General features: G+C 72.1%; 57 protein-coding genes, 1 tRNA gene, 1 pseudogene and 1 riboswitch (1 of these 60 cut by a window edge). Of the genes and pseudogenes, 43 read left to right on the plus strand and 16 right to left on the minus strand.

The annotated features are described in order from the left end of the window. Positions 1 to 465: 465 nt before the first annotated feature. Entirely contained in the window at positions 466 to 1014 is a 549-nt protein-coding gene (locus ACFY30_RS21955; protein WP_390846854.1) for a MarR family winged helix-turn-helix transcriptional regulator, read from the minus strand. Positions 1015 to 1148: 134 nt separating this feature from the next. On the opposite strand from ACFY30_RS21955, the pseudogene ACFY30_RS21960 reads away from it, so the two are divergent. Continuing rightward, positions 1149 to 2405 (plus strand): annotated as a pseudogene (locus tag ACFY30_RS21960) (MFS transporter); the annotation flags it as partial. Positions 2406 to 2489: 84 nt separating this feature from the next. Here the strand turns inward: ACFY30_RS21960 and ACFY30_RS21965 are convergent. From ACFY30_RS21965 to ACFY30_RS21975, 3 genes are all read right to left on the minus strand, one after another. After that, positions 2490 to 3296: a class I SAM-dependent methyltransferase gene (locus tag ACFY30_RS21965; RefSeq protein ID WP_390846855.1), complete on the minus strand. Its 807-nt coding sequence runs from the start codon at positions 3294 to 3296 to the stop codon at positions 2490 to 2492. Between the two features lie 92 nt (positions 3297 to 3388). Then, the gene (locus tag ACFY30_RS21970; RefSeq protein ID WP_390662332.1) at positions 3389 to 5041 is read right to left on the minus strand and encodes a SpoIIE family protein phosphatase; all 1653 of its coding nucleotides are present in this window, start codon (positions 5039 to 5041) and stop codon (positions 3389 to 3391) included. Positions 5042 to 5313: 272 nt separating this feature from the next. Then, positions 5314 to 6693, minus strand: a complete 1380-nt coding sequence (locus tag ACFY30_RS21975; RefSeq protein WP_390846856.1) for an NAD(P)/FAD-dependent oxidoreductase — start codon at positions 6691 to 6693, stop codon at positions 5314 to 5316. A gap of 379 nt (positions 6694 to 7072) precedes the next feature. Here ACFY30_RS21975 and ACFY30_RS21980 point away from each other — a divergent pair, with 379 nt between their 5' ends. After that, positions 7073 to 7876: a TetR/AcrR family transcriptional regulator gene (locus ACFY30_RS21980; protein WP_390846857.1), complete on the plus strand. Its 804-nt coding sequence runs from the start codon at positions 7073 to 7075 to the stop codon at positions 7874 to 7876. A 290-nt stretch (positions 7877 to 8166) separates the two neighbouring features. Then, the gene (locus ACFY30_RS21985) at positions 8167 to 9987 is read left to right on the plus strand and encodes a sigma-70 family RNA polymerase sigma factor (protein WP_390846858.1); all 1821 of its coding nucleotides are present in this window, start codon (positions 8167 to 8169) and stop codon (positions 9985 to 9987) included. Here the strand turns inward: ACFY30_RS21985 and ACFY30_RS21990 are convergent. Then, positions 9974 to 13351, minus strand: a complete 3378-nt coding sequence (locus ACFY30_RS21990; protein ID WP_390846859.1) for a BTAD domain-containing putative transcriptional regulator — start codon at positions 13349 to 13351, stop codon at positions 9974 to 9976. The genes ACFY30_RS21985 and ACFY30_RS21990 overlap by 14 nt on opposite strands. A 202-nt stretch (positions 13352 to 13553) precedes the next feature. Further along, on the minus strand, positions 13554 to 15680 hold the full coding sequence (locus tag ACFY30_RS21995) for an asparagine synthase-related protein (RefSeq protein ID WP_390846860.1): 2127 nt from the start codon (positions 15678 to 15680) through the stop codon (positions 13554 to 13556). A 706-nt stretch (positions 15681 to 16386) separates the two neighbouring features. On the opposite strand from ACFY30_RS21995, the gene ACFY30_RS22000 reads away from it, so the two are divergent. From ACFY30_RS22000 to ACFY30_RS22015, 4 genes are all read left to right on the plus strand, one after another. Then, positions 16387 to 17811 (plus strand): MFS transporter, encoded by a 1425-nt coding sequence (locus ACFY30_RS22000; RefSeq protein ID WP_390846861.1) that lies wholly within the window; start codon positions 16387 to 16389, stop codon positions 17809 to 17811. 87 nt (positions 17812 to 17898) lie between these two features. Further along, the gene (gene lhgO, locus ACFY30_RS22005; RefSeq protein WP_390846862.1) at positions 17899 to 19098 is read left to right on the plus strand and encodes an L-2-hydroxyglutarate oxidase; all 1200 of its coding nucleotides are present in this window, start codon (positions 17899 to 17901) and stop codon (positions 19096 to 19098) included. Between the two features lie 41 nt (positions 19099 to 19139). Further along, on the plus strand, positions 19140 to 19970 hold the full coding sequence (trmB, locus tag ACFY30_RS22010) for a tRNA (guanosine(46)-N7)-methyltransferase TrmB (RefSeq protein ID WP_390846863.1): 831 nt from the start codon (positions 19140 to 19142) through the stop codon (positions 19968 to 19970). A gap of 108 nt (positions 19971 to 20078) precedes the next feature. Further along, on the plus strand, positions 20079 to 21497 hold the full coding sequence (locus tag ACFY30_RS22015) for a PrsW family intramembrane metalloprotease (RefSeq protein WP_390846864.1): 1419 nt from the start codon (positions 20079 to 20081) through the stop codon (positions 21495 to 21497). 25 nt (positions 21498 to 21522) lie between these two features. Here ACFY30_RS22015 and ACFY30_RS22020 read toward each other — a convergent pair whose 3' ends face one another. From ACFY30_RS22020 to ACFY30_RS22035, 4 genes are all read right to left on the minus strand, one after another. Continuing rightward, positions 21523 to 22467, minus strand: coding sequence for an aldo/keto reductase (locus ACFY30_RS22020; RefSeq protein WP_390846865.1), 945 nt, complete (start codon positions 22465 to 22467; stop codon positions 21523 to 21525). Positions 22468 to 22572: 105 nt separating this feature from the next. Then, entirely contained in the window at positions 22573 to 23607 is a 1035-nt protein-coding gene (locus ACFY30_RS22025; protein WP_390846866.1) for a M23 family metallopeptidase, read from the minus strand. Between the two features lie 7 nt (positions 23608 to 23614). Further along, positions 23615 to 23782: riboswitch (cyclic di-AMP (ydaO/yuaA leader) on the minus strand. A gap of 246 nt (positions 23783 to 24028) precedes the next feature. Next, positions 24029 to 24102, minus strand: a tRNA-Met gene (locus ACFY30_RS22030). A 62-nt stretch (positions 24103 to 24164) separates the two neighbouring features. After that, positions 24165 to 25292, minus strand: a complete 1128-nt coding sequence (locus ACFY30_RS22035; RefSeq protein WP_390846867.1) for a dihydrofolate reductase family protein — start codon at positions 25290 to 25292, stop codon at positions 24165 to 24167. A gap of 79 nt (positions 25293 to 25371) precedes the next feature. Here ACFY30_RS22035 and ACFY30_RS22040 point away from each other — a divergent pair, with 79 nt between their 5' ends. Beyond that, the gene (locus tag ACFY30_RS22040) at positions 25372 to 25893 is read left to right on the plus strand and encodes a MarR family winged helix-turn-helix transcriptional regulator (RefSeq protein ID WP_390846868.1); all 522 of its coding nucleotides are present in this window, start codon (positions 25372 to 25374) and stop codon (positions 25891 to 25893) included. 131 nt (positions 25894 to 26024) lie between these two features. Beyond that, on the plus strand, positions 26025 to 26651 hold the full coding sequence (gene ribA, locus ACFY30_RS22045) for a GTP cyclohydrolase II (RefSeq protein ID WP_390846870.1): 627 nt from the start codon (positions 26025 to 26027) through the stop codon (positions 26649 to 26651). 99 nt (positions 26652 to 26750) lie between these two features. On the opposite strand, the gene ACFY30_RS22050 is transcribed toward ribA, so the two are convergent. Then, the gene (locus tag ACFY30_RS22050) at positions 26751 to 27602 is read right to left on the minus strand and encodes a serine hydrolase domain-containing protein (RefSeq protein WP_390846871.1); all 852 of its coding nucleotides are present in this window, start codon (positions 27600 to 27602) and stop codon (positions 26751 to 26753) included. Positions 27603 to 27766: 164 nt separating this feature from the next. On the opposite strand from ACFY30_RS22050, the gene ACFY30_RS22055 reads away from it, so the two are divergent. Next, positions 27767 to 28096: a hypothetical protein gene (locus ACFY30_RS22055; protein ID WP_390846872.1), complete on the plus strand. Its 330-nt coding sequence runs from the start codon at positions 27767 to 27769 to the stop codon at positions 28094 to 28096. A 161-nt stretch (positions 28097 to 28257) separates the two neighbouring features. Here ACFY30_RS22055 and ACFY30_RS22060 read toward each other — a convergent pair whose 3' ends face one another. The 4 genes from ACFY30_RS22060 to ACFY30_RS22075 all read right to left on the minus strand — a co-directional run bounded on the left by ACFY30_RS22060 (position 28258) and on the right by ACFY30_RS22075 (position 31411). After that, positions 28258 to 28464, minus strand: a complete 207-nt coding sequence (locus ACFY30_RS22060; RefSeq protein WP_390846873.1) for a hypothetical protein — start codon at positions 28462 to 28464, stop codon at positions 28258 to 28260. Between the two features lie 491 nt (positions 28465 to 28955). After that, on the minus strand, positions 28956 to 30638 hold the full coding sequence (gene xerC, locus ACFY30_RS22065) for a tyrosine recombinase XerC (protein ID WP_390846874.1): 1683 nt from the start codon (positions 30636 to 30638) through the stop codon (positions 28956 to 28958). Positions 30639 to 30642: 4 nt separating this feature from the next. Further along, on the minus strand, positions 30643 to 30882 hold the full coding sequence (locus ACFY30_RS22070; protein WP_390846875.1) for a hypothetical protein: 240 nt from the start codon (positions 30880 to 30882) through the stop codon (positions 30643 to 30645). A 157-nt stretch (positions 30883 to 31039) separates the two neighbouring features. After that, complete coding sequence (locus tag ACFY30_RS22075; protein WP_390846876.1) at positions 31040 to 31411, minus strand: hypothetical protein; 372 nt, start codon at positions 31409 to 31411, stop codon at positions 31040 to 31042. A 339-nt stretch (positions 31412 to 31750) separates the two neighbouring features. Between ACFY30_RS22075 and ACFY30_RS22080 the strand changes: the two genes are divergently transcribed. The 23 genes from ACFY30_RS22080 (at position 31751) to ACFY30_RS22190 (ending at position 46313) form a co-directional block, all read left to right on the plus strand. Then, positions 31751 to 32050, plus strand: a complete 300-nt coding sequence (locus ACFY30_RS22080; RefSeq protein ID WP_390846877.1) for a helix-turn-helix domain-containing protein — start codon at positions 31751 to 31753, stop codon at positions 32048 to 32050. Continuing rightward, positions 32047 to 32367, plus strand: a complete 321-nt coding sequence (locus tag ACFY30_RS22085) for a hypothetical protein (protein WP_390846878.1) — start codon at positions 32047 to 32049, stop codon at positions 32365 to 32367. Before ACFY30_RS22080 ends, ACFY30_RS22085 begins: the two co-directional genes overlap by 4 nt. Before the next feature lie 16 nt (positions 32368 to 32383). Beyond that, positions 32384 to 32863, plus strand: coding sequence for a hypothetical protein (locus tag ACFY30_RS22090; RefSeq protein WP_390846879.1), 480 nt, complete (start codon positions 32384 to 32386; stop codon positions 32861 to 32863). Continuing rightward, complete coding sequence (locus ACFY30_RS22095) at positions 32860 to 33090, plus strand: hypothetical protein (RefSeq protein WP_390846880.1); 231 nt, start codon at positions 32860 to 32862, stop codon at positions 33088 to 33090. Before ACFY30_RS22090 ends, ACFY30_RS22095 begins: the two co-directional genes overlap by 4 nt. Further along, complete coding sequence (locus tag ACFY30_RS22100; protein ID WP_390846881.1) at positions 33087 to 35741, plus strand: bifunctional DNA primase/polymerase; 2655 nt, start codon at positions 33087 to 33089, stop codon at positions 35739 to 35741. The genes ACFY30_RS22095 and ACFY30_RS22100 overlap by 4 nt, the downstream gene beginning before the upstream one ends. 363 nt (positions 35742 to 36104) lie before the next feature. After that, on the plus strand, positions 36105 to 37718 hold the full coding sequence (locus ACFY30_RS22105; protein WP_390846882.1) for a DEAD/DEAH box helicase: 1614 nt from the start codon (positions 36105 to 36107) through the stop codon (positions 37716 to 37718). A gap of 62 nt (positions 37719 to 37780) precedes the next feature. After that, positions 37781 to 38203, plus strand: a complete 423-nt coding sequence (locus ACFY30_RS22110) for a hypothetical protein (protein ID WP_390846883.1) — start codon at positions 37781 to 37783, stop codon at positions 38201 to 38203. Between the two features lies 1 nt (position 38204). Further along, positions 38205 to 38942: a WhiB family transcriptional regulator gene (locus tag ACFY30_RS22115; protein WP_390846884.1), complete on the plus strand. Its 738-nt coding sequence runs from the start codon at positions 38205 to 38207 to the stop codon at positions 38940 to 38942. Continuing rightward, positions 38939 to 39265, plus strand: a complete 327-nt coding sequence (locus ACFY30_RS22120) for a hypothetical protein (protein WP_390846885.1) — start codon at positions 38939 to 38941, stop codon at positions 39263 to 39265. Before ACFY30_RS22115 ends, ACFY30_RS22120 begins: the two co-directional genes overlap by 4 nt. 68 nt (positions 39266 to 39333) lie before the next feature. Then, positions 39334 to 39555: a hypothetical protein gene (locus tag ACFY30_RS22125; RefSeq protein WP_390846886.1), complete on the plus strand. Its 222-nt coding sequence runs from the start codon at positions 39334 to 39336 to the stop codon at positions 39553 to 39555. Further along, on the plus strand, positions 39555 to 39755 hold the full coding sequence (locus ACFY30_RS22130) for a hypothetical protein (RefSeq protein ID WP_390846887.1): 201 nt from the start codon (positions 39555 to 39557) through the stop codon (positions 39753 to 39755). Before ACFY30_RS22125 ends, ACFY30_RS22130 begins: the two co-directional genes overlap by 1 nt. Next, positions 39752 to 40423 carry a hypothetical protein gene (locus tag ACFY30_RS22135; RefSeq protein ID WP_390846888.1) on the plus strand — a complete coding sequence of 224 codons (672 nt, stop codon included), beginning with the start codon at positions 39752 to 39754 and terminating at the stop codon, positions 40421 to 40423. Before ACFY30_RS22130 ends, ACFY30_RS22135 begins: the two co-directional genes overlap by 4 nt. Then, a complete protein-coding gene (locus ACFY30_RS22140; RefSeq protein ID WP_390846889.1) occupies positions 40420 to 41043 on the plus strand; it encodes a hypothetical protein in 624 nt (207 codons plus the stop codon). Before ACFY30_RS22135 ends, ACFY30_RS22140 begins: the two co-directional genes overlap by 4 nt. A 306-nt stretch (positions 41044 to 41349) precedes the next feature. Beyond that, positions 41350 to 41676: a helix-turn-helix transcriptional regulator gene (locus tag ACFY30_RS22145; RefSeq protein ID WP_390846890.1), complete on the plus strand. Its 327-nt coding sequence runs from the start codon at positions 41350 to 41352 to the stop codon at positions 41674 to 41676. Positions 41677 to 41757: 81 nt separating this feature from the next. Then, a complete protein-coding gene (locus tag ACFY30_RS22150; protein WP_390846891.1) occupies positions 41758 to 42141 on the plus strand; it encodes a hypothetical protein in 384 nt (127 codons plus the stop codon). Further along, a complete protein-coding gene (locus tag ACFY30_RS22155) occupies positions 42138 to 42422 on the plus strand; it encodes a hypothetical protein (RefSeq protein ID WP_390846892.1) in 285 nt (94 codons plus the stop codon). The genes ACFY30_RS22150 and ACFY30_RS22155 overlap by 4 nt, the downstream gene beginning before the upstream one ends. Next, entirely contained in the window at positions 42419 to 43210 is a 792-nt protein-coding gene (locus ACFY30_RS22160; protein ID WP_390846893.1) for a hypothetical protein, read from the plus strand. Before ACFY30_RS22155 ends, ACFY30_RS22160 begins: the two co-directional genes overlap by 4 nt. Further along, positions 43207 to 43350 carry a hypothetical protein gene (locus ACFY30_RS22165; protein WP_390846894.1) on the plus strand — a complete coding sequence of 48 codons (144 nt, stop codon included), beginning with the start codon at positions 43207 to 43209 and terminating at the stop codon, positions 43348 to 43350. The genes ACFY30_RS22160 and ACFY30_RS22165 overlap by 4 nt, the downstream gene beginning before the upstream one ends. An 8-nt stretch (positions 43351 to 43358) precedes the next feature. After that, positions 43359 to 43871 carry a hypothetical protein gene (locus ACFY30_RS22170; RefSeq protein WP_390846895.1) on the plus strand — a complete coding sequence of 171 codons (513 nt, stop codon included), beginning with the start codon at positions 43359 to 43361 and terminating at the stop codon, positions 43869 to 43871. Further along, complete coding sequence (locus tag ACFY30_RS22175; RefSeq protein ID WP_390846896.1) at positions 43871 to 44239, plus strand: hypothetical protein; 369 nt, start codon at positions 43871 to 43873, stop codon at positions 44237 to 44239. The genes ACFY30_RS22170 and ACFY30_RS22175 overlap by 1 nt, the downstream gene beginning before the upstream one ends. An 86-nt stretch (positions 44240 to 44325) precedes the next feature. Beyond that, positions 44326 to 44469: a hypothetical protein gene (locus ACFY30_RS22180; protein ID WP_390846897.1), complete on the plus strand. Its 144-nt coding sequence runs from the start codon at positions 44326 to 44328 to the stop codon at positions 44467 to 44469. A 59-nt stretch (positions 44470 to 44528) separates the two neighbouring features. Further along, a complete protein-coding gene (locus ACFY30_RS22185) occupies positions 44529 to 44729 on the plus strand; it encodes a hypothetical protein (protein ID WP_390846898.1) in 201 nt (66 codons plus the stop codon). Positions 44730 to 44936: 207 nt separating this feature from the next. Continuing rightward, positions 44937 to 46313: a hypothetical protein gene (locus ACFY30_RS22190; protein ID WP_390846899.1), complete on the plus strand. Its 1377-nt coding sequence runs from the start codon at positions 44937 to 44939 to the stop codon at positions 46311 to 46313. Positions 46314 to 46319: 6 nt separating this feature from the next. On the opposite strand, the gene ACFY30_RS22195 is transcribed toward ACFY30_RS22190, so the two are convergent. After that, entirely contained in the window at positions 46320 to 46547 is a 228-nt protein-coding gene (locus tag ACFY30_RS22195) for a hypothetical protein (protein ID WP_390846900.1), read from the minus strand. Between the two features lie 43 nt (positions 46548 to 46590). Between ACFY30_RS22195 and ACFY30_RS22200 the strand changes: the two genes are divergently transcribed. From ACFY30_RS22200 to ACFY30_RS22245, 10 genes are all read left to right on the plus strand, one after another. Beyond that, a complete protein-coding gene (locus ACFY30_RS22200; protein ID WP_390846901.1) occupies positions 46591 to 46974 on the plus strand; it encodes a holin in 384 nt (127 codons plus the stop codon). Next, the gene (locus ACFY30_RS22205; RefSeq protein WP_390846902.1) at positions 46971 to 47468 is read left to right on the plus strand and encodes a hypothetical protein; all 498 of its coding nucleotides are present in this window, start codon (positions 46971 to 46973) and stop codon (positions 47466 to 47468) included. Before ACFY30_RS22200 ends, ACFY30_RS22205 begins: the two co-directional genes overlap by 4 nt. A 191-nt stretch (positions 47469 to 47659) precedes the next feature. Further along, positions 47660 to 48262, plus strand: a complete 603-nt coding sequence (locus ACFY30_RS22210; protein WP_390846903.1) for a hypothetical protein — start codon at positions 47660 to 47662, stop codon at positions 48260 to 48262. Positions 48263 to 48265: 3 nt separating this feature from the next. Next, positions 48266 to 49915 carry a terminase gene (locus ACFY30_RS22215; RefSeq protein ID WP_390846904.1) on the plus strand — a complete coding sequence of 550 codons (1650 nt, stop codon included), beginning with the start codon at positions 48266 to 48268 and terminating at the stop codon, positions 49913 to 49915. A 13-nt stretch (positions 49916 to 49928) separates the two neighbouring features. Then, entirely contained in the window at positions 49929 to 51353 is a 1425-nt protein-coding gene (locus ACFY30_RS22220) for a phage portal protein (protein ID WP_390846905.1), read from the plus strand. A gap of 3 nt (positions 51354 to 51356) precedes the next feature. Beyond that, positions 51357 to 52439 (plus strand): hypothetical protein, encoded by a 1083-nt coding sequence (locus tag ACFY30_RS22225; protein WP_390846906.1) that lies wholly within the window; start codon positions 51357 to 51359, stop codon positions 52437 to 52439. Positions 52440 to 52486: 47 nt separating this feature from the next. After that, the gene (locus ACFY30_RS22230; protein ID WP_390846907.1) at positions 52487 to 53167 is read left to right on the plus strand and encodes a hypothetical protein; all 681 of its coding nucleotides are present in this window, start codon (positions 52487 to 52489) and stop codon (positions 53165 to 53167) included. 47 nt (positions 53168 to 53214) lie between these two features. Further along, positions 53215 to 54408: a DUF5309 family protein gene (locus ACFY30_RS22235; RefSeq protein ID WP_390846908.1), complete on the plus strand. Its 1194-nt coding sequence runs from the start codon at positions 53215 to 53217 to the stop codon at positions 54406 to 54408. A gap of 15 nt (positions 54409 to 54423) precedes the next feature. Beyond that, complete coding sequence (locus ACFY30_RS22240; protein ID WP_390846909.1) at positions 54424 to 54783, plus strand: hypothetical protein; 360 nt, start codon at positions 54424 to 54426, stop codon at positions 54781 to 54783. After that, positions 54780 to 55042 carry the 5' portion of a DUF6093 family protein gene (locus ACFY30_RS22245; protein ID WP_390846911.1) on the plus strand. 148 nt of this gene lie beyond the right edge of the window, so only the first 263 of its 411 coding nucleotides appear in the window; it begins with the start codon at positions 54780 to 54782; its stop codon lies off the right edge, out of view. The genes ACFY30_RS22240 and ACFY30_RS22245 overlap by 4 nt, the downstream gene beginning before the upstream one ends.

Below are 55042 nucleotides of genomic sequence, written 5' to 3' on the forward strand. Positions count from 1 at the left end.
CTTTGTACTCACCCTCTCGGGCTTTCCTCCGGGCGCTTCCCTTCGGTCTTGCGTTTCCGACTCTATCAGATCTTTTCTCGATCCGATTTCCTCGGCGCTTTCCAGGTTTCCGCTCTCGCGTTTCCCTTTCCGGCGTTTCCGACTCTATCAGATCCTTTCGGTGTCTGATTCCCCGTCAGAGGGGGTTGCCTTCCCGGCCCTCGGGCCGTTCCGACGTCTCAAACCTTAGCGGATCCGCCGGGCAGTTCCTAATCGGGCTGTCGGCCCCGAATCGAATTGAATTCGGGCATGCCTGAATTCAACCCCGTCGGGAGATCGTACTGTGATGTGAGGTGCCGCTTGAGCGGCGGGAGTGTCGTCGAAGAACCGTTCCGGCTCCCCGACAACCCGAAGAACTCTACGCACCCCCCAAGGGGCTGTCAAGCACCCCCTGTCAAGATCTTTTAGGGAGCGCTCGTCGCGGCCTCAGTCCAGGTCGCTGAGCCGCCCGCCGGCGTCCGGCTGCGCGTGCTCCACTCGGCGCAGGAGCCTGGTCAGGACCTCGCCGAGGGTGGTGCGCTCCCCCGGGGAGAGATCCTGGAGCAGGTCCTCCTCGAAGACCGTGGCCAGGCGCATCGCCTCCAGCCACTTCTCCCTCCCCTCCGGCGTCAGCTCCACGATGACGCGCACGCGGTTGGACTCGTCCCGTTCCCGGGTCACCAGTCCCTCGCCGACCATGCGGTCGATCCGGTGGGTCATCGCGGCCGGCGTCAGCCCGAGGCGCTTGGCCAGATCGCCGGGGCCCAGGCGATAAGGGGCACCGGAGAGGACGAGGGCCTTGAGGACCTCCCACTCGGCGTTGCTGATGCCCAGCTCGGCGGTCTGGCGGCCGTAGGCGACGTTCATCCGGCGGTTGAGGCGGGAGAGCGCCGAGACGATCTTCTCGACCTGGGGGTCGAGGTCCCGGAACTCGCGCTGGTAGGCGGCGATCTGCTCTTCGAGGGTCGGCTCAGTGGCGCCGGAGGGCTCGGCCATGGCCGCAGTATCGCACGGAGCCACTTTGCCTTGAAGTCCTTCGATGTGTACTCTTTAGCTTCGAACTTTAGCTTTGAAGTCTTCACTCCTAACTAGTGAGAGAGGTGAACGTGACCAGGGCGAAGGGCGCAGCGATGCGCCGGATCCACGTGGGCAACGCACTCAGCGCTTTCGGGCTCGGCTTCACGGTTCCCTACCTGTACGTCTATGTGGCGCAGGTGCGGGGGCTGGGGGCCATGACGGCGGGACTCGTGCTCGCCGTCTTCGCCGTGGCCGCGCTGATCGTGCTGCCGTTCGCCGGACGGGCGATCGTGCGGCGAGGTCCACTGCCGGTCCTGCTCGCCGCTCTGGTCACCGCCGCTGTCGGCGCGCTGGGTCTGGGGCTGGCAGGCAATGCCACCGCCGTCCTGTCCGCGGTGGCCGCGCTCGGGGCCGGACAGGCCGTGATGCAGCCGGCGCTGGCGACGATGATCGTGGACTGCTCGACGACGGAGACCCGGTCGCGGGCGTTCGCCACGCAGTTCTTCCTGCAGAACCTCGGGCTGGGCGTGGGCGGGCTCATCGGCGGTCACCTCGTCGACACCACGCGTGTCTCCTCCTTCACGCTGCTCTTCGCGATCGAGGCGGCGATGTTCCTGCTGCTGGTCGTGGTGATGGCGACGGTGCGGGTGCCGTCCGCCCCGCGGGTCGGGGACACGCCCCGGCGCTCCGGCCGGGGGAGCTGGCGTCAGCTGCTCGGCAACCGGGCCATGGTGCAGCTGTGCGTCCTGGGCTTCGTGTTGTTCTTCGCCTGCTACGGGCAGTTCGAGTCGGGGCTGAGCGCGTACGGGGTGGAGGCCGCCGGGATCTCGACCTCCGCGCTGGGGACCGCGCTGGCCGCCAACACCGCCATGATCGTCGTCGCGCAGTTCGCCGTGCTGAAGTTCGTCGAGCGGCAGAAGCGGTCGCGGGTGATCGCGGCCGTGGGGCTGATCTGGGCCGTGGCATGGGTCGTGGCCGGGTACGCGGGGCTCGGGCACGGCAGCCGGGAGATGGCGACGGCGGCGTTCGTCTCGACGTACGCGCTGTTCGGGCTGGGTGAGGCGATGCTGTCGCCGACGGTCGCGCCGCTGGTCGCCGATCTGGCGCCGAGCGGGATGGCCGGGCAGTACAACTCGGTGTTCGCCCTGGTGAAGCAGCTCGCGCTGGCCGTCGGTCCCGCGGTGGGCGGGCCGATGGCGGCCTCGCTGCACGCGCCGTACATCGTGACGTTCCTGCTGTTCTCGCTGGGGATCACCTTCCTCGCCCTTCGGCTGGGGCGGCAGCTGACCCCCGTGCAGGACCAGCCGTGGCTGGTGCGGAACCGGGTCGTGGCCAAGGGTGGGACCGTGGTGGAGCCCGTGGCCGCGGAGGCCTCAGGCTGCTCGAAGCCGGAGGGGCGGCCGTCGTTCTCGGAAACGACGGCCGCCCCTTCGTGTGTCGTCGGTTCGGTGGGATCAGCGCGGTCGGCGGGCCGCTGTCACCAGGGTGGCGCTGAAGGGGAAGGTGGTCGTGCCGGCCGGGAGAGCGGTGCGGATCGTGTCGGCCGCCTGGGTGAGAACGTGCTCGCCCGCCGATTCGGTGATCGTCTGGCCCCAGGGGATCGCGGAGAGGTGGCCGGGGATGTAGTCCTCCAGCGGCGGGAGGGTGATCGCGAAGGTCAGTTCGCGGTCGGCGACGTCGTGGAATCCCGAGCGGGCCAGGGTGGCCGTCAGGCGGCCCGCCGCGGTGAAGGCCGTCCTGAAGAACTCCGCCGCCTCGGGGGTGCCGTACCGCTCGACGGCCCGGAGCTGGGCGACGAAGTACGGGGAGTCGTCCAGGTGGGACCAGACCGTGGCGGCGAAGCGGCCTCCGGGGCGGGTGACGCGGGCCGTCTCGCGCAGGGCCGCGTCGAGGTCGGGGAAGAACTGGGCGCCCTGCTGGCAGAGGACGGCGTCGAAGGTCGCGTCGGGGTAGGGGAGGTCGTCGGCGGGGGCGGCGGTGAACTCGATGTCCGGGTAGAGGCGGGGGTGGCGCGCCACGGCGACCTTGAGCATGCCCTCGTTGAGGTCCGCGCCGGCGACCCGGCCGGTCGGGCCCGCCTGGGCGGCCGCGGCACGGGCCGCGAAGCCGGTGCCGCAGGCGAGGTCGAGGACGGTGGCGCCGGGGTAGAGGTCCACGGCGTCCACGAGTGCGGTGACGAAGGGCGCCATGAGGGGCGCGACATAGTGTTCGTAGCGCTCGGGGGCGCTTCCTTTGAGGTCGAATCCCGTTGCGTCTGCCATGGGGAGCTCCTAGCACCGAGGGACGTGTTCGCCTAGGTGTCACGCGCGGGGGAACGCATGTTCGAGGCTCTTCTCGGTCGGGTGGCGTCGGGTCAGTCGGCCGGTCTCGGGAGGACGAACTCGCACCACACCGCCTTTCCGCCGCCCGGAGTGCGCCGGCTGCCCCAGTGGGAGGCGATCGTGGCGACGATCGCGATGCCCCGGCCGGACTCGTCGCCCGGTTCGGCGCGGCGGCGGCGTGGCAGGTGGTCGTCGCCGTCGGTGACCTCGATGATCAGGCGGCGGTCGGTGCGGCGCAGGCGCAGCCGCATGGGCGGGGTGCCGTGCTGGAGGGAGTTGGCGACGAGTTCGCTGGTGGCGAGGACGCCGAGGTCGTGCAGGTCGGCGGGGAAGCGCCAGCTGGTGAGGACGCCGGAGGCGAAGGCACGCGCGCGGGGGGCCGCTTCGACACCGCCGAGGAGTTCCAGGGCGGCGTTGCGGAAGAGTTCGCTGTCGGCGCCGGTGCGGGCCGGGTGCTGGAGGACCAGGACGGCCACGTCGTCGTCGTGGTCGGCGGTGACGCCGGCCGAGCGGACCAGTCGGTCGCAGACGACCTGGGGGGTGCCGGTGGCTCCGGCCAGGGCGCGTTCGAGGGAGGCGATGCCTTCGTCGAGGTCCTCGTCGCGGCGCTCGACCAGGCCGTCCGTGTAGAGGACGGCGGTGGAGCCGGGGCCGAGGGCGATGGAGCCGGAGGCGTGGATCCAGCCGCCGGTGCCGAGGGGCGGGCCGGTGGGTTCGTCGGCGCGCTGGACATGGCCGCTGTCGTCGCGGACCAGGATGGGGAGGTGGCCCGCGGAGGCGTACACCAGCCGGCCCTCGTTCGGGTCGTGGACCGCGTACACGCAGGTGGCGATCTGGTTGGCGTCGATCTCGGTGGCGAGGCCGTCGAGGAGCTGGAGGACCTCGTGCGGGGGGAGGTCGAGGCGGGCGTAGGCGCGCACGGCCGTGCGGAGCTGGCCCATGACGGCGGCGGCGCGGACGCCGCGGCCCATGACGTCGCCGATGACGAGGGCGGTGCGGCCGCCGCCGAGGGTGATGACGTCGTACCAGTCGCCGCCGACGGCGGCCTCGGTGCCGCCGGGCTGGTAGGTGGCGGCGATCCGCAGGTCGTCCGGTTGTTCGAGTTCCTGGGGCAGGAGGGAGCGCTGGAGGGTGACGGCGGTTTCCCGCTGGCGGCGCTCGCTGGCTCTGAGGCGTTCGGCGGCCTCGGCGTGGTCGGTGACGTCGGTGGCGAAGATCAGGACCGCGCCGTCGCCGTTGTCCTCGGCGGCCGGGGTGCAGGTGAAGGTGTAGTGGCGGCCGTCGGGGGCCTTGCGGGACTTGAGGGTGCGGGGCTTGCCGCTGCGCAGGGCCTGGTCGAGGAGGGGCATGAGGCCGAGGTCGCGGAGTTCGGGCAGGGCGTCGGCGGCGGGTTCGCCGCAGGGGCGGACGCCGAAGGCCGCCGTGTAGGCGTCGTTGACGTAGGCGAGGCGGTGGTCGGTGCCGTGGACGAGGGCGACGAGGGCCGGGACGCGGTCGAGGACCTCACGGACCGGGAGTTCGTCCACGGCGGGCACGGGAGGCGGCCCGTCGGTCAGTTGTTCGGCGCGGGCCGCGGGTACGGAGCCGTCGCTCCGCCGGTCCGTGGTGGTGACCGTGTGCTCGGCCCGCGCTGCGGCGCGGCGCTGAGTTCCGGGGAGCCGGGCGCTCCAGCGCGTGAAGTTCACGAATCCTTGCCTCGTGTAGTCGTCGTCGGCCGGCTCCGGGCCCGGCCTGGGCTCCGGGGGCCGCGCGGCGGTGGCCCCGCATTGTTACAGCACCCGGGGAGTGGAGCACGTGGGAACAGCCTCGTGGGTCTCGCGGAGCGGGCGGTGGCCCGCCCCGGGCTCGGAAGGGGGCTCGGGAGGAGCTGTGAGCAGCAAGCAGTCTGGCAGTGTGGCCGCGGTCCGGGCCGACATTCGTCAGACGTGGGTGCGGCCGGGGGAGTTCCTGGATCGGGTCAGGACGACCCCTTCGAGTCGTCCGAAGACTCGCCAGAAGGCTTTCCACCGGCAGCGAGTTCGAACTCCGCACGGGGATGTTCGAGGGACCCCAGGGAGACGATCTCCCGTTTGAAGAGTCCGGAGAGCGTCCATTCGGCGAGCACGCGCGCCTTGCGGTTGAAGGTGGGCACGCGGCTGAGGTGGTAGGCGCGGTGCATGAACCAGGCGGGGTAGCCCTTGAGCTTGCGTCCGTAGATGTGGGCGACACCCTTGTGCAGGCCGAGTGAGGCGACCGAGCCGACGTACTTGTGGGAGTACGTGCGCAGCGGTTCGCCGCGCAGCGAGCGCACGATGTTGTCGCCGAGGAGCCTGGCCTGGCGCACGGCGTGCTGGGCGTTGGGGGCGGTCTCCTTGCCGGGTTCGCCGGCGGTCACGTCGGGGACGGACGCCGCGTCTCCGGCCGCCCACGCGTGCGTGACGCCGTCGATCGAGAGTTCGGGGGTGCATTTCAGCCGACCCCGTTCGGTGCGGGGGAGGTCGGTGGCGTCGAGGACGGGGTGGGGTTTGACGCCGGCGGTCCACACGACCGTGCGGGTCGGGAAGCGGGCGCCGTCGCTGAGCACGGCGACGCGGTCCGCGCAGGACTCCAGGCGGGTGTGCAGCCGCACGTCGATGTTGCGGCGGCGCAGTTCGCTGACGGTGTAGCGGCCCATGTCCTCGCCGACCTCCGGCAGGATCCGGTCGGAGGCCTCCACGAGGATCCACTTCATGTCCTCGGGCTCGACGTTGTGGTAGTAGCGCGTGGTGTAGCGGGCCATGTCCTCCAGTTCCGCGAGTGCCTCCACGCCCGCGTACCCGCCGCCGACGAAGACGAAGGTGAGGGCGGCGTCGCGGATGGCGGGATCGCGGGTGGAGGAGGCGATGTCCATCTGTTCGATGACGTGGTTGCGCAGGCCGATGGCCTCCTCGACCGTCTTGAAGCCGATGGCGTGGTCCGCGAGGCCGGGGATCGGAAGCGCGCGGGAGACGGAGCCGGGAGCGAGGACGAGCTCGTCGTACGTCAGCTGCCGGGGGCCGGCGCCCTCCTCGTCGGTGGCGAGGGTGGTGAGGGTGGCGGTGCGCTTGGCGTGGTCGATCGCGGTGACCTCGCCGACGACGACCCGGCAGTGCGGCAGGACGCGGCGCAGGGGGACGACCACGTGCCGGGGGGAGACCGCGCCGGCGGCCGCCTCGGGGAGGAACGGCTGGTAGGTCATGTACGAGTCGGGTGTGACGACCGTGATCTCGACCTCGCCCCGGTCGAGTTCCGGTTTCAGCCTCCGCTGGAGCCGCAGTGCCGTGTACATCCCGACGTAGCCACCACCGACAACGAGAATGCGCGCACGTTCCTTCACCATCCCATGACGCACCCGACGCCGGTGTTTGTCCACAGCCCCGACAACTTGTGTGACCGCGAGCCGGGCGTGCGCGGGGTTGGCCGAAACACCGGCGTGGGGGGCAGATGCGCAGGTCAGTGGGTGTGCGCCGGGGGGCAGGAAGGGGCGCAATCGGGACGTAACCGACCCGTACTCCGATCGGGGGGCGCTCCGTGCGGAACCTGCCCCTTCTGAATTGACTGCCTCTCAACTATGTTCTTGTCGACGGGGTGTCAGGGGGAAGCGCGCTCCGCGGGTCCGCGACGGGCGGGCCCTGGAAGCGCTCCCCTGTTCCACGCGCCCCGGCTTTCGATGGCGGGGAGAGTCTCCGGGGGGAGACGTCATTACCGGGGGATCATTCATGCACATTCAGGACACGCATTGGTCGTCCGCTTCCGCGCTTGCGCACGGTGGCGGTGCGAGCGCGGTGGGCAACGGACGCGGGGACGGCCCGCGGACCGCCCCGCTGCGCGTGGACGCACAGCGCAATCTGGAGCACGTCCTGCGGGCGGCGCGCGAGGTGTTCGGCGAGCTGGGCTACGGCGCGCCGATGGAGGACGTCGCGCGGCGCGCGCGGGTGGGCGTGGGGACCGTGTACCGGCGGTTCCCGAGCAAGGACGTCCTGGTCCGGCGGATAGCCGAGGAGGAGACGTCCCGGCTGACCGACCAGGCGCGGGCGGCTCTCGGCCAGGAGGACGAGCCCTGGTCGGCACTGTCGCGCTTCCTGCGGACCTCGGTGGCGTCTGGTGCCGGGCGGCTGCTGCCGCCGCAGGTGCTGCGCGTCGGGGCCTTCGCCGAGGACGGCTCCGAGGCTCCGGCGGCCGACGAGGCCCGGGTGCCGCAGCAGCGGACCCAGCCGGGCGGCGGTGAGCTGCGGCTGGTCACCGAGGGCGGTACGGCCACGGGTGCCTCCGTGGGCGGCCCGGGGTCCGTGGGATCCGTGGGCGACGACACCGGGGCGGCCGCGCTGCTCGACGTCGTGGGCCAGCTCGTGGAGCGGGCGCGGGCGGCGGGCGAACTGCGGGCGGACGTGTCGGTGTCGGACGTGCTCCTCGTGATCGCCACGGCGGCGCCCTCGCTGCCGGACCCGGCCCAGCAGGCGGCGGCGTCGGCACGGCTGCTGGACATCCTGCTGGAGGGTCTGCGCTCGCGGCCGGCTTCCTGAGCGGCGGGGCCCGGGGTCACTCGTGAGGGTGACCGGGGTGCGGGGCGCGCCGACGCCCCCGCCCCGGTCCGCCCTGCCCGGACCTGTGCCGCATGCCCCTCTTACGCTGCAACTACTGCTCACAGCAAGGCAGTTGAACCGCACGCGCAGGGGTGGGAGTCGGTACGGGACTCCCCGGCAGGTACGCCCGGGCAGGTGCGGGGCTGTCCAGCCGGATCCCGCCCCGAAGCCCGTCTGGCACGCTGACCCGATGTCGGGACGGGCTGGGCAGGCGGCGGGGGCATTCCGCGATGAGCGTTGACGGGCGGGACGAACAGGTACCGAGCCAGGGCAGGCGCGTGAACTCGCCGCTCCGGGACCTGCCGGCTGCCGACGCCGAGCTGATCGGGCGGATGCGCGCGGGCGACGACACGGCGTACGAGGAGCTGTACCGGCGCCACGCCGACGCCGTGCGCCGGTACGCGCGCACGTGCTGCCGGGACGCCCACACCGCCGACGACCTCACCGCCGAGGTCTTCGCCCGCATGCTCCAGGCGGTACGCGGCGGCTCGGGACCCGAGTTCGCCGTCCGCGCCTATCTCCTCACCTCCGTCCGGCGCGTCGCCGCGGGCTGGACGCGGTCGGCGAAGCGGGAACAGCTCGTCGACGACTTCGCGGTGTTCGCCGCGCACGCCTCCCGCCCCTCACGGGCACGGGACGACACGGCGGCCGCCGGTGATTTCGGGGCGGGACACGACATGGGCGCCGATGTGCGGGCCCTGCACGAGGCCGAGCAGTCCATGGCCATGCGGGCCTTCCGCTCCCTGCCCGAGCGCTGGCAGGCCGTGCTGTGGCACACCGAGGTCGAGGACGAGTCGCCGAGCGAGGTCGCCCTGCTCTTCGGCCTCGACGCCAACGGCACGCGCGTGCTCGCCGGCCGCGCCCGCGAGGGCCTCAAGCAGGCCTATCTCCAGGCCCATGTCAGCACCACCCTCACCAGCGACGTGGACTGCGCCCGGTACGCCGACCGGCTCGGCACCTACGCCCGCCGCCGGCTGCGCACCCGCGCAGAACGCGGGCTGCGCCGGCACCTGGAGGAGTGCGCACGATGCCGGCTGGCCGCCCTCCAGATCGAGGAAGTGGCCGGTGGCATCCCCGCCGTGGTGCCGGTCGCGGTCATCGGCTGGTTCGGCGCCGCCGGGTACGCCAAGGCGCTCGAACTCATCGCCGGCGGTGCCGGAGCGGGCGCGGCGGCAGCGGGCGCGGCGGGTGCCGCGGGGGCGGCCGTCGCGGCGGGCGGCGGCTCCTCCGGCGGGGCCGGTGGGGGTGGGGCGGTGCCGGAGGGGCTGGGCGGGCCCGTGAAGGCCGGGATCGCCGCCGGTGTGGTCGCGGTGGCGGTCGCCGCGGTGGTGCTCGCCCTCGCCGGCGACGACAGCCCCGCCGGGCGGCCCGAGGCCGCGCCTGAAGCCTCCGCGCCGGTGGCCGGGCCGCGGGAGCCGGCACCCACGCCCGCACGGACGGCGAAGTCACCCGAGCCGGACCCGCCGACGGTCGTCCCGGCGGCGGCCCCGCCCCCGAAACCCACCGCCGCCACGCCGCGAACACCCCAGCCGCCGCAAGTCCCGACGCCCAGGCCGGTCCCCACGCCGCCGCGGCCCGCCCCGGCCCCGACGTCCCCGCCCACGCCCCCGTCCGCCCCGACCGTCCGTCCGCCGAGCGAGCTGTCCTTCGAGGTCCCCGGCGACGGCGCCGGCCCCGGGATCCGGCTGGGCGGCCGCGGCCGGGTGTGGCAGCGCGAGGTGCTGTCGATCGCCGGCCGGACATACGCGCGCGGGGTGACCGTGCACGGCGAGTCCGCCGTCACCGTCGGCCTCCACCGCGCGTGCGCCTCCTACGCCGCTCTGGCCGGCGTCGACGACCTGACACCGACGCTCGGCAAGGTGTCCCTCTCCGTCCACGCCGACGGGGTCCGGCTGCGGACGTCCGGGACGGTCGAGGGCGGCGACGCGGCCGTGTCCGTCCGGGTGGACCTCGGCGGCCGTGCGACCGTCCGGCTGGTGGTCGAACCGCACGGCCCCGTCGACGGGGCCGCCCCGGCGGACCGGGCGCGGGCGGAGTTCACCTGTGCGTAGGGGGCGTGTCCAGCGCCGGGTGGGCGCGGACCGCGTCGGCGAGTTCCTGTAGGACGCCGGCCGCCGTGAGGGCCGTGCCGCGGGCACGCTCGGCCTCATGACACCCGGCACCCAGCGCCTCACGGGCCGCACCGTCCGCATGCTCGGCACGCGCACGGTGCGGGGCGGGGCGGGCGTGCCCTCCGCGCAGGGTGTCGGCTGCCGCCAGCAGTCTCACCGTGCGCGGGAAGTCCCCGAGCCGGGCCAGCAGGTCCGCCGCGCCGTCCACGACCGTCGACGTGATCGCCTCGGCGCAGCGGTCGGCCAGGGCCCGGCGCAGCGTGTCGAGGTACATCGGCAGGCCGTGCTCGGGGCCGGACTCCGCGGCGACGACGTCGGCGTGGAGCATGTTCAGCGCCGCCGTGAACTGCGGGGGCGGGGTGCCCCGCCGGATCTCCGCGAGGGTCGCGTCGCACAGCTCGCGCGCGCGGGCGACGTCACCCTGCTGCAGCGTGATGTGGGCGCGCAGCAGCACCACGAACGCCCGGGCGTCCGCCGCTCCGTAGCGGTCGGCGGCGGCGTTCGCCTCGTCCAGCGCCTTCATGGCGCCGACGAGGTCGCCCGAGCGGTAGCCGATCTCCGCGAGGCGGGCCATCAGGAACGGCGTCTCGGTGTACGCGCCGACCTCGTAGGCGAGCCGCAGCGCCTCCCGGTACTCCCGCTCCGCCTCCGCGAACCGGCCGCGGGCCATCTCCGCCTCGGCGGCCGCGCTGCACACCTGGGCGCGCATCCAGCGGTCGCCGACCCGACGGCTGATCGCGCGCAGCTCCGCCAGGTCGTCGTCCACGCCCTCGAGGCCGCCGGGCGAGTCGACGGTCATGTGCGTACGGAACATCAGGGTGCAGCCCAGTTCCCAGTCGCCGCCGTACTCGCGGCAGTTGGCGACGGACACGTCCAGGGTGCGGCGGACGTCGACCGTGTCCCGCATCTGGAACGCGGTCAGCGGCCACAGCATCCCCGGCATCCGGGCCGCCTCCGGGCCGCCCGGCTCGAAGCGGGACTGAAGGCGCAGAAGGTAGGCCCGGTAACGGGGGGTGCCCTCCACCTTTCGGGGCTCGGACTCCGAGAGCAGGAACAGATGCAGCATCCGCAGGTTCGTCCGCCGCGCGTATCTCGGATCCCCGCGGTTCTCCGCCTCCCCGCCGGCCGGCTCGTCGAGGGCGGCGTCGACCGGGTCCACGGCGGCCATGCGCGCGGCGAGGTCGGCGGGGTCGGGGCGGCACGCGCGGCCGGGGGTGGGTGAGGTGTCCGCCGGGGGGACGGGGAGGGAATCCAGGGCCGTGCCGAGGCGCAGGGTGCGGTCGGCCCAGGCGGCGCCCTCGTGACGGTAGTTGCGCAGCCACCAGAACCAGCCCATGGCGAGACAGAGGGCGGCGGCCTCCTCCTCGTCGGCCGCGGCGATCGCGCGCTGGATCGCCACCCGGACGTTGTCGAGCTCGGTCTCCAGGCGGGAGATCCAGGGGAGTTGCTCGGCGGAGCGGAGCAACGGGTCGGCCTTCTCGACGAACGCGCGCGCCCACGCGCGGTGCCGGCGCTCGGCCGCCTCGCGCGCGTGCGGGTCCTCGGCGGCGCGCTCGACGGCGTACTCGTGGATCGTCTCCAGCATGCGGTAACGCATGCCGCCACCACCGTCGCCCTCGTACGGGGCCGCCACGACCAGGGACTTGTCGACGAGCGCTCCGACGAGGTCCGCGACCGGACCGGTGCACACGGCCTCGGCGGCCTCCAGGTCCCAGCCGCCCGCGAAGACGGACAGCTCGCGCAGCAGGGTCCGCTCCGGTTCGTCGAGGAGGTCCCACGACCAGTCGACGACGGCGCGCAGGGTCTGCTGGCGGGGCAGGGCCGTGCGGCTGCCGGAGGTGAGGAGGCGGAAGCGGTCGTCGAGACGGTCGGCGATCTGCCGGGGGGTGAGCAGCCGGAGCCGGGCGGCGGCCAGCTCGATGGCCAGGGGCAGACCGTCGAGCCGCCGGCAGATCTCCGCGACCGCCTCCTCGTCCCGGCCCTGCGGGGAGGCGTCCGCGGTGGGGCGTACGGCGGCGGCGCGCTCCCGGAAGAGGCGGTGCGCCTGGTCGGGGAGGAGGGGTTCGACCGGGCGGACCGACTCGCCGGGGACGCCCAGGGGTTCACGGCTGGTGGCGAGGATGGTGAGCCCCGGGCAGCGGGTGAGGAGGGTCTCGGCGAGGGTGGCGGCCGCGTCGATCACATGCTCGCAGTTGTCAAGGATCAGGAGCAGGCCGCGCGGGGCGCAGTACTCGACGAGCAGGGCGACCGGGTCGTCCTGCGGGGTCGCCAGGTCGGTGGCCATCAGCACGGTCTCGCGCAGACCGAGGGCGCTGACCACCGCGCCAGGTACCGCCTCCGGCCGGTCGAGGGGTGCCAGCTCGACCAGCCACGCCTGCGGGAGCCCGGCGGCGGCTTCCTCGGCGAGACGGGTCTTTCCGGAGCCGCCCGGTCCGGTGAGGGTGACGAGGCGGGCCCCGCGCACTTCGGAACGGATGGCGTCGAGCTCGGGTTCCCGGCCCACGAAAGAGGTGAGGCGCGGACGGAGGTTGCCGGTGCGTTCCGGGGCCCTGGGCGGGGTGAGGGGGGTGCCGCGCCGGTGCTGGGGGCGGTTCAGGAGCTCGGTGTGCAGGGCGCGCAGGCCGGGGCCCGGGTCGGTGCCGAGGCCGTCGGCGAGGGTGCGGCGGGCGGTCTCGTACGCGGCGAGGGCGTCGGCCTCGCGGCCCGAGTCGCGCAGGGCGCGGATGAGGAGGGCGTGCAGCGGTTCGTCGTACGGGTGGGCGGCGGTGAGTTCCCGGAGGCGGGGTACGGCTTCGTGGGCGCGGCCGAGGCGGAGGTCGGCCTCGGCGCGGGCGCGGGTGGCTTCGAGGTGCAGGGCCTCGGGGCGGGCGGCGGGGGTGCGGTCGGGGAGGTCGGCCAGCGCGGGGCCGCGCCAGAGGGCGAGGGCGTCGTCCAGGGTGCGGGCGGCGGCTGCCGCGTCGCCGCCGTGCTGCAGGTCGGTGGTGGCCTGGCGTACGAGGCGTTCGAACACGTGGAGGTCGACGTCGTCCTCGGTGGCGGTGAGGCGGTAGCCGCCGGGGGTGGAGGTGACGGTGTCCTTGCCGAGGGTGCGGCGGAGGCGGCCGATGAGGGCCTGGAGGGCGGCGGGGGCGTCCTGGGGCGGGGCGTCGGGCCAGACCTCGTCGATGAGGGTTTCCGGGGAGGTGGGGTGGCCCGGGCGCAGGGCCAGGGCGGTGAGGAGGGCCCGGAGGCGGGGGCCGGGGACGGGTATGAGGGTGCCCTGGTCGTCCTCGGTCTGGGTGACGCCCAGGATGTTGAACCGCACGGGGTCATTGTCGCCGGGGGTGGGGCCGGGGGCCGCGTCTTTTCGCGTTGCCGGTGTCGGTGCGGCGGGGCGGGGCCGCAGGCCGCCGGTTTCGGGGGCGGGGGTGGGGACGCGAGCCCGCGCTCACGGGGTGCCGCTGCGCCCACCCGTGCCGCCCCCGCGGCACGACCGCACGCGGCTGGGCCGGCACGACCGCCCGCGGCTATGCGGGGCCCGGAGAGACCGCTCGTCGTTGGGGAGCGATGCCGGCCGGTACCGCGCGGGTGCGGGCCGGGGTTCCCGTCCAGCAGGTGCCCCGGCGGGACAGCAGGCGGCGGAGCCACAGTTCCAGGGAGATCAGGTCGGCCAGGCCGTCCAGCGGAAGGGGCTCGCCGGAGGCTGCCGCCCGGACCGCCTTGCGGACCACCCTGGCCTCGATCAGGCCCGCTTCGGCGAGGAGGGGGGCGTCGAAGAGGGTGAGGAGGGGGTCGGTGGCCATGCGGAGCCCGGCGCGGGCCGCCGTCGTGGTGCCGTGGCCGGGGGCGCCCCAGCCCGGCGGGAGGTCGGTGATGCCGGCGCCCTTCAGGACGGTCCGCAGGATGGACGCGCGCGCCCCGGGCTGCACCCGCAGGGTCTCGGGCAGCAGCCGGCAGGCCCGTACGACCTGGTTGTCCAGGAAGGGGGCGTGCAGGCGCTGGGAGCGGATCTCGGCGGCCTGTTCGAGAATGCGCAGGTCGGCCGCGTGGCGGGTGAGGGCGGCACGCGCGCGGTAGTCGCCCGGGCGCTGGCCGGGACCGATGCCGGCGCGGTGGGCCGAACTGTGCAGCAGAACCGATACTTCAGCCAGTGCCTCGCCCGTCAGCCAGCGCGCCGCGGGGCCGGGCCCGGCCCACGTCAGGGCCGCCAGCGAGGCCCCGACCGCGCCTCCCGGGTCGTCGCCGAAGCTGCGGTGCAGCAGGCGGTCGGCGAGGTTCTCCACGCCGGCCCGGTACGGCGTACGGGCGAGTCTTCGGGCCGCTCCGTACACGCGCGCGGGGACCAGGACGGAGCCGTCGGCCTTCGTCAGCGCCGCGACGGGGCGGACGAGATGACGACGCTTGCGGTCCATCAGAAGGTCCGCGAGACGGGCGGGGTGGGCGTCCAGGACCTGGCGGGCGCCGTAGCCGGTGAAGTGGTCGGCGCTGCCCGCCGCGAGACGCGCGCGATGGCGGGCGGCGGCGACCAGGCTGGGCCCGGGTTCGTCGGTCAGCGGACCGTCCAGGTCGGCGTACGGCAGGGTCTCCTCGCCGCCGGCCACGACGACGTGGTGCAGGCGCGGGTTGGCGGCCAGCGCGCCGGCCCGTTGCAGTTCCTCCTCGCGGCCGCGCGTCGTCAGGTCGTTGAAGGTGACCGCCAGCAGTCGCTCCCCCGCGCCCGTGCCGTGGCCCAGGACCGTGCCCGGCCTGCCGGGCAGGCCCGCCGCCAGCAGGGCCAGCGTGCCGGAGGCGAGGCCGCCGGAGAGGTCCGCGCCGATGCCCGGCACCGGCATCCCGCGCGCGGCACGCCGTTCGGCAGGGCCCATTCCGGGCACCGGACCGGGATCGATGTCGGGCACGTGTCGAGGCGCCGACAGACGCGCGCGTACCGCGTCTACGAGCGCGTCGCGTACCGCGTCGACCGCGCTGTCCGGGTCGGCGGGCGGTGCCGCCACGGCGAGGGAGGCGACCGGGTCGTACCCGGCGATCTCGCGCGCCCCGGCGCGCAGGATCAGCGCATGCCCCGGCGGAACCCGCCGCACGCCGTCGTACGGCGTGGAGTCGTGCAGGGCGGCCGGGACGTCGGGGGCGGCCAGCAGCGCCGCCAGGTGGCCGAAGTCGAGGTTGGCCTCGATGAGGTCGGCGAGCGGCAGCGCGGCCGTCGCGTAGGCGGTTCCGCCTGCCCAGGGGGTGTGGAACACCGGCCGGGCACCCGCGAGGTCGCCGCAGACGGTGATGCGCCGGCCGACCTGGACGACCGCGGTGTAGCTGCCCGGCCAGGCCGTCAGATGGCGGAGTGCGCCCCCTCGCGCGGCGAACAGTCCGACGCGCAGCTGCTCGTCGCTCGCCCCGCAGATGCCGAGCACCGCGATCCGGGTCCGGGCGTCGGCCCTCACCACCCGGACCTCGTCGGGGCGCCAGTCACCGACCGCCCACAGCGGATCGGGGTCACCCCACAGGAGTTGGGAGCCGACGGGCTGCAAGCTCTCCCCGTCGTAGCCGATGTGGCCGCCGTAGGTGTCGCCGTCGTAACGGCCGTCGTCGCGAGGACCGGTGCCGACGGCTCCGCCCAGCGCACCCGCGGCGGTGCTGCTCCATCCCACCAACCACCGCATCGACGCCTCCACGGGCCGTGGACAACCGAGTGCACCGTACGAACGGTTCACCATGCTGCCACGAAGAACGCGCCACAGCGGGAGGCGGCGCCGCTTGTGATCCGTGGAGTGCGCCCGCGTGAGCGCGTCGGCGCGGGTCGGGGCACCCGAGCGCACCCCGGTGTCTGCGACACGAATGCGCCCCCGGTACGCTCCCCCAAAACGCCCTGCGCGCCCTCGATTTCCATGGTCGGAGGCGTTGTCACCCATGGAACGCGGGGTCGATTTTCGGCCAAATCCGGCGCGGACGAAGCGAGTTGCGCGTCCCGCGCGCAGGCTTCGCACACGCTCCGTACACACGCGCGTGCCCTTCACGAGCCGCGCCGGCCCGGGAGGCGGAGTACGCCCCCCGGACCGCTCCGCCGCCCGCGGGGATGAAGGCGGCGGTGTCCCCCAGCCCACTGGATCCAGTACAGCGGGCCGACCCACGCACCACCCATGGAACCGCTCCCCCCTTGGCCGGAGAAGAGCGCACACACGGGCGCACGGCCACACAGCGGGAGCACGCGGCGACGGACCGTGCCGGAGCCCGCACTGCAGTACGGACCACAATCCCGCCAACCGGCAGAATGCCCCTTAACGCTTGGGATGCGGCGAACTACGCTGGGTTTACGAATGCCGCGTGGTTATGCCAGCGCGGCAGCCGTCTGTGTCGAGGGGTGGCGCAATGTCCAGGGAGCAACGCGGGCCGAACGAAAAACTCGGCGCCGTTCTCGCCCTCGCGGGAATCAGCAACGCAGGACTCGCACGACGCGTCAACGACCTTGGCGCTCAACGCGGGTTGACTCTTCGCTACGACAAGACGTCCGTGGCGCGCTGGGTGTCGAAGGGCATGGTGCCGCAGGGCGCCGCGCCGCACCTCATCGCGGCCGCCATCGGACAGAAGCTCGGCCGCCCGGTGCCGCTCCACGAGATCGGCCTGGCGGACGCGGACCCCGCGCCCGAAGTGGGCCTCGCCTTCCCCAGAGACGTCGGCCAGGCCGTGCGCTCGGCCACCGAGCTGTACCGCCTCGACCTCGCCGGCCGCCGGGCCGGCTCGGGGGGCATCTGGCAGTCCCTGGCCGGATCATTCGCAGTAAGCGCGTACGCGACCCCCGCCTCGCGGTGGCTGATAACCCCGGCCGACAGTTCGGTGGCGCGTGAGGCCCATCCCCTGGAGGGGTCCGGCGCACCGCTCAAAGTCGGCCACAGCGATGTGCAGAAACTGCGGGAGGCCGCCGAGGACGCCAGGCGCTGGGACTCCAAGTACGGGGGCGGCGACTGGCGTTCGTCGATGGTGCCGGAGTGCCTGCGGGTCGAGGCGGCGCCGCTGCTGCTCGGCTCGTACTCCGACGAAGTCGGGCGCGCCCTGTTCGGGGCGAGCGCCGAACTGACCCGGCTCGCGGGGTGGATGGCCTTCGACACCGGCCAGCAGGAGGCCGCTCAGCGGTACTACATCCAGGCGCTGCGCCTCGCGCGCGCGGCGGCGGACGTGCCGCTCGGCGGATACGTGCTGGCATCGATGTCGCTGCAGGCGACGTACCGGGGCTTCGGCGACGAGGGCGTCGACCTCGCCCAGGCCGCCCTGGAGCGCAACCGGGGGCTGGCCACGGCCCGCACGATGAGCTTCTTCCGTCTCGTCGAGGCACGCGCACATGCCCGCGCGGGGGACGCGCAGGCCGCCGGGGCGGCCCTCAAGGCCGCCGAGAGCTGGCTGGAGCGGGCCCGCGACGGCGATCAGGACCCGTCGTGGCTGGGTTTCTACTCCTACGACCGGTTCGCCGCCGACGCGGCCGAGTGCTACCGCGACCTGAAGGCGCCGCGGCAGGTGCGGCGCTTCACCGAGCAGGCCCTTTCCCAGCCGACGGAGGAGTTCGTGCGCTCGCACGGGCTGCGGCTCGTCGTGTCCGCGGTGGCCGAGCTGGAGTCGGGGAACCTCGACGCGGCGTGCGAGCAGGGGGTGCGGGCCGTGGAGGTGGCCGGGCGCATCTCCTCCGCCCGGACCACGGAGTACGTGAAGGACCTTCTGCACCGGCTGGAGCCGTACGGCGACGAGCCGCGGGTGGTGGAGCTGCGGGAGCGGGCCCGGCCGCTGCTGATGGCCCCCGCCTGACCAGGCCGGAGAGCACACCCCGGCGCTCGCGTTTGAAGTGACTGTCAGTGGCGCAGTGCACTATCGGAGGCGGAGGTGGTTCAGGTGGTGGCGTACGACTGTGACGTGCTCGTCGTCGGTGGAGGCATCGTCGGGTTGTCCACCGCGTACGCGATCACTCGCGCCGCGCCGGGCACCCGGGTGACCGTGCTGGAGAAGGAGCCGGGTCCGGCCCGGCACCAGACGGGGCGCAACAGCGGGGTCATCCACAGCGGGGTCTACTACCGGCCCGGGTCGCTGAAGGCGCGGTACGCGGTGCGGGGCGCCGCCGAGATGACGAAGTTCTGCGCGGAGTACGGAATCGCGCACGCCGTCACCGGAAAACTGATCGTCGCAACGGAGCGGGACGAGCTGCCGCGCCTGCACGCACTCGTACAGCGCGGCCGGGAGAACGGCATACCGGTGCGGGAGCTCGGCGCCGCCCAGATCGCGGAGTACGAGCCGGAGGTGCGGGGCCTCGCGGCGATCCATGTCGGGACGACGGGGATCTGTGACTTCACGGCGGTCGCCCGGCTGCTCGGCGAGGCGTCCGGCGCCGAGATCCGCTACGGCGCCGAGGTGGCCCGGATCGACCGGCGGGCCGGCCTCGGCGTGGCCGTGCTCACCACGCGCGGCGAGGTCGTACGGGGCCGGGTGCTGGTGAACTGCGCCGGGCTGTACTGCGACGAGATCGCGCGGCTGACGGGGGACGAGCCCGGGGTGCGGATCGTGCCGTTCCGGGGCGAGTACTACGAGCTGGCGCGGCCGGAGCTGGTGCGGGGGCTGGTGTATCCGGTGCCCGACCCGGCGTTCCCGTTCCTCGGGGTGCATCTGACCAGGGGAATCGACTCAGGGGTGCACGTGGGGCCCAATGCCGTGCCGGCTCTGGCCCGGGAGGGGTACGGATGGGGTGTCGTACGGCCGCGGGAGGCGCTGGCGACGGCGGCGTGGCCCGGTGTGTGGCGCATGGGGCGCCGGCACTGGCGGTACGGGGCCGGGGAGCTGCGGCGGTCGGTGTCCAGGAAGGCGTTCGTGAAGGCGGTGCGGCGGTTGCTGCCCGCGGTGGAGGAGGGGGACCTGGTGCGCGCGGCGGCCGGGGTGCGGGCGCAGGCCGTGCTGCGGGACGGGACGCTGGTGGACGACTTCCTGATACGGGAGGGGGCGTGCGCGGTGCATGTGCTGAACGCGCCCTCACCGGCGGCGACGGCCTCGCTGCCGATCGGCCGCGAGGTGGCCCGCAGGGCCCTGGAGGTGCTGGGCACCCGGTGAGCCCGGTGCGCCCGGTGAGCGGCAGTAAAATCGACCCCACTGTGTCTGATTCCGTGAACACCCCCGAAGTCCCCCGGCCCGCCCCCGGCGGCGAGCACCACCCGGGCGAGTCCGTCCGGCACACCCGGGCCAAGGGCGAGCCGCGCTTCCCCGACGGGCCCAAGGCCGACCCGGCCGGTTCGCACTTCGAGCGGCGAATCAGGAGCTTCCAGCCCCGGCGCAGCCGGGTGACGGCCGGACAGGCCGACGCCCTGCAGCGGCTGTGGCCGAAGTGGGGGCTCGACATCGACGGGCACGCCGTCGATCTCGTCGAGCTGTTCGGGAACGCCAGACCCGTCGTCCTGGAGATCGGCTTCGGGATGGGCGAGGCCACCGCGCGGATGGCCGCCGCCGACCCGGACACCAACATCCTCGCCGTGGACGTGCACACGCCCGGCCAGGGCAATCTGCTCAACCTGGCGGACCGAAGCGGACTGGACAACGTCCGGGTCGCCAACGGCGACGCGATCATCCTGCTGCGGGAGATGCTGGCGCCCGACTCACTGGACGGGCTGCGCGTCTACTTCCCCGACCCCTGGCCCAAGAAGCGCCACCACAAGCGGCGCCTCATCCAGCCGGAGTTCCTGAGCCTGGCCGCGACGCGGCTGAAGCCGGGGGCGGTCGTCCACTGCGCGACCGACTGGGAGCCGTACGCGGAACAGATGCTGGACGTCCTCACCGCGCACCCCGACTTCGAGAACACGCGGGCCGACGGCGGATTCGCGCCCCGGCCCGCGTTCCGGCCGCTGACCCGTTTCGAGGGTCAGGGGCTGGACAAGGGTCATGTGGTGAACGACCTGCTCTTCCGTCGCGTACAGCACGGCGATCGCTGACCGACGGCGCGGCACCTCCGGATCACAGCCGTCCCCCACCGACCCGTCCCCCACCCCCGCGCACACCGCCCGTCCACCACAGTCCCCTCCCTCGTTAGGGTCGATGCCGTGGCCATCAGTCCCCCGTTTCCGCCGTACCCACCCCACCCGGGCGGCCCAGCCGAGGGCGCCGGGCTCCGGCACGCGCACTGGTGGCAGCACAGAGGCGTGCGCTACGGGGCGCTCAGCACCCTGCTCGCACTGTCGGGCCTGGTGATCCTCGCGCTGGTGCGGGAGCAGACCGGCACCGAGGGGTTCCTGGTCGGGCTGGGGCTCGCGGTGCTGCCGGTGCCCCTGCTCATAGCCGCCTTCCGGTGGCTGGACCGGGTGGAACCGGGCCCGTGGCGGAACCTGGTCTTCGCCTTCGCCTGGGGTGCGTGCGCGGCCGCGCTGATCGCGATCGTCGCCAACAGCTTCGCCACCCGGTGGATAGCCACGGCGACCGCCGACCCGTCCAGCGCGGACACCCTCGGGGCGACGGTCATAGCGCCCGTCGTCGAGGAGTCCGCGAAAGCCGCCGCGATCCTGCTCGTCTTCCTCTTCCGCAGGCGGGACTTCACCGGGATCGTCGACGGGGTGGTCATAGCCGGTGTCACCGCGACCGGCTTCGCGTTCACCGAGAACATCCTCTATCTCGGCACCGCGTTCGGCACCGACCAGCTCACCGGTGACAGCGGCATCGCCTCGGTCACCGCCGCGACCTTCTTCGTGCGCGTCATCATGTCGCCGTTCGCGCACCCCCTGTTCACCGTGCTGACCGGCCTCGGCTTCGGCTTCGCCGCGCTCTCCGGCGACCGGCAGCACGTACGCCGTGTCCTGCTCCCGCTGTGCGGATTGCTGCTCGCGATGGGCATGCACGCCCTGTGGAACGGCTCCTCGACCTTCGGCGAGCTCGGCTTCTTCGCGGTGTACGCGGCCTTCATGGTGCCCGCGTTCGGGCTGCTGACCTGGCTGGTGATATGGACCCGCCAGCGGGAGCTGCGCACGGTCCGCGAGGAACTGCCCGCCTACACGGCCGCCGGCTGGCTCACCCCGGCCGAGCCGTACGCGCTCGGCTCGATGCGGGCGCGCCGGCTGGCCCGCGAGTACGCCAGGCGGCATCTGGGCCGGCCGGCCGCGCGGGCGGTGGCGGAGTACGAGGCCTACGCGACCTCCCTGGCGTTCCTGCGGCACCGGGGGCGCAGCGGTCGGGCCGACGCCGACTTCGTCGTACGGGAGCGGGAACTGCTGAACGAGCTGTGGCGGCGCAAGGACGTCGCCCGGCCCGCCCTGGACCACGCGGCCCGGATGACGGCCCCTCCCGTACGGGTGGTGATGCCCACGGCTCCCTGGCCGGTCCACGGGGGTCACGGATACGGGCACGGATACGGGCAGGGGTACGGCCCGGGTCACGTCGCCGGGTACGGCTGTCCGCCGGGGCAGGCGTACGGGTACGGCTACGGGTATCCCGCGGGGCCGTACCCCGCCGCCAACCCCTATCAGCGCTAGAGCGGGAGCAGGAGCGGGCCGGGGATCAGGCCGAAGCCCGGGTCAGTGTCCCGGTCTCCTCCTCCGTCAGCTCCAGTCCGGCCACCGCCAGCAGCGCCGGCAGCTGCTCGGCCGTCCGCGCGGACGCGATCGGGGCGGCCACCGTCGGCTGGGCGGCCAGCCAGGCCAGGGCGACCGTGGCGACCTCGGCGCCCCGGGCCCCGGCGACCTCGTCGAGGGCGGCGAGGACCCGCCGGCCCCGCTCGGAGTCGAGGTGCCTGGCGGCGCCCGCCGACCGCCGGCTCTCCACGGTCGTACCGGGCCGGTACTTGCCGGTGAGGAAGCCGGAGGCGAGGGCGAAGTAGGGGACGGCCGCGAGGCCGGAGCGGGCGGCGAGGTCCTGGAGGGCGCCCTCGTAGGTGTCACGGGAGACCAGGTTGTAGTGCGGCTGGAGGGCCACGTACCGGGCGAGGCCCTCGCGGTCGGAGAACTCCAGCGACTCCTGGAGCCTCTCGGGCGTGATGTTGGAGGCGGCGATGTGCCGCACCTTGCCCGCCTTCACCAGCTCGTCGAGCGCGCCGATGATCTCCTCGACCGGCACCTCGGGCTTGTCGAAGTGGGTGTAGTAGAGGTCGATGTGATCGGTGCCGAGGCGGCGCAGGGAGGCGTCGGCGGCGGCCTTGATGTTCGCGGCGGTCAGGCCGGGGTACTCGGGGTGCTGGCTGACCTTGGTGGCGACGACGATGTCGTCACGGTTGCCGCGGGACGTGAGCCAGTTGCCGATGATCGTCTCGGACTCGCCTCCGCTGTTGCCCTCGGCCCACGAGGAGTAGGAGTCGGCGGTGTCGACGAAGTTGCCGCCGGCGGCGGTGTAGGCGTCGAGGACGGCGAAGGAGGCCGCCTCGTCGGCGGTCCAGCCGAAGACGTTGCCGCCGAGGGAGAGGGGAAAGACCTCGAGGTCGGAGGAGCCGAGCTTGCGCAGAGAAGTCATGTTCTACGTCAACAGCGGGCTCGGAGCGGGCCATTCCGGCATCGTGCGGACAACGTGTGAACGCCGTCCGCCCCGCAGGCCCGCCGCACGGTCCGGCGGGCCGGCTCAGGGGTTGAGGCCCTTGCTGCGCAGCCAGGCCATCGGGTCGATGCCGTCGGCACTGCCGTTCGCGTGGACCTCCAGGTGGAGGTGGGCGCCGGTCACGTTGCCGGTGGCACCCACGCGGCCGATCACGTCACCGGTGGCGACCTTCTGGCCGACGCTGACGCTGATCGACGACTGGTGGCAGAACCACAGCTCGGTGCCGTCGTCCAGGGTGAGGATGGTGCGGTAGCCGTAGGCGCCGGCCCAGCCCGCCTCGGTGATGGTGCCGCTGTGTACGGCCTTGATGAGCGTGCCGGTGGGAGCGGCGAAGTCCAGGCCGGTGTGGTAGCCGGAGGACCAGAGGGAGCCGGCCTGACCGAAGGTCGAGGTGATGGTGTACGAGGAGGTCGGCAGCGTGTACTGCTTGGCCAGTTCGGCCAGGCGCGCGGCCTCGGCCTTCTCCCTGGCGGCCTCCTCGGCCTTCTCCTTCGCGGCGGCGGCCTCGGCCTCCGCCTCCTTCTCGGCCTTGGCGACGGCGGCCGCCTCCGCCTTGGCCGCGGCGGCCTCGGCGACGGCCTGGGCCTTGGAGGCGACCTGGGTCTGCTGCGACTCGGCCTGCGCCATGATCCGGCTGCGCAGCGCCTCACCGGCGTCGGCGGCGGTCCGGCTGCTGTCGGTGGCGGTCTCGGAGCCGAAGCTCGCGAGCGCCGGGGCGGCGTCCTCGGCGGGGTCGTCGTCGGAGATGAGGGAGCCCACGCCGGGCAGGTCCGGCATGGAGATGGAGACCGGGGCCTTGCCGGTGTTGGCGCTGGCCATGCCGCCGGCGCTGACGGCGGCTATGACGCCGACGCCGAGAACGGTGGAGCTGCGGGCGAACCCGCCGCCGCGCTGCTTGGCGACCCGGTGCTTGCCCCGGACCGGGCGAATGGACTCCGCGGTGGGGTTCCATTCCTCCCAGGGGCCCTCGTCGGTGCGGTAGCCGCCGTAGCCGTAGGTCTCGGCGGACCGCTGGCTCGGCACGAACGGGGCTTCTGGGGCAGGCCGGTTGGACGCCACGCGGGCGCACTCCTTTCCTTCCGTCGCCTACCGGGTTAGCTGACGGGTTCGGAGCGGGAAGGTCTCCTACGCGCGTATACCGTTCGTGACTCTGCGAGTTCACGGCGGCTTCCGCGTGATTCACCCCAAGGTGGTGGTTCCCCGGTTCCCTTGCGGGATTCGGCGCGTGCGCACGGAGCCGCCTCTTGTGACGGCTGGGACGACCGCGCTGCGTTATCGAACGTTAATAGACCCGGGCACGGGTTTCCAAGCTCTTCGGCTTGATCAACTACATTTTTGGCCTGGACCTTTCAGGCCATGACCGTTGAAAAACGGGCGAGTTGACCGGAAAGCACAGCGAACGCACAGCCGTCGACCGGGAGATCCCGGAAACACACCGAGGGCCGGAACCCTGAAAAGGATTCCGGCCCTCAGCCTTCAGTAGCGGGGACAGGATTTGAACCTGCGACCTCTGGGTTATGAGCCCAGCGAGCTACCGAGCTGCTCCACCCCGCGTCGGTATGACACCAGTGTACGTCATCTACGGAGCTGATTGTTCATGGCCGGTGCGACCCCCGTCACACCAGGTGCCGGTTGGGCTCCTTCGCCCGCTCGGCGTACTCCGGGAGGACGACGACGTCGGCCCCCTCCGCACCCAGGAGGCCGATGCCGTCGGCGGCCGTCACGAAGGTGTCCGGCTCCTGCCAGGCGGTGACCACCCGGCGCACGCCCGCGTCGAGGATGAGACGGGCGCAGGGCAGCGGGCGGGAGGAGCGGCGGGCGCAGGGTTCCAGGCTGCTGTAGACGGTGGCCGTGGCCAGGCGGGGGTCGGCGGGGTCGAGTTTCGCCAGGGCGGCCTCCTCGGCGTGGACGACCGGGTCACCGGCCTCGCGGGAGTGGCCGCGCGCCAGTTCCGTCCCGTCGGCGGCGACGATCACCGCGCCGACGCTGAACGCGGTCCGCGAGGGCGGGCACAGGGCGGCGAGTTCACAGGCGAGGGCCAGCCAGCGGCGGTCGGCGGCGGAGGGGAGCCGGCCGGTGCCGGGGGCGGTGGGCTCGTAGCGCATGAGCACCACGTCCTCGATCCGCCGGGTCTCGGCCAGGCGCAGCCGGCCGCCCTGGTAGGCGCCGGGACCGAAGAGCCGGGGTGCCTCCGGGTCGCCCACGAACAGCGGGGCGAGGACGAGTTGGAGTTCGTCGGCGAGGCCCTGCTGGAGAAGCTGGGTGTGGATGGTGCCGCCGCCCTCGACCATGAGCCGCCGTACGCCGCGCGCGTCGTGGAGGTGCTGGAGGAGCCGGCGCCAGTCGAGGTCGGGGCCGAGCGGGACGACGTCCGCGGCGATGCCGAGCGCCCGGGCCCGCTCGGCGCCCCTCTCCGTCGTGTAGAGGACCTTGTCGCCGCCGGTGTGCCAGAAGTTCGCCGCCGGGTCGAGGTCGCCGGAGCCGCTGACGGTGACCTTGAGGGGGTACGGCGGCCGGCCCGCGGCGACGCGGGCCGCACGGCGCTCGGCGGAGTTCACCAGCAGGCGCGGGTTGTCGGCGCGGAGGGTGCCGGCGCCGACGAGGATCGCGTCGACGGAGGCCCGTACCTCGTCGACGCGGTCGAAGTCGGCGGGGCTGGAGAGGAGCAGGCGCTCGGGGGTGGTGTCGTCCAGGTAGCCGTCGAGGGAGACGGCGGCGGACAGCAGGACGTACGGGTGGGGCATCGGCGCGGTCTCCCCGGCTCGGTCGACTCGGTGGACGGCAGGTCTTGGTTCAAGTTTGAAACAAACCTACACTGGGTGCATGACGACCCGCTGGCTCACCCCCGAGGAGCAGCGCGCCTGGCGCGCGTACGTCGCCGGATACCTCCTCCTGGAGGACGCGATCGACCGGCAGCTCCAGCAGGACGCCGGCATGCCCCACCTGTACTACTCCATCCTCGCCCATCTCTCCGAGACACCGGAGGGGCGGCTGCGGATGACGGATCTCGCCGAGCGGCTGAAGATCACCCGCAGCCGGCTGACGTACGCGGTGACCCGGCTGGAGAAGGACGGGATGCTGCGGCGCGAGGAGTGCCGCTGGGACAAGCGCGGCAGCATCGCGGCCCTGACGGAGGAGGGCATGGCGGTGCTGGAGAACGTCGCGCCCGGCCATGTCGACACGGTCCGCGCCGCGCTCTTCGACCGGCTCACGCCCGAGCAGGTGGGGCAGCTGGAGGAGATCTTCACACAGGTGGTGCGGGGGTTCACGGGGAACGGCGAGGAGACCGCGCCCGAGGAACTGCCGTGGCGGCGGCGGTCGTCGCCCTGTTCCGGGAGCTCATGAGTCACACCGCGAACCAGTTGCTTCAAATTTAAAGCAAGGGTAGGGTCTCGACTCGCCGGATCTGTTTCAAATCTGAAGCAGGCCCCGGCAGTGCTCCGACGCTCACCGTTCACCGGACCCGGGAGACCCGCATGCCCGACACCCCCGCCGCCACCCAGCGCGCCCGCGTCCGGGTACCGCTTCGCTTCCACGACGGCTACTCCGTCGACGCCGAGCTCGTCACCTTCCACGGCCTGGCCGACGGGCAGGAACACGTCGCCGTCGTCCTCGGCGAGCCGGGACCCGTCCCGCTGGTCCGGCTGCACTCCGAGTGCCTCACCGGGGACGTCTTCGGCTCCGCCCGCTGCGACTGCGGCCCGCAGCTGCGTGAGGCGGTCGAGCGCATCGCCGAGACGGGCGGCGTCCTGCTCTACCTCCGTCAGGAGGGGCGCGGCATCGGCCTCTACAACAAGCTCGACGCGTACGCCCTGCAGGACCAGGGCCTGGACACCTACGAGGCGAACGCCGCCCTCGGACTGCCCGAGGACGCCCGCGACTACACCGCCGCCGCCCAGATGCTGAGCGCCCTGGGCGTCACCAGCCTGGACCTGCTGTCCAACAACCCCGACAAGGCGGACCAGTTGCGGGCGCTCGGCATCGACGTCCACGACCGCGTCCCGACGGGCGTCTTCACCACCCCGCACAACGTGCGCTACCTGCGCGCGAAGGTCCTCCAGACCCAGCACACCCTGCCGCTGGCCCAGCTCAGCGCCGGCTGAACGGGAACCCGGCGGTCCACCGACGCGCCCGATGCCGGTGCGGGGCGGTGCGCCCCCGCACCGCCCCGCACCGCATGGCCGTGTCGTCCGGCCCCCGCCTCACCGCGGGCGTGCCGTGCGCAGGTAGTCCAGGCCGGCGCGGTCCGTCACGTCGGGGGTGCCGCTCAGCCGGTGGACCACCGTCCACCGGCCGTCGGGGACGGCGCCGGCGAACACGGAGGCCGTGCCGGTCGCCCCGTTGTGCCAGATCACGGGCAGCGGCCCGGTGCGCTGCCAGCCGAGGGCGGGTTCCCCGAGCGAGCGGTCGAGCACGAGGCCCGTCAGCACGCGTGACAGTGTGCGGGGGCTTGCCCACAGGCCGCCCGCGGGCAGGATCGCTCCCGTCATGGTCCACGGTTTCGCGGTGCGGCCGAGCATCCCGGTCGGCAGCAGTCGGGTGTGCTTCGGCGGCCGGGAACTCATCGCGTCGCGCTCCAGGCCGAGAGGGGCCAGGACATGCAGGGCGACGAGGTCGTCGTACGCCTGTCCCGTGGCGGCGGTCAGCACCGCCCCGAGCACCGCGTAGCCGAGGTTGGAGTACTCCTCGTGCTCTCCGGCGGGGACGGTGACGAGACGGTCGAGACCGGCGAGCAGTTCGTGGAGTCGCTCGTCGGTGAACGTCCTGTAGGGGTCGCGGCGGGTGATGCCGGGAGGGAGCCGGGGCAGGCCCGAGGTGTGCTCGGCAAGGTGACGCAGGGTGATGCCGGTCCCCGGCGGGACGTCGAGCCACCGTTCGACGGGGTCGTCGAGGGTGAGGGCACCCTGCCGGGCCAGCTGCTGCAGCACGGTCGCGGTGATGACCTTGGTGAAGGACCCCATTTCCGCGTACCTGTCGGGATCATGCCCGCCGGTGACGATCGGAGCCGTGTCGGAGCTGCCGATGACGCAGGTGGGGACCGGGCGCCGGGTCATCGGTTCACCGCCTGGGGTACGGCGGCGTCGACGGGGTTGCCGCCTGCCGGTGAGCCCTGCGCCGCCGTTGCGCCAAGGCCCCCGGCCCGCCTCCGTGCCCAGCGTTCGCCGAGGGCTCGGCCTACGCCCACGTCCCCGACGGCGACACAGCGGACCCGACCGCCATGGTCACGGCATGCATCGAGCGCTACGCGCCCGGATTCACCGACACGGTGATCCATCGACGCGGCATCAGCGGTGCCGCATACGAGGCATACAACGCGAACTATGTCGGCGGGGACATCGGAGCAGGCGCCATGACTCTCCGGCAGTCCCTCATGCGTCCGGTCCCGCGCGTCGATCCGTATCGCACTCCGCTGACCGGCGTCTGTCTGTGCTCCGCGTCCACCCCGCCCGGGCCGAGCGTGCACGGCATGTCCGGTTACCTCGCCGCGCTGTCCGCCCTCCGCCGCGAGTTCGGCATCCGGACGCCGCCGGATCTCGGAGCGCGCTGAGCGTCCGCGGACCGGCCCCGCCGGCCGGCGCTTCACTGACTGCTGGTCAGCACGCGCACCGGGCGCGCCGGATGGCAGTGGCGCGGCGTCCCCGCCTTCGCCGGGCCGGCACCCGCGGACCCACGGCGACACGCCACGGCCCGCGCGCCGAGCTGTGCTGATCACCCCGCGACCTCGGTGGTCTCGTCCTTCGTCCTGTCGGGGTAGATCAGCCGCACGCTCCCGCCGATCGCCAGGAAGCAGCCCAGCAGGAGGGCGAAACGCACGAACCTGACAGCACCCTCCCAGTCGGCCGCGGGCCCGAAGACCAACCAGAACGCGAGAGCCGTCCCCGCGACCAGAACCACCAGGCCGGCCAACCGACGCACCCCGTGCTCCATTCTTTTACGATCTTCGACCGGCCGTTCACTCTCATCACCGGCACATCGGACAGGGGCGGGACCGGGGACGACCGGCAAAGGCACCGCGGCCGATCCGCGGGCCATGAGCACATCCGCTCGCGCAAGGACCCGCACACGAAGCGGCGCCCGGGCCGACCGAAGCCGACCCGGGCGCCGCGTAGCAGGTCAGAGGGCATTTCCTCCCCCGCCGCCGGTAGGCCCTGTGGGACTCGAACCCACAACCAATGGATTAAAAGTCTGATGAGTGGCCAACGTGTCTCGTACCGGCCTGTACCGCGCCGCGCCGCCCCTTGCCGTACCGCCCAGCTCAGCGGCTCGCGGTGGGGTGCTGCCGCATGGCCGTCACCCTGTCTCGTACCGTCTCGTACCGCGCCGCAATGCCGCTCCCGGGCCAGCAGCGGGCCAGCAAGAAGGGCCCCCGACCCGCAGGTCAGAGGCCCTTCGCCTGTCCGTCAATTCTACGCCGAAGCCTGCCCATTGTCAGGGCTGGCCCGTACCGTGGAGTCGTCAACAGAAGCGTCTGCAACTGGCTGCGACGCGCCCGGCCCCTGCTGCGGTACAGCGACCGAAGCAGGGGCCTGCTGCTGCCTATCCCGCGCGCGCGGGACCACGGCGGCTGCCTTCTCCGTCAGCTCGTCCTCGTACTCCTCGAACAGCTCCATGTAGGTGTCCGAGGTCAGCACGATCGTCGAGTGGCGCAGCTTCACCTTCGCGTCGTGCAGCTCCCCGCCGGCAGCCTTCACCAAGGCGGCGGCTCCGTGCCGGAGATCACGGAGGTTGATGGGCGGCAGGCCGGCCCCATCCGCGATCCGCCGGAACGCCTTGCTCACCACGTCCGGGTGCAGCCAGGCGCCGTCCTCAGCGGTGAACATCTTCCCGGTGTCGACCCAGTCCGGCGTGTCCTTGCCCTGCTCGCGTTCGTCCGCGGCCCGTGCGTTCCAGGCGGCACGCTCCGCCAGCTGCCGTTCCCGGTGCGCCTGGAGGACAGCAACGGTTCCTGCGTCCACCTTCACGATGCCCACCGAGCCGTCCGTTTTCGGGGCTGTCTCGACCGGCGTCCAGCCGTCGACCACGATCTCAGCGGACACCCGGATCTCCTTGCGTTCCGGGGAGAAGTCGTCCCAGCCCTGGCCGACGCCCTCGCCGCGGCGGAGGCCGTGGTGGGCGATCAGGTGGAACAGGGCGTAGAGCCGATCGCCCTCAGCCGCGTCGAGGAACCGGCCGAGCAGCTCAGGGGTCCAGACCATGACCGGGCCCGGCTTCCGGCCGGTCTCCTCCCACCGCGCCACGCGCTCCGCCGTCCAGAGCAGGCCCTTCGGCCGGGCGCCAGCCGCCAGCTCGACGTGCTGTGCCGCGTTGAAGGTGATGTGCTGTGCGCCGATAGCCTTGTTCAGCGCCATGCGGAGGGTGCGGCGGATCGCCTGCTTCGTGGCCGGCCCCGTGATGCGCCGGAAGGGCGGCATCGCCGCGAGCTTCTCGCGCTCGGCGGCGAGCTGGGCCCGCTCGGCGGCCTTCGGCGCTCCTGGCTTGCCCCGCTTGCAGCGCGCGACCTGCTCATGTCGTGCCTGGTTCTCGGCGCGGATGACGTCGTTGCGGTCGTCAATCGCGTTGAACATGTCCTGCACGTGACCGACGCCAAGGCGGTCCAGGCGCAGGTGCCCGAGCGCAGGCTTCAGGTGCACGCGGATGTGCGAGTGGTAACCGTGGTTCGTGGTGGCTCGCGTCGCCTTGTTGGCCATCACGTGATCGAGCCACTGGGCCACGGTCATCTTGCCGTCGAGGGGAACGCCGACCCCGAGTCGGCGCTGTACCTCGGAGGTCTCTGGGATGTCTGCACGGCGCCGGGAGATGTCGGCGAGTAGATCTCCCACGCGGCGCTGTTCGTCGGGGTCGTCACCGGCAAGATCGAGGATGGCTTGAAGGCGGGAGAGGTCGCCCTGAGCCTCCGTGACCGTGCCGTACCCGGTACGCCTGAACGTCCTGCGCGTCCCCTCGGCGGACGGCGGGAGTTCCTGGCGGATCGCTGGGGCACCATGGCCCTTGCGCTTCAGCTTGGGGCACGTCTGCCCCATCAGTTTGCCGTCGGAACCGCGGCACTCGCAGCGACGGTAGATGCTCCCTGCGCGGCGGGGTGACGGCATCTGGCTACTCCTTCCGAGCCAGGTCGGGCGGCTTCTGCTGTTCAGTCTGACCCACCCGAGCGAGGCCGACGCCGAGAACAAACTCGGCGGTCTCGTTCAGGGCGGCCACGATTTCCTCTGGGGTTGCCGTGGGCCGGACGGCGAAGGCAAGGCCCTGGCTGTTTTTGATCGGTACGATCACCTCCCCCGATGGCACTCGGTGATCGAAGAAGTACCAGGCCCGCGAAGCCTGTGGTGACACCATGCAGCCTCCCCCATCTCCCGCAAGCGCGTTCGATTCGTGGCTTAGACCAGCGCTCTTCTGGTCCTAGAGCGTCTGGACATGATCGCACCACGGGCCCCAGATATCTACCGTCCGCTCCCAGAAGTCACCGTGAGTGATGCAAAGGGGAACGCATGACTCAGTCATCATCACCCAAACGCGGTGGAACCAGCGTGTCAATCAGGCTAAGCAGCCGTTCACGCTGGTCAGGCGGTAGCGAGTCGAGCTTTCGAACATAAGCGACCGCTTCCCCCGTTCCTGAGCGAAGCGGGTCCACGCCGTGGAATTGGGCGCCGGCCGCATCCTGGACCCGTTCGACCGGCAGCCGATAGGCAGCGGCGAGTGCAGCTAGCTCCTCGTACACCGGCGGGGTGACCTTGTCCGCCCGCTCCAACCGGTTGATCCTGCCTCTGGTCACACGGACGCCACTGACCGGGTCTACGGCCTTGGGCGCGATGGTGTCGAGAGACTCGCCCAGCTCCGCCCGGCGCTCCCGAAGCAGGTCACTCATGTGCGTGCGCCGTTCAGGGCTAGGAGTCGTGTCACGTGGGGGTTCATCCGTAGCCGCCATGGGGCTCATCCTGCCACTCCTGCGCTCTCTGTGAATGAGGGACCGTTCAGGGCTTATTGACGTCGTCCCGACGTACGGGCAGGTCAGACGCAGCGTTCATTCTGCACGCTGAATGAATTGTTCAACACACCGGGCTCGCCCGCCAGGTAGCGAAGAGTCATTGGCCGATTACCGACGCGCGCCCCTCGTCATTCAACGAGCTAGACAAACTGTTCAACCCGTGGAATGCTCACAGTCATTCCATTCAACGCGTTGAATGATCCGTACTACGAGGTGAACGTGAGCAACGAGACCACCCAGTCCACCGCACCCACGATGTACGCGGTCGCGAGCAGCGCCCGTCTCAAGACGCTCATGGAGCGCACCGGCACTGGAGAGCAGATCTCCAGCCGCGAGCTGGCCGCCGAGGCCGGCGTCGCCCACGGCACCATCGGCAACCTGATGAGCGGGCACCAGCGCGTGGTCCCGGAGGACAAGGCCAAGTCCATCGCCGACGCCCTCGGTGTAAAGCTCCTCGTCCTCTTCGTCGAGGTCGAGCGCCAGGGCAACGTGTTCATCCCCGCGCAGGCCGCCGTATGAGCACCGCCACCGCGCTCACCCCGGGCGAGGTCCGCGCGCTGCCCGCGATGCTCAGCGCCAAGCAGGCGTTCGCCGCACTCGCCCTCGGCGAGACGCTCGGCTACCAGCTGATCGATGACGGCGACTTCCCCATCGAGGTGCTCCGGTTCGGCCGCGTCTTCCGCTTCCGCAAGGCCGACGTGATGACCGTCCTCGGCCTCTCCGAGACCGCTGCTGCCGAGGTCCAGTCGGCAGCAGCAACCAACGACGACGGCGCCCCCGGGGTCCAGCCGAAGGCGCCGTCCGAGCAGTCCGCACCCACCCGCGCCAGCAAGTAGAGAACGGGGTCCGCTCATGTCCGAGCTTCCCACGGCCGCCGAGCCGCCCACCACGCCCGAGGTAGCCCGCGTGCTCGCCGAGATCGAGACCGCCAAGCTGGGCTCCAGCGACGACGTCGCCGACTGCCTCACCGCCATCGGCGACCTGATCAGGAACACCGGCACCCCGAAGGTCCTCGACTGGGTGAAGGACTTCCTGATCCGCGAGGAGTTGAGGGTCTACGCCCTGCGGCACGACATCACCGTGCACGAATCCCGTGCCGTCGACGAGGACCTGCTCAACCGGACGGTCATCATCTGGTCGGCCGACGGCAAGGGCCTCGCGATCGTCCCCTCCGGACAGTCCGCGAAGACCACCCTCCTCCAGCTGCGCGAGGAGATCGCGCAGCGCGAAGAAGATCTGAAGCTCGCCGCTGACTTCCAGGCCTCCGTGGCGGCCGGGCATGTCGAAGACGTCGAGTTCTGGCACGCACGCGTCACCCAGGCGGGTCAGTGACGGCGACCAGCGCACGGGCCCGGGACACCCCGGGCCGAGCGCCTGTCCGTCCGCAGATCGAGGGCCTGCTGGTCATCGACGCGAAGAACATCCGCGCTCACTACGAGTGCTACCGCCCCGGGTGCCCCAAGCCGCGCGAAGTACCGATCCAGCCCTCTGCCATCAGGGCGTTCATCGGCCGGATCAGGGCCCGGCACCTGAGCCAGTACCACGGGGAGAACCGTTGACCGACTCACAGACCCCGGACCTCCGGGCGGCTGCCCGCGAGCTGCACGACGCTGGCCTGTGCGTCCTGCCCATCAAGGCCGACGGCAGCAAGGCGCCGGCCGTTCGCTGGACCCCGTACAAGGTCGCCCGGAGCACCCCTGCCGAACACGACGGCTGGTTCGGCGGGGACCGCACCGGCGGCATCGCCGTCGTCTACGGCTCGGTCTCCGGCGCCGTAGAGATGATCGAGTTCGAGGGCCTCGCCATCCGTGAGGGCCTGCTGGACGACGTGACCGAGATCATGCAGGCGTCCGGCCTTGGCGAGCCCTGGCAGGCGATCCTCGACGGGTGGGCCACCGAGTCACCGTCCGGCGGCCGGCACTACCGCGTCCGGCTTGACGGCGCGGCCGTGCCCCCGAACCGAAAGCTGGCCAACCGCCCGGCACGGGAGGACGAGTACACCCCGGAGGAGCGGCAGCGACTCGCAGAGAAGCCGGGATCCAAGGTGGTCCGGGTCCTGATCGAGACGCGCGGCGAGGGCGGGTACGGGCTGGTCGAGCCGTCCGGCGGCCTGGTCCACGCGACCCGTCGGCCGTACGTCCGCAAAGCCGGTGGGCCGGGCAACATCCCGATGCTGGACGCGGACACGATGGACGCGATCCGAGACGTCTGCCGCATGGTCGACCAGATGCCCGTGCCGGAGGCGCCGAAGACGGCCCCGAAGCCTGCGCCCCCGCTTCCGGACGGAGGCCTCCGGCCGGGCGAGGACTTCGAGGCTCGCGCCGACTGGGCGGAGATCCTGCGCGGCATCTTCCGGCCAATCGTCACCCGGGGCAGCACCACTTACTGGGGGTGGGCCGACGGTGCCCGTGGCGTCAAGGCCACGACCGGCCGCGACCCCGAGCACGACCGGCTGTGGGTGTTCACCACCAGCTCGGAGTTCACCGCCGACGTGCCGTACAGCAAGTTCGGGGCCTACGCCACGCTCAACCACGGCGGGAACTACAAGGCTGCCGCCGCCGCGCTCCGGCGCGAGGGGTACGGCTCGCCGCCGTCCCGCCGCCGCCTGGCCGCCGTACCTGCGCAGGGCGAGCACTTCAGTGACGGATCTGCGGCTCTGGATCCGGAGCACGTCCCCGCAGCCCAAGGAGAGTTCGAGGGAGGCCCGCAGCTGCGGGCCGTCCCCGCCCGACCCGAGTTGGACATCACCAACGAGGCCGACGGCATCGACGGCGTCCTGGCCCTCATGGGCTCCGGTCGGCTTCCCGACCTGTACAAACGGCCTGGCGGTCCGTGCTGGGTGTACCGGGACGACAACGACGACCCCGTGGTGCAGCAGCTCGGCACGGACAACCTCCGCGCCTATCTGGCGGACCACGTCACGAGTTTCGTCGTGAAGCGCAACCCGGTGACCGAGCAGTTGGAAGAGCAGCGCGAGCTGCTCATGCCCAAGAGCTGCTCCACCATCCTCGGTCGGAAGGACTGGCCGCTGCCACACCTGCGCGGCGTCGTGACCTCTCCCGTGATCCGGCCCGACGGCACCCTGCTGGAGGCTCCAGGCTACGACCGGGCAACCGGCCTCTACCTGGAGCCCCGGGTGCCGCTGCGGCGACTCCAGCCGCAGGTCACCCGCGAGAGCCTGGACCGCGCAAAGGAAATCGTCCTGGGCCAAGTCCTGGCGGACTTCCCCTGGGTGGCTGCCAGCGACCGGGCCGCCTTCCTGGGCGCGCTGCTCACGCCGATCGTCCGACCCTTCTTCCACGGTCCGACGCAGATGGTTGGCATCACCGCGACGGCCGCCGGCAGCGGCAAGACCCTGCTGAAGGACATCTGCAAGTACTGCTACGGCACCGCTGACACGGCGTGGCCCGAGAACGACACCGAACTCAGGAAGTCGATCACCACCCAGCTATACGGCACCGGGTCACCCGTCGTCGTCTTCGACAACCTGCCGAACGGCTACGTCCTGAAGACGCCGATCCTGTCCGCTCTCCTCACTGGCGAGCACTGGGGCGACCGCATCCTGGGGGCCACCGGCAAGGTGACCATGCGGAACGACCGTCTGTGGGTGGTCACCGGCAACGCCCTGCGCACCGGCGGCGACAACCGCCGCCGCGTCCTCTGGGTGCGGCTTGACCCTGACTGCCCCGACCCGGACCAGCGCGATGGTTTCCGGATCGGCGACCTCCGGCCGTGGCTCCGTGAGAACGCGTCCACTCTGGTCGCCGCGCTCGTCACCCTCGTCCGGGCCTGGCTGGCCGCCGGCGCCCCCACCACCCGGATTCGCAAGGGCGACTACAGCGAGTGGGCGTCCCTGATGGCCGGTCTGCTCGGATACCTCGGCGTCGAGGGCTGGATGGCGGACAGCGCCAACGCCCGGGACCAGGACGACGAGGACCAGGAGTGGACCAACTTCCTGGAGATGTGGCGGGAGACCTACGGCGCCGAACCGGTCCAGGCCGGTGCGGTCATCAAGGGCCTGCCCAACCACGTGCCCAGGAAGGGCGACGAACCGCCGAGCGCCAACCAGTTGGGCATGTGGCTGAAGGCGCGTGCCGGCCGCTACTACGGCACCCACAAGGTCGTCATGGTCGTGGACAGCCACAAGAAGCAGAACCTGTGGCGGGTCGACGTTCACGGCGACCGCGGCACCGGACGGCACGAGTCGTGACCGGCGCCAACCCTGCGGGGACTGCGGGGACCTGGCGGGGACCCGTGCGGGGACTCTTTCAGGTCCCAGCACAGCGGCCCACCTGCGCGAACGCGGGGATGCGGGGACCTGCGGGGACCCGCCACCTCCACTCATACAGCACGCGCGTCCCACATGCATCGCGCACCGCATGCGCCGCCTGCTGTCTCACGACAGTTCTGCGGCCCTCCGGCATCAGTGGATCTCTCAACTCCCCGCAGGTTCCCGCATCCCCGCAAAGGCCCTGATCAGCGCCACAGCGTGGCCTTGCGGGAGTCCCCGCAGGACTTCCGCAAGGCCCCCGCACTCCCCGCAAACACCCAGCACCCGAATCGAGGTGACCCCGTGTCCGAGACCTTCACCCCCCGGCCGTACCAGCGCGACGCCATCGAAGCGCTGCGCCAGGGATGGACCACCGGCAAGAACCGTCTCGCCGTCGTCCTCCCCACCGGCGCCGGCAAGACGATCGTTTTCTCCCACCTGGCCCATCAGATGCTCGACAGCCTCAACGGCCGCCGTGCGCTCGTGATCGCCCACCGCGAGGAGCTGATCGAGCAGGCCGCCGCGAAGCTGCTCGCTGTCGACCCAATGCTGCGTGTCGGCATCGTCAAGGCCGAGCGCGACAACCACCACGACGCCGACGTGATCGTGGCCAGCGTCCAGACCCTGGCGGTCCCGCGCCGTCGCGAGGCTATCCGGGACATCGGCCTGATCATCGTGGACGAGTGCCACCATGCCGCCGCCCGCACCTACATGGAGGTGCTCCAGCACTTCGGCGCCTGGGACGGCGTGCCGACGGCTGGCTTCACCGCGACCATGACCCGCACCGACGGCGGCCTGGCCGAGGTCTGGGAGGACGTCGTCTTCCGCCTCGACATCCTCGACATGATCAGCGACGGCTACCTGTGCGACGTCCGCGGCAAGCGCATCACGGTCGACACCCTGGACCTGGATAGGGTCCGCACCCGCGGAGGCGACCTGGTCGACGGCCAGCTCGGCAAGGCCCTCGAGGACTCCGGTGCCCTGGACGCAATCGCGAAGGCCTACGTCGACCACGCGGCCGACCGGCCGGGCGTCGTCTTCACCCCGACCGTGGCGACCGCCCAGGGCGCTGCTGCCGCCCTCCGAGCGGCCGGGATCACGGCTGCCCCGGTGTGGGGGGACATGGGCCGCGACGAGCGGCGCGCGACCCTCGCCCAGTACGTGGCCGGTGACGTGCAGGTGCTCACCAACTGCATGGTCCTCACCGAGGGGTTCGACGCCCCGCACACGAGTTGCGCCGTCATCGCCCGCCCCACCAAGTCCGCGGGCCTGTACGTACAGATGGCTGGCCGCGCCCTGCGCCCGTCACCGGGCAAGAGCGATGCCCTGCTCCTCGACGTCATGGGCGCCTCGACCCGTCACAAGCTCGCCTCCATGGTCGACCTGACCGCGCGTGAGGTCGGCAAGGCCGAGGAGGGCAAGAGCCTCCGGCAGGTCGCCGAAGAACACGTGGCCGCCGAGAAGCGGAAGGCGCTAGCCGCGCGGGTCGAGGCCGAAGAGATCAACCTCTTCGGATCGTCGGAGATCCGTTGGCTTCGGACCTCTCAGGGCATCTGGTTCATCCGGCTCACGTCCGACCAGGTGCTGTTCCTGGTCCGGGACGCCGGGACGCGGCTGTACCGGATGCGGCGCTGGACGAAGGCCCACGGCTCGCACGCGCCGAAGGAGGACACAGCCCGCCCGTTGCCGGAGGCCCTGGCGTGGCTGGAGCAGCAGGCCAAGGCCCAGGCGCCCGGCGCGCTCGTCGCTCGGCAGGCGCGTTGGCGGTCGGGGGCGCCCAGCCCGAAGGCGCTGGGGTTGTGCCGGCGGCTCGGCATCAAGGTGCCGAGCGGCAGCACGGCGGGGGATGTCGCCGACCTGATCGACCGGGACCGTGTCGACCGCGTTCTCGGCTCCCTGATCCTTCCCGCCGCCTGACGGTCCGGGCCTGTCGCTATCAGGCCCGGACCTCCACCCATCACACCACGGAGGAAGCCCAGATGAACTACAAGACCCCGGCCCTCGTCGCCGCTCTCCACGCCTACGAGGCTGCCATCAAGGCCGAATGCATCGGCGGCGGAACCCCCGAGCAGACCGCCGCCGCCCGTCAGGCCGCCTTCGACCTCGGCGCCACCTGGAACGCTCTGCACTGCGCCGCGGGCGGCTTCATCCCCGAGCGCGTCACCCTGGCTGACTACCCCCACCCCGCAGGCACGATCATGCGCGGCTCGTTCGGCTCGCTGGCTGTCGTCGTCGAGCGTGACGGCTTTGTGTTCCTCGCCTGCTGCGCGGAGCACGAGACGCAGGGCAACGCCTCCGGCTACTTCGTGCAGGCCAGCCACGGCAGGATCTGCGACCGATCGGAGCCCGCCGGAATCGCCGATTACGACTGCCCGCACGTCCCCGGCCAGCTCTTCAGCTGACATGCCGACCATCACGTCCATGACGGCCTGGCGCAGCCGGGCAGCGTGCGCCGGCCAAGACACCGAGCTGTGGTTCCCCGACTACCCGATCGGCGCCCCGGCCATGAAGATCTGCGGCCGTTGCTCGGTGCGCGCCGAGTGCCTCTACGAGTGCCTCGCAGACGAGGTGCCCTCCAGGCGGTACGGCATCCGCGGCGGCCTCACCACCGGCGAGCGCCAAGCACTCCCTGAACTCCCCGAACGGCCTGCCGACGCCATCGCCGTACTCCGCGAGCTGCTCCACACCACAACCGAAGACCAGACACCAGCCGAAAGGACCGGACCCACCATGACCACGGACACCGAGCTTGTTGCGCAGGCCAAGACGGCAGATCTCCCCGTTGGCCAGCTCCTCAAGTGGGGCGACGAGCACCCCGACAAGGACGTCCAGGACCAGGCCGCGCGCGCCCGCATCGCCCTCCACGGCCTCCGCCAGAGGCACGCCGCCGACCAGGAACTGACCGCCATCACCACCGAGGCCGCCCAGCTGGAGAAGCGACTCGCCGAACTCCGCGCCCGCGAAGCCGAGCTCGCGCCGGCCAAGCCGAAGCGGAAGGCGCCCGCGCGGGACTACGACACCCCAACCGTCCGCGCCTGGGCCGATGAGCAGGGCGTGGAGTGCCCGCGGGTCGGCCAGATCCCGAAGCGCGTTCTCGACGCCTGGCGGGCCTCGCTGCCGCAGGCCGGCGGTGTGCAGTGAGCGGGCGCTGCGACTGCCGGTACTGCGCGAGCCCGGCCGCCGAGGTAGCCGCGGAGTCGCAGGAGCCGATCGAGCTACCTGCCGTCCCGACTCCGATCCGGGTCCACAAGGCGGGCCTGCGCCCTCAGGACTGCACCCTGCACCCCGACGGCACGCTCACGGCGGTCTTCAACGGCCACGTGCACCGGAACCTCATGAGCTTCGCGGACATGCGTGAGCGGAACTGGCGACACGCGCGCCTCGAGTTCAACCCCGGCCCACTGCCCGAAGAGCCCGAGCCGACCCCGGCCGCGGAGGCCGTGCAGCAGACCATCCCCCTCTGACCGCACGTACGGCCGCCCCGCAGTCGAAGTGCGGGGCGGCTACCCACCCATCACACCACGGAGGAGATATGCCCGAGACCCGCCTCACCTGCCTCAGCCCCAAGGACGCCGCCGCCGTCGTTGAGGAAGGCACCCGGCCCGGCGACACCGTCCACACCGTCCGCCAGGACGGCGCCACCGTCGTCATCGGCTACTTCGACAAGCGCTGGCCCCTCGACGTCGCCGACTGGGCCGCCGAGAACGGGCACGCCTCCGACTCGGCCGCCGCCCGCGTAATCGCGGCGCTGTGATGGCCACCCGCCCGCGCTGCGCCAGCGGCCACTTCCTCCCCACCACCGCCCAGCCCGGCGAACCCTGCCACTGCGTACTCACCCGCCGCCCGCGCCACCGCCGGGCCCGGGTACGCGACCACCACGACCTGTGGGGCCAAGGCCGCCACATCGCCCACCGCACCATGACCACCATCCGCCTCGCCGGGAGCTACCTGTGACCCTCATCGACCGCGCCCTGCGCTGGCTCTACCTCCTCGCCGGCGCCCTCACCACCTACTGCGCCACCATCAGCGCCCGCGCCGGAGCCCCCTGGTACACCGCCGCCTTCCTCGCCGTCACCGCCCTCCTCATCACCGCCGACGTACGCGACTACGTCAACGCCGACCAGCTCCGTGCCGCAGCCGTGCGAGCCGAACGCGTCGCCCGGCTGAAGGCCCGGGAGGACGAACAACGGATGCGTGAGGACGCCGACGCGCTCGCAGCCCGCCATACTCCGCTCACCTCTGCTGAGGTCCTCGGCACTGACTCCCCGGCCGCCGAAGCCGAGCAGCTCATCCGCTGGGGGCGCCGCGAGTCCCTCCTCGTCCTCGTCACCCGCATCCAGCGCGGCCGCACCCTCACCGACGACGAGGCCCGCACCCTGCGCCAGCACGTTGAGACGGAGATGCGCGAGGCCGAGACCGCGCGCGCCATCGCAGCCGGAAACCTGAAGCACGTGCGGATCCTCATCCCCGAGCTTGAGCAGGCGCAGGCCGCTATCGGGCGCGCCGAGGACCTCGCTGCCCGGTGGGGCCGCGCCCTCGCCCCGGACAAGTCGTACGCCCGCGCTCTACGCCGCGCCCTCGGCGGCTCCGAGCAGCCCACCACCCAGAAGGACAGCGCGTGAACGCCTGCACCCTGTGCGAGGACCAGGCCGGTGAGGCGTACCTGTGCGAGCGCGACAGCCACGCGCTCGCCGGGCGCCTCGCCGACCTGCCCGTCCTGTACGCCGAGGTAGCCGAATGCCTGGTCCCGCGCCAGCGCGGATGGGGAGACATCGTCGCGACCAAGAGCGCGGCCGGCCCCCGCTCCCCAATCGACGAGGACGTCATCGACACCGTCAACTCGGTCCAGGCCGGAGAGGTCCTGCGGCTGTGGCGGGTCGACGTCCAGCGCGTCCGCTGGCCCCAGCACACCCCGCCCGCCCCGGCCGGGCTCGCCGCGGACTGCCGGTGGCTCGGCATGGAACTCGACTGGATCGCCGCCGAGTACCCGGCGGCTGGCGACCTCGCTCGCGAGATCCGCGACCTCGAGCGGCAGGCCCGCACCATCGTCGGCGACCCTCCGCCCCGCCCGCAGAGACTCGGCCTGTGCGTCGCCGTCACCGACGACCAGGGCACCGTGTGCGGCGCCGTCCTCACCCGGCTGCCCGGCGGCCCGGTGCGATGCCGGTGGTGTCGTACGGAGTACCGGACCGGGACAGACCTGCTGCTGCTGAAGCACTACCAGCCGCGCGAGACGGCTTAGTCCTCACTGCTGCTGTCTCGCCGAGGCGTTGGCCCAGAGACGTACCGGTGCAGGGCCGACACGATCACCTCGGTGATCGTGCGGCCCTCCGCCTGCGCCTTCGCCTTCGCGGCGTCCCACAGGCCGTCCGGGACCCGAACGTTCCGCGATGGTGTCTTGCCGGTGGCTGGCCTGCCCATGGCACCTCCCGTGTAGGTACAGAAATCTACGCCCACCACCACGGATCACCTTGACAGGGTTCACGCAGCGAGAGTTAATGTAGGTACACAAAGTCGCTGTGAACAGCAGCGACGGAGGGGTAGAAGCATGTCCGACATCACGTGGCACCGCCCGGAGTACCAGGGGAATGAGGCCCAGCTCGTCAGCCTCGCCGGGGTGGCAACGCTCGCCGGAGTCACCCGCGCCGCCGTCTCCAACTGGCGCCGCAGGCACGACTTCCCCAAGCCGGTCATGACCGCCGGCCGCACCGTCTGGGTCGTCCGCGCCGAGGCGCTGGCCTGGCTGGCCAGCCGCCCGACGCACAGCGCGCCGGACCAGGCGGCCGTGGTCGCCGCCCTGGAGGCTCGCGAGGCCCGGCAGGCCGCCGCGCTCGCCGCCACCCGCAAGAAGCTGCGCCAACTGCGGCAGCCCTAACGAAGACAGCCCCCCGTCGGCGCTACGAACACCGAGCGAGGGGCCTGACCGCCAACCTTGATCAGAGCAAGGAGACGGCTAATGGCCGATCTTTCCCCGCGCCCCGGCGCTCACGCAAATCACCCCGCCCGCCGCCTCATCGCGGCTGGCTTCATCCGCCGGGCCACCGGCCGCGTCCTCACCCTCGACGCCACCGGAACCCGCGTCACCGGCAGCATTCGCCCCACCGCCGCCGCGCCCACCTGCTGCGGCCGGCCCATGCGCGACAAGGACGGACAGTACGTCTGCCCGCGCTGCGGCGCCTGGACCCAGTACGCCACCCGCGCCGCGCGCGTCGCCGAGCTCCACCGCCAGGCCGCCGCCGACTACGCCAGCAGCGCCGACCGCCGCGCCCAGGACCACCGCGACGACGCGTTCCTCATCGCCCAGGCCTCCGTCGCCGCCGGGGTGGTGGCAAGCCGATGAACCAGCACGAGTGGACCAGCGACGACAACGAGCGCGCTATCCCCAACCTGCCCGCCCCCCGCCGGCCCGAGTCGTACAACCCGCTGTACGACCCGAAGAAGGACGCACACCCCTTCGTCCCCACGCTCCAGTGGGCCATCGACCGAGCCCGCGAGGTCTCGGCCGAGAAGGCCCCGGCGAACATCCACGACAAGGACGCGATGATCGGCGCCGCCTACGGCCTCCACTACGTCCTGATCGACCTGCTCGCCGCGCTCGACGCCGAGCGGGGTGACGCGTGAAGCACGACCTCCTCCTGTGGGCCGCGCTCGCCGCGGTCCTCGTCGTCCTCGCCTCCGCCGAGTACCAGCTCGCCGTCGCGTGCGGCTTCGGCCAGTACGTCGCCGCCGGCGTCCCTGCCGCCCTCGACGTGTACGCGCTCGCCGCACTGCGGGCCCGCCGCGACGTCCTCGCCGTCGTCACCGTGCTGATCGCGGTCAACGCGGCCTCGCACCTGGTCGAGGTCGGCCTGCTGCCCGTCTCCGTACCCCTCGTCGTCGCCGTCTCCGCGGTCGCCCCGCTCGTCCTGTGGCGCGTCCACCGGCTCAGCGAGCAGCAGACGGAACCGCACCCGGAACCGAGTTCCGCCCTGCCGGAACCGGCACCGGAACCCGCGGAACCGATCACCCTGGAGCGCGCCCCCGAACCGGTCGACGTGGTCCCGGTCGGGCCCGTCCTCGGCCCGTGGACGCCCGTGGCGGAACTCGCGGGCGGAACCGGCGGAACCGAGGGCGGAACCGGCCCTGACCTGCTCGGCGATCACTTCGCGGCCGTCCGCAAAGCGATCGGCGAGGCCCCGGCGGAACTCACGCCGGAACCGAGTTCCGCCCCGGTTCCGCCCACCGGAACCGGCGCCGAAGACCTGGTCTCCGAAGACACCGCGAACACCACCTTCGGCAAGCGCGTCGACACCGTCCGGACATGGCTCGACGCGGAACCGGAACTCACCGGAACCGAGATCGGAACCCGCCTCGCCGTCTCCGACGGCTACGGCCGGCGCCTCCTCCGCGCAGCCCGGGACACCACGTGATCGCCGTGTTCTGCGCCGGATCGGCCCTGCTCGCCCTCCTCGGGCTGTGCGCTGTCGCGCTCCACGACGTCCCCCGCATCACCGGGACCGTCGCCTTCATCCTCACCCTCGCCGCGCTCGGCGTGGCCGTCCTCCGCTAGGACCGCTCGTGAACTACGTGACCTTCGGCGGTGTCACCGTCGGCCTCATCCTGCTCGGCTACGAACTCGTCTCCTGGTGGCCCGGCCGCAAGGCCCTGATGAAGGACCCCGTCAAGCACGCCTCCCGCCTCCTCCCGTACCTCGCGTCCTGGTCATACGGCTGCCTCACCACCCTCGGCGTCGGCGGCGCCGTCGGCTTCGTCTCCGGGACCGTCCTCGGCCTGTCCAACTGGCTCGGCGACGTCGCCCTCGTCTGGGGCGTCGGCGGCCAGGGCGGCCAGTCCTCCGCCCGCACCACGTTCCTCCCGCTGTCTGGCCCCGGGCTCGGCGTCGTCCTGATCTGCACGGCCTGCTTCATCGCGGCCGTGAAGAAGGCGGGCGAGGAGCAGGCCGGCGTACTCAAGCGGGGCGCCTGGTGCGGCATCACGCTCGGCACCTCGTCGGGCGTCGCCGGGTTCGCCGCCGTACCGCTCGCCACCGCCGCGACGTGGGTCGGCGACCGCGTGTACGGGGCGTTCTGATGGCCGCCCCGAAGCAGGCCGCCGAGCCCGAGGAGGAGCCGAGCCGGGCGGCCGGCGGGTGCGTCCTGGTCTTCCTCGCCGGAGTCGTCGTCGCCGTCCTCTTCGCCATCGACGAGGCGGTCGGCATCCTCGGCATGGTGGCCGCCGGGTGGGTGGCGCTGTGGCGCTCCGCCCGCCGCCGCATGTCCGATTCGTCCGCCCCTCCCCCACCGCAGGAGGAGCGCCCCTCCTGCCGCGAATGCGCAGGTCACGAACTCGTCAGCGTGACCCCTCTCGAAGGCCAGAAGGGGATGTTGATCTACACCAGCGCCCCGCCCGGCCAGTCGAACTACACCCACGTGCACGTCGAGCGCACCGCCGGCGAGTAGCACGCACAGACCCCGGGGCGACCGTCCTTCCGCCAAGACGAGCGGCCGCCCCGGTCCCATCCCAACCAGGAGACAGGACCACCATCATGGCACTCGGATTCCCCAAACCGATCAAGAAGGACGACGCCCGGCTCAAGGGGCACGAGACCGTCTACCAGCCGTCGCGCGGCGGCTGGCTCAAGCCCACCACGAAGCCCGTCCCCGGCACCCCGAAGCCGAAGGGCGCCTGACGGTCCAGACATGCCCCACCGCATCTCACGCGGTGGGGCTCTGTCGCATCATGGGGCACATGGAGTCGCAGATCCTTCGCCCCGGCTACCTGACCGCCCACCAGACCGCCCGCACCCTCGGCATCACCCTCGACGGTGTCCGCCAGCTCGTCCACCGCGGCAAGCTCACCCGCGCCGGCGGCAGCCCACGACAGCCCTGGTACGCCGTCGACGACGTCACCGCCTACGCCGCGAACAGGGACGCCGTCAAGGTCGCTTGACCGCAGGTCAGACGACTGTCACGATCTCCGTGTACAGCCATGCCCGCACACGGGCCCCACAGACACACGACGAAGCCCCTCGGTGACCTGAACCCGAGGGGCTTTGTCGTGCAAGCAGCGGCGGCGCGGAAGACGGGTAGCACCGTCCGCGAGCAGGAAGGGCGCCTGCCCGCGCCGCCGCCTCACCACCACGCCGAGGAGGTGCACATGCCGCTACCGCCCGGCCTGTCCACGGTCACCGTCACCGGCACCTACCTCCACCCCGGAGGCACCGCCTTCAAGGGCACCCTCACCTTCCAGCCCGAACCCACGATCCTCACCTCCGCCACCCACGGCACCCTGCTCCTCGGCCCCGTCACCGCCACCCTCGACGACAACGGCGCCTTCACCGCCACCCTGCTCGCCACCGACGACCCCGACGTCACCCCCGCCGGCTGGACTTACCGCGTCACCGAACGCTGGCACGACGCCTCAGGCCGCACCTACCCGATCTCCCTGCCCGCTGCCGCCCCCACCGTCAACATCGCCGACATCGCCCCCACCGCCCCCTCAGTCGGCGAGTACGTCATCGTCACCGGACCCAAGGGCGACACCGGGCCCCAAGGCGCGACCGGGCCGACCGGCGCCACGGGGGCTACCGGAGCGACGGGGGCCACAGGGGCCACCGGACCGACAGGCCCGACCGGACCGCAGGGCGATACCGGCCCCCAGGGACCACAGCCCCCGCTCGGCGCGGCCGGCGCCGGTCCCACCGTGGCGCTGAAGTCGGACGACCCGACCACCACGAACGCCAGGACGCCCACCCCGCACGCCGGAACGCACGCGAGCGCTGGCACCGACCCGATCAGCCCTGCCTCGATCGGCGCCTACAGCGCAGCCAACGGCGACACCCTGAACGGGTACGTCACCGACCTCCAGAACCGGGTAGGCGGGACCTTCGGCCTGGAGAACCGAGCCACCGCCCTGGAAGCCGGACGGCTCCAGAAGTCGCTCAACCTCTCCGACCTCGCCGACCAGGCCACCGCGCGGGCGACCCTCCTCGCTGGCTACGGAAACGTCTGGGGGCCACCCGACCACGGCCTGACCGCCTGGTCCTTCGACCCCGCCTCATGCGGCGCATCCGGAACCACGCTCAGCGCCGGCTTCATCTACCTCGTCGAGCTGATCCTGAGACAGGCCGCCACCCTCACGAAAGTCCACGCCGTACTAGGGGCCGCTGGATCCGGCCTCACCTCCGGTCAGTGCCTCGCCGGGTACTACGACACCGCAGGCAACCGCGTCGGCCTCACCGCCGACCAGTCCACCGTGTGGAACTCCGCCGGGAACAAGGCCATGTCGTTGCTCTCGTCCTACGCGGCCCCGGCCGGGAAGCTGTACGCCGCGTTCCTCTTCAACGGCACCACATCGCCGACCTTCGCCTGCGGCTCCACCCTCGGCGCCACGTTCACCCCAGGCAACGCGAACCTGAGCGCGGGCAGCTACCGCTTCTGCCGCTCCGCCTCAGGGCAGACCTCACTGCCCAGCTCGGTCACCCTCAGCGGGTACACGGCGGACGCGAACAACCTGTGGGCCGGAGCCAGCTGACGGACATCAGTCCCGTGGCGTCCGCCACGGCCGGCCTTCACCACCAGGTCGCACCGTCACATCCGGTGCTCGGCCCGACCTGCGCGCCCTCGTCGTACCCGCCACAGCGCCCACCATCAGGCAGGCCGCCGGGATCAGCAGCACCAGCCAGCCCTCGATGACGGCCAGGAAGACCAGCACCAGCCCCGCCGCGAACACACCGAGTGCCCAGTCCGAACGTCCCTCACCAGCCACGGCAACCCCCTCCGTCGTAGGCCGACACCGTAGTGGAGGCGCCATGCCCAAGTCCCAGCGTTGGCGCGTCTGCTCGACACCCGGCTGCCCGGAGTACACCCAGCACGGCAAGTGCGACCAGCACCGCCGCCAGGCCGAGCAGCAGCGAGGCAGCGCACGCCAGCGCGGCTACGACGCCGAGCACGAAGAGAAGTTCCGCAAGCCCGTCCTCCGACGCGACCCGACGTGCGTGTGCGACATCGAGGCACACGGACACGGCAGCCCGTGCGGCCAGCCCTCCCGGCATGCCGACCACTACCCCCAGGACCGCCGGGCCCTGGTCCAGGCAGGCCTCGACCCCAACGACCCGCAGCACGGGCGCGGACTGTGCGGCCCGTGCCACAGCAAGAGCACGGCACACGAGCAGCCCGGAGGCTGGAACCGATGACCGACACCACGCGCGCCGTAGTCCTCAAGCCCGGCGACGCACTGCTCATCGGCAACGTCAACGGGCTGGAGGAAGACGCACTCGAAGCGCTGAACGACGGCCTGGTGCAACTCCGCTTCGCCCTCGGCCTCAGCTCAGTAGCAGTCTTCGAGGGCAACATCGAGGCGGCTGCGCTTGCACCCGTCACACCGATGTCGGACGCCGTGGTGGTCAGAGTCTTCGACCGCGACGCGGTGAAGCAGCACAGGGAGACGCTCGCCAAGTGGCTGACCACGAACGGCATCGACCCAGCCGCGGTCGCCGACCAGTGGCTGAGCATCGAGCAGACGGACGCCGGCCGCCTGATCCGCTACCCGGCCTACCGTCTGAGCGAGGAGGGCCAGCGCCTGGTCGACCCGCGCGACCCGGGCCGCGCCTGGACCGTCGAGCGGGTGTCACCGCTGGTCATCGACCTGGACCTCACCGAAGGCCAGATGGTCACGCAGGGTGACTGAATTTCATGATCACCCCGGGGGGTGACCCAAGATCAAGATCTTTTGGGGGACCGCCGGGGAGGGAGCTGTCTGTCTGTACGGGTCTGGGAGGCCCCCAGCGAGCACCCGAGCACCACGCACCGTAACCACGTCCGGCCGCAACGGCCGGGCAACCGACGACGTGCCGCAACGGCACCGTGGGGGTGATCGGCATGTCCGGAATGGGACCTGCCCCGAAGCCGAACGCCCGGCGGCGCAACGCCACCGTGGCCATGACCGAACTGCCCGCCGCCGGCCGTGAAGGCGCACCGCCGCCGTGGCCGCTGCTGCCCGACGTCCTGCTGAAGACCCAGCGGGACACGGCTCAGCGACGGGCCGATGACCTGGAACTGTCCCTGAAGGAACCGACCCTCAGGGGCCGCGCCCGGACGGCGGCTCAGCGCAAGGCTGACGCCGCCCTCCAGGAAGCCGCCGTCCTCACCGCGCAGCTCGACGCCCAGGAGCGCGTCGAGGCGGAGCTGTGGTCTGCCCTGTGGGCACTGCCCCAGGCTGTGGAATGGGACCGGGCGGGCTGGACCCGGGAGGTCGCCCAGTACGTCCGGTGGAAGGCCCGTGCCGAGCAGGGCGACCTGGACGCGGCGAAGGAAGCCCGTCAGCTGGGTGACCGGCTGGGACTGACGCCACTGGCGCTGCTGCGGCTGCGCTGGAGGGTGTCCACCGACGAGGACGAGCGCGCCGTGCGGCCCCGGCGGCGCCCGGCGACCAGCGGGCGCCGGCCGGACGACCCGCGGGCCGCTCTGCACGTGGTGGAGTAGGCCGTGGGCGTCCTGATGGTCCCTGCGCCGGACGACGAGCCGTGGCCGACGCTGGGACCGCAGGTCTGCGATCTGATCGAGGAACGGGCCGTGCACGGGCCGGGGGCCCTACGCGGCCGGCCCTACGTGCTGGACCCGGAAAAGCGGGCGCTGATCTACCGCTGGTACGAGGTCTATCCGCAGGGCCACCCGCGGGCCGGGAAGCGCCGTTTCAAGCGGGTCGGCCTGTCCGTGCGCAAGGGCACCGCGAAAACCGAGCTGGCGGCCGCAGTCGCGTTCGCCGAGCTCCACCCCGACGGGCCCGTCCGGTGCGACGGGTTCGACGCGGACGGCGAGCCGGTCGGTGTGCCGGTGTCGGACCCGTACATCCCGATGGTGGCGTACACCGAGGAGCAGACCGAGGAACTGGCCTACGGGGCGCTGTACGTGATGGTGACCGAGGGTCCGGACACCGACCTGTTCGACCCAGGCCTGGACCGCATCATGCGGTGGGACGGCCGGGGCCGGGCGGTCGCGCTGGCGTCCTCGCCGGACAGCCGCGACGGCGCGCGCACCACCTTCCAGCACTTCGACGAGACCCACCGCTTCACCCTGCCGCGGCACCGCGACGCGCACGGAACGATGCTGGCGAACATCCCGAAGATCATGCTGTTCGACCCGTGGAGCCTGGAGACCACGACCACCTACACACCCGGCGAGGACAGCGTCGCGCAGGGAACGCACGAGTTCGCCGAGCTGGTCGCGGCGGGCAAGTCGAAGGACCGGACGCTGTTCTTCTTCCACCGCGAGGCCGCCCCGCGGCCGGACGAGGACCTCTCGAACGACGAGCAGATCCGGGCCGCCGTCCGCGAGGCGTCGGGACCGTCCATCGCGGCCTGGCCGGACTTCGAGGGCCAGGTCGACGCGATCGTGTCCCTGTACAACGCGCCCGACACGGACCGGTCCTACTGGGAGCGTGTCTGGCTCAACCGGCGGGTGCAGGCAGGCCGACAGGCGTTCTCCGTCGACCGCTGGAAGGAACTGGCCCGCCCCGACCAGCCGCTTCCGGCCAAGGGCGAGAAAATCACGGTCGGGTTCGACGGCGCACAGTTCCGGGACGCCACCGCCCTGGTCGCCACCCACCTCGCCACCGGCTTCCAGTGGCCGCTGGGCATCTGGGAGTGCCCACCCGGCGCCAACGATCCCGGCGGGCCTGGCTGGAAGTGCCCCGAGGACGAGGTCGACGCCGTGCTGAAGGAGGCGTTCGGCACGTGGGACGTGGTTCGCCTGTACGCCGACCCTCCGTACTGGGAGGGAATGATCAGCATCTGGAAGGGCCGGTGGGGCGAGAAGCGGGTCACGGAGTGGTGGACGAACCGACTCAAGGCGATGGCGTACTCGCTGAAGGCCTACAAGGGCGCCATGCAGTCCGGCACCCTCACCCACTCCGGAGACCCAGTCCTGGCCAAGCACGTGGGCAACGCCCGCAAGAAGGTGCTGAAGATGCTCGACGAGCAGGGACAGCCGCTGTGGGTGATCGAGAAGGAGCGGCATCAGTCGCCGCTGTCCATGGACGGCGCGATGGCCGGCTGCCTGTCGTGGGAGGCCTACCTGGACGCCATCGCCGCGGGCCTGAACAAGCCGAAGAAGAAGGCCGCCATGGTCGTGATGTGAGAGGAGGCGGCCGGTGGACCTGAACAACCTGACCGAGGAGGAGTGGGCGACTTTCCTCTCGCGCCAGCACGACACCGAACTCGGCGTTCTGAAGGAGCTGAACGCCTACTACGAGGGCGAACAGCCCCTGTCGTACATGCACCCGGAGCTGCTGAAGGAGATCGGCGAGCAGATCCGGCAGGTGGTCATCAACTGGCCGCAGCTGGTGGTCGACGCCGTCGAGGAGCGCCTGGACGTCGAGGGTTTCCGCTACCCGGACTCTGACTCGGCGGACGACGAGCTGTGGCGGATCTGGCAGGCCAACGGCATGGACGAAAAAAGCCAGCAGGCTCACGTAGACGCCATCGCCATGAAGCGCTCGTTCCTGGTCGTCGGAACGAACGCGAAGGACGGCAGCACTCCGCTGGTGACGGCCGAGTCCCCGTTGCAGATGTATGCCGACTTCGACCCGGCGACCCGTGAGATCCGGGCAGCGCTGAAGCGGTACAACGAGATCGACCCGCTCACCGCGGCGGTCCGCGACCGGTACGCCACCCTGTACCGGCCCGACTCCACCGTGCACTTCAAGTCGGCCGGCCCCGGAACGTGGACGGTCATCGACCGCGACGACCACAAGGTGGGCGAGCCGCTGGTGGCGGTGCTCCCGAACCGCGGCCGCCTGCTCGTTCCGGGCGGCCAGACGGAGATGAAGCCGGTGCTTCCTCTCTCGGACGCGGCCTGCAAGACGGCCACCGACCTGATGGTGGGTGCCGAGTTCCATGCCCTGCCGCGCCGGGCCGCGTTCGGCTTCGACGAGGAGGACTTCGTCGACGTCAACGGCAAGCAGCTGTCGGTGTGGTCGAGGCTGGCGGGCCGGATCTGGTCGACGTCGAAGACCCGCAAGGAGGACGGCGCCGACGTCATCCAGTTCCCGGCCGCTGACCTGCGGAACTTCACCGACACGATCGAGGCCCTGGCCCGGATCGTGGCCGCGCTGGCTGCGCTGCCGCCCAACTACCTGGGCCTGGCCGCCGACGACGCGGCTTCGGCGGACGCGATCCGCTCGCGCGAAGCCCGGCTGATCAAGCGGTGCGAGCGCAAGCAGAAGCCGTTCGGCGGCGGGTACGAGCGGATGAACCGGCTCGTCATGCGGATCCTCGACGGGAGCTGGGACCCGCGACTCCAGCGTCTGGAGACGCTGTGGCGGGACCCGGCGACGCCCACCTTCGCGCAGAAGGCGGACGCCACGGTGAAACTGGTGCAGGCCGACATCATCCCGGTACCCCAGGCCCGGGAGGACCTCGGATACACGGCCGGGCAGCGCGCCCGGATGGCGGAGATGGACCAGACCGCCTACCAGCGCGCGGTGGGCGACGACTTCTCCGCCGGGTACGGGCCCAAGCCGCCGGCCGAGCCTGCGGTCCCGCCGGCGCCGTCCGACCCTGCGCCGGCGGGATAGGCCATGGTCGACGCGATGGTCCGCGCGATCGCGCTGGAGCAGTACCGGCAGCAGCAGATCCTCGTGCGCCGCGCGGTGAACCGCGTGCAGGCGGTGTGGCGGCAGATCAACCGGCGGGACATCAGCGGCTCATGGGAGCAGCTGGCGCCGCTGCTGGTGGCCGCAGTGGCCGAAGCACAGACGGAGGCCGCCAGGCTCGCCGATCCGTATGTGGACGCCGTCGTGGCGGCCGAGGACGCCGACCCGGCCGCCGCCGGGCGGGTCGTACCGTCCGCGTTCGCGGGGATCGCCTCGGACGGGCGCCCGCTTCTCTCGCTGCTCTACCAGCCGGTCATCGACTGGAAGGTGCGGATGCTGGCCGGCCAGTCCATGGACGACGCGTTCCGCGGCTCGCTGGCGAGCGCGCTGCGGATCACGGCCACCCAGGTTGCCGACGCCGGGCGGGGCGCCACCGGGGCCGCAATGGCCGGGCGGCGCACCATCCAGGGCTACGTGCGGGTGGTGCAGCCACCGGCGTGCTCGAGGTGCGTGCTCCTGGCGGGCAAGGAGTACGGCTGGAACAAGGGCTTCCAGCGCCACCCACGGTGCGACTGCATCCACCTGCCGACCACGCTGATCGCCCGCAACCAGCGTGGCCGGGTCGGGGCAGACGGCTTCACCCCGACCACCCGGCCGGGCTCCGGCTCGCCCGGGTTCATCGACCCGCGGGCCTACTTCAACAGCCTCTCCCGGGCCGAGCAGGACCGGGCGTTCGGCGAGGCCGGGGCTCGCGCGATCCGCGAGGGCGCCGACATGGCCCAGGTCGTCAACGCCCGCCGCGGCATGACGACCATGTCCGCCTACGGCCGCCAGGTCCTGGCCACCCGCGAGGGCACGACCCGCCGCGGCGCGTTCTACCGGCTGGAGCGGGCCCGCACCGAGCAGCGCACCGGCACCCGCTTCGCCCGGGACCGCATCGACGCCCGGCGAGGCCTGCCGCGGTTCGAGCTGCGCACCCCGCGGCTGATGCCCGAAGAGATCTACCGGCTCGCCGAGAGCCGGGACGAGGCGCTGGCCATGCTGCGGCGCTTCGGCTACCTGACCTGACCCCGGCGCAACGCCGGTGGTCCCAACCTCCTGCAACGGGAGAGCACATGAGCACAGCTCCAGAGCCCATCACCCCTGCGCCTGCGGGCAATCCGCAGCCGCCGGGGACCCCACCGCCCGCAGCCCCTCCGGCACCGCCCGCGCCGCCGACGCCCGCAGCGCCCCCCGCCCCGGCCCCGCCGCCGGCGGGCGGCACGGACGATCCGCCGCTCGGCCCGGAGGGAGAAAAGGCACTCGCCGAGTGGAAGAAGCGGGCCAAGGACGCCGAGGCCCTCAGCCGGACCCAGGCGTCGGAGCTTCAGACCTTCCGCGACCGGGACAAGACCGAGGCGGAGAAGCAGGCGGACGCACTGAAGGCGGCCACCGAGCGGGCCGACAAGGCCACCCAGCTCGCGGTGTCCTCGAAGGTCGAGGCGCTCGCCGCAGGCCGCTTCGCGGACCCCCTGGACGCCGTGGAGGCGCTCCGGTCCGGCTCGTTCCTCACGGAGGCCGGGGCGGTCGACGCGGACGCCATCACGGCGGCCCTGGACGACCTGCTGACCCGCAAGCCGCACTGGGCGGCCACTGCACCGGGCCCGAGCACACCGCGCCCGGACCCCTCGCAGGGGCCGCGCCCGGGCGGCACCGCCGGCGGCATCGATGACCAGATCGCCGCAGCGAAGGCCAAGGGCGACTGGCGCACCGTGCTGTCCCTGGAGAACAGCAAGCTCGCCAACGCCAAGAACTGATCACCCTGGGCAGGCCGTATGCCGTGCCCCGCACCTAAGGAGCCCCCATGGCTGGGAGCATCACCGCCCTGGGCACGACGTACAACCTGCCCAACTACACCGGCGTCCTCCACCAGCTCACCCCGGACGACACCCCGTTCTTCTCCGCGATCGGCGGTCTGACCGGCGGCGGCCAGACCAGCGCGAAGGAGTTCGAGTGGCAGACCTTCGACCTGCGCTCCGCAGGCCAGAACGTCGCCCTGGAGGGCCAGGACGCCCCCACCGACCAGGAGCGTGTCCGCGGGTCCGTGGACAACATCACGCAGATCCACCACGAGACCGTCGGTGTCTCGTACACCAAGCTCGCCGCGGTCGGCGCGCACTCCGGCCTGAACATCGAGGCCACCAACCCGGTCCGCAACGAGCTCGACTGGCAGGTCGAGCAGATGCTCAAGCAGATGGTCCGGGACGTCGAGTGGTCCTTCATCAACGGGCTCTACCAGAAGCCCTCCGACAACACCACGGCCCGCAAGACCCGGGGCCTGCTCCAGGCCATCGCCACCAACACGGCGAGCGCCGGCACCGCCCTCGGCTCCGCCGCGGGGGCCATCAGCACGGACGCCTTCACGCTGGCCGCCCATGGCCTGGTGGCCGGTGACCAGGTCACCCTGGACACCATCGTCACCCTGACCGGCGTCAGCGCGGACACCCCGTACTACGTCGTCAGCCCGACGACGAACACCTTCAAGCTGGCGGCCACGAAGGGCGGCGCCGCGATCGACCTCACGGGCGGCGACGGCACCGCGAACGTCACCAAGCTCGCCGCGGTCACCAAGGCCGCCATCGACGGCCTGCTCCAGACCGTCTTCGACAACGGCGGGATCATGGAGTCCGAGACCGCGACCCTGATCGTCGGCTCGACCTCCAAGCGGGGCGTCACCGACGCCTACGCCAACGCCTACGGCAAGTACCAGGAGACCTCCCGCACGGTCGGCGGGGTCAACCTCCAGACCATCCAAACCGACTTCGGCGTGCTGAACATCATGCTCGACCGGCACATGCCCAAGCACAAGATCGCCGTGTGCTCGCTGGAGGAGTGCATGCCGGTCTACCTGGAGACCCCCGGCAAGGGCCACTTCTTCGCCGAGCCGCTCGCCAAGACCGGCGCCAAGGAGCGCACCCAGCTCTACGGCGAGGTCGGCCTGAAGTACGGCAACGAGCGCAAGCACGGCCTGCTCACCGGCCTCGTCGCCAGCCTGTAACGAGGGGAGGCAGCGGTGGCACTGGCAACCCTGGCGGACCTGTCGAACCGGCTCGGCCGTGACCTGACGGCCGAGGAGGAGCGCCGGGCCACCGCGTGGCTGGACGACGCCACGGCGCTCATCCTGAAGCCGTTCCCGCAGTACGCCACCGCGCCCACGGCCATCTCCACCAAGGTCTGCTGCGCCATGGTGCTGCGGGTGCTAGGCAACCCGGACGGCAAGCGGCAGGAGTCCATCGACGACTACTCGTACACCGTCGACTCGTCCCGCTCGCGCGGCGAGGTGTACCTGTCTGACGACGAGCTGGAGGAACTCCGGCCGCCGAAGAAGTCCGCGTTCAGCATCGTTCCCGGCGCACCCAGCGAGGAGCCGTGAACGTCGACGGCGCCCTCGCCGCCGGCCGGGCCGCAGCCAAGGCCCGGATGCGGGACACGGTGCGCCTCTACAGCCAGGGCCCGGACACCTTCAACCGGGCCACCGGCACCACCACCCCCGGCGCCAAGACCACGCTGTATCAGGGCGTGGGCCGGGTACGGCCGTTGGCCCAGGCATCCGGCGAAGACGTCCAGGCAGCCGACCGTGAGGTCCGGCTGCTGGAGTACCAGGTGTCTCTGCCCTGGGACACGCCCCTGCC

Source organism: Streptomyces sp. NPDC000345 (genome assembly GCF_042898825.1).
Classification (GTDB): domain Bacteria; phylum Actinomycetota; class Actinomycetes; order Streptomycetales; family Streptomycetaceae; genus Streptomyces.

Excerpts from the sequence above, each read along its gene's own strand:
- ACFY30_RS21955 (WP_390846854.1), bottom strand. The coding sequence starts at position 1,014 with ATGGCCGAGCCCTCCGGCGCCACTGAGCCGACCCTCGAAGAGCAGATC.
- ACFY30_RS21965 (WP_390846855.1), bottom strand. The coding sequence starts at position 3,296 with ATGGCAGACGCAACGGGATTCGACCTCAAAGGAAGCGCCCCCGAGCGC.
- ACFY30_RS21975 (WP_390846856.1), bottom strand. The coding sequence starts at position 6,693 with ATGGTGAAGGAACGTGCGCGCATTCTCGTTGTCGGTGGTGGCTACGTC.
- ACFY30_RS21980 (WP_390846857.1), top strand. The coding sequence starts at position 7,073 with ATGCACATTCAGGACACGCATTGGTCGTCCGCTTCCGCGCTTGCGCAC.
- ACFY30_RS21985 (WP_390846858.1), top strand. The coding sequence starts at position 8,167 with ATGAGCGTTGACGGGCGGGACGAACAGGTACCGAGCCAGGGCAGGCGC.
- ACFY30_RS21995 (WP_390846860.1), bottom strand. The coding sequence starts at position 15,680 with ATGCGGTGGTTGGTGGGATGGAGCAGCACCGCCGCGGGTGCGCTGGGC.
- ACFY30_RS22000 (WP_390846861.1), top strand. The coding sequence starts at position 16,387 with ATGTCCAGGGAGCAACGCGGGCCGAACGAAAAACTCGGCGCCGTTCTC.
- ACFY30_RS22020 (WP_390846865.1), bottom strand. The coding sequence starts at position 22,467 with ATGACTTCTCTGCGCAAGCTCGGCTCCTCCGACCTCGAGGTCTTTCCC.
- ACFY30_RS22035 (WP_390846867.1), bottom strand. The coding sequence starts at position 25,292 with ATGCCCCACCCGTACGTCCTGCTGTCCGCCGCCGTCTCCCTCGACGGC.
- ACFY30_RS22040 (WP_390846868.1), top strand. The coding sequence starts at position 25,372 with ATGACGACCCGCTGGCTCACCCCCGAGGAGCAGCGCGCCTGGCGCGCG.
- ribA (WP_390846870.1), top strand. The coding sequence starts at position 26,025 with ATGCCCGACACCCCCGCCGCCACCCAGCGCGCCCGCGTCCGGGTACCG.
- ACFY30_RS22050 (WP_390846871.1), bottom strand. The coding sequence starts at position 27,602 with ATGACCCGGCGCCCGGTCCCCACCTGCGTCATCGGCAGCTCCGACACG.
- ACFY30_RS22055 (WP_390846872.1), top strand. The coding sequence starts at position 27,767 with ATGGTCACGGCATGCATCGAGCGCTACGCGCCCGGATTCACCGACACG.
- xerC (WP_390846874.1), bottom strand. The coding sequence starts at position 30,638 with ATGCCGTCACCCCGCCGCGCAGGGAGCATCTACCGTCGCTGCGAGTGC.
- ACFY30_RS22070 (WP_390846875.1), bottom strand. The coding sequence starts at position 30,882 with ATGGTGTCACCACAGGCTTCGCGGGCCTGGTACTTCTTCGATCACCGA.
- ACFY30_RS22075 (WP_390846876.1), bottom strand. The coding sequence starts at position 31,411 with ATGAGTGACCTGCTTCGGGAGCGCCGGGCGGAGCTGGGCGAGTCTCTC.
- ACFY30_RS22085 (WP_390846878.1), top strand. The coding sequence starts at position 32,047 with ATGAGCACCGCCACCGCGCTCACCCCGGGCGAGGTCCGCGCGCTGCCC.
- ACFY30_RS22090 (WP_390846879.1), top strand. The coding sequence starts at position 32,384 with ATGTCCGAGCTTCCCACGGCCGCCGAGCCGCCCACCACGCCCGAGGTA.
- ACFY30_RS22110 (WP_390846883.1), top strand. The coding sequence starts at position 37,781 with ATGAACTACAAGACCCCGGCCCTCGTCGCCGCTCTCCACGCCTACGAG.
- ACFY30_RS22115 (WP_390846884.1), top strand. The coding sequence starts at position 38,205 with ATGCCGACCATCACGTCCATGACGGCCTGGCGCAGCCGGGCAGCGTGC.
- ACFY30_RS22125 (WP_390846886.1), top strand. The coding sequence starts at position 39,334 with ATGCCCGAGACCCGCCTCACCTGCCTCAGCCCCAAGGACGCCGCCGCC.
- ACFY30_RS22130 (WP_390846887.1), top strand. The coding sequence starts at position 39,555 with ATGGCCACCCGCCCGCGCTGCGCCAGCGGCCACTTCCTCCCCACCACC.
- ACFY30_RS22145 (WP_390846890.1), top strand. The coding sequence starts at position 41,350 with ATGTCCGACATCACGTGGCACCGCCCGGAGTACCAGGGGAATGAGGCC.
- ACFY30_RS22150 (WP_390846891.1), top strand. The coding sequence starts at position 41,758 with ATGGCCGATCTTTCCCCGCGCCCCGGCGCTCACGCAAATCACCCCGCC.
- ACFY30_RS22155 (WP_390846892.1), top strand. The coding sequence starts at position 42,138 with ATGAACCAGCACGAGTGGACCAGCGACGACAACGAGCGCGCTATCCCC.
- ACFY30_RS22175 (WP_390846896.1), top strand. The coding sequence starts at position 43,871 with ATGGCCGCCCCGAAGCAGGCCGCCGAGCCCGAGGAGGAGCCGAGCCGG.
- ACFY30_RS22180 (WP_390846897.1), top strand. The coding sequence starts at position 44,326 with ATGGCACTCGGATTCCCCAAACCGATCAAGAAGGACGACGCCCGGCTC.
- ACFY30_RS22185 (WP_390846898.1), top strand. The coding sequence starts at position 44,529 with ATGGAGTCGCAGATCCTTCGCCCCGGCTACCTGACCGCCCACCAGACC.
- ACFY30_RS22190 (WP_390846899.1), top strand. The coding sequence starts at position 44,937 with ATGCCGCTACCGCCCGGCCTGTCCACGGTCACCGTCACCGGCACCTAC.
- ACFY30_RS22200 (WP_390846901.1), top strand. The coding sequence starts at position 46,591 with ATGCCCAAGTCCCAGCGTTGGCGCGTCTGCTCGACACCCGGCTGCCCG.
- ACFY30_RS22205 (WP_390846902.1), top strand. The coding sequence starts at position 46,971 with ATGACCGACACCACGCGCGCCGTAGTCCTCAAGCCCGGCGACGCACTG.
- ACFY30_RS22210 (WP_390846903.1), top strand. The coding sequence starts at position 47,660 with ATGTCCGGAATGGGACCTGCCCCGAAGCCGAACGCCCGGCGGCGCAAC.
- ACFY30_RS22225 (WP_390846906.1), top strand. The coding sequence starts at position 51,357 with ATGGTCGACGCGATGGTCCGCGCGATCGCGCTGGAGCAGTACCGGCAG.
- ACFY30_RS22230 (WP_390846907.1), top strand. The coding sequence starts at position 52,487 with ATGAGCACAGCTCCAGAGCCCATCACCCCTGCGCCTGCGGGCAATCCG.
- ACFY30_RS22235 (WP_390846908.1), top strand. The coding sequence starts at position 53,215 with ATGGCTGGGAGCATCACCGCCCTGGGCACGACGTACAACCTGCCCAAC.